This window comes from Roseofilum sp. Guam (genome assembly GCF_017746735.1).
In the GTDB taxonomy this organism is placed as follows: Bacteria; Cyanobacteriota; Cyanobacteriia; order Cyanobacteriales; family Desertifilaceae; genus Roseofilum; species Roseofilum reptotaenium.
The window spans coordinates 1-42,560 of sequence record NZ_JAGHZN010000045.1; the positions used below are offsets into that span (position 1 = coordinate 1).

Below are 42,560 nucleotides of genomic sequence, written 5' to 3' on the forward strand. Positions count from 1 at the left end.
CCATATGGCGTTGATGTTGAGCCGCAACTTGTAAGAGTGCCTGTGAGGTAATTCTCAAGCCTTCTACACTATCTTTGACTTCGCTAATTCCTTCGCGCATTTCGCTAACGCTCGAAGAGAGTTCGTCGAGCATTTCATCAGTCCATCGCACAACTGCCATTTTTTTGCTCCTTTTTGTTTTAGACTGGTTTCTATTCTATCGTTAATTATCATTGCGTCGAATCAAGTAACGGACTTCTTCAAGGAGAATATTAAAACGCTCGTCATTTTCCGCTTGACGTTGTCGCTGTTCCATTTTAGCTTGACGTTCTTCCCTTTCAGCTTGACGTTCTTCCATCTGTTCCATATGGCGTTGATGTTGAGCCGCAACTTGTAAGAGTGCCTGTGAGGTAATTCTCACTATCTTTGACCTCACTAATGCTTTCCCGTAGCTCACTGATACTTTCGCGCATTTCGCTCACGCTCGAAGAGAGTTCGTCGAGCATGTCATCAGTCCATCGCACAACTGCCATTTTTTTGCTCCTTTTTGTTTTAGGCTTGTTTCTATTCTAATACAGCACTTCGTGGAGTAATCGGTAATGGAAAACTATTTTTGATGCTATAGCGCCGATTTTTAAAGCATTTTATGGGAATTCCCTCAAAATAAAAATTTAGCTGTTCCAACCCAAATCTGATTCACTTATCCCCCGTTGCTAAAGACAGTTTTCAAAGGCACTCCTAGCCACCCTTCAAAGTTTTTCAGTTGCAGGGATAAAGGATTAGGTAAAGGAGTCAGATAATAAGACGTAGGCTTAGGTTCGGCTAAGGTGACGGTTACAGTTTTGAGTTCATCTCCATGGAAGAGAGTTAGGGTCATCGAATCTCCAGGATTATAATCTTTTAAGCGATCGCTCAAGTCATCTGCACTGACTCGCAACCCGTCTAAGGCTAATAGCTCATCTCCCGGATCAATGCCGATAGTATAGGCAGGAGAATGGCTCTCGACATATTTAACCCGATTCCGTCCCTGTTCTGCTCTAACGGTGATTCCGAGGTGGGGAATATCCGGTGATTTAATTTCAGCTTTGAGTTGTAAACCAAAGGGTTTCAGATAAGTGTTAAACGGCAGATCTTCGGTGGTATCGAGGGCTTTATAGAAGAAGTCTTCTAAGGACATATGGGCAACGGATTCAATGGTGGAGAGCAGTTGCTGCGGGGTATAACCGGTTTCCGTTTTGCCAAAATTGTCCCACATTTGTGCCATCACATCATCGAGCGATCGCCGGTTTTGATGATGAGCGCGAATCATTAAATCGAGAATCAAGGACACCAACTCGCCTTTGAGGTAATAGGACATTTGATTATTACGGCTATTGGCATCGGAGCGATAGAGCTTAATCCAAGCGTCAAAACTCGATTCATGTAGGGGTTGAATCCAACGACCGGGGGTATTTTGATAGCGGGTGATTTCCTTGCTCAATTCGTTCAAAAAATGTCGAGCGTCATAAATGCCTGCTCGCAAGGGAATTACCAGGTCATAATAGGAGGTTGCTCCTTCACAAAACCACAGAGATGAGGTATAATTTTCTTGGGTGTAGTCATAGGTTTCTAGTCCGCTGGGGCGCAACCGTTTGACATTCCAAAGGTGGAAAAACTCATGGGCAACCAGTTGCATGAATGAGGCGTATTTTTCCCGTTCGCGAAAACTAAAGCGGTCGAAAATCAAAGAGCAAGAATCTTTGTGTTCGAGTCCGCCTCGACTGCGAGCCAGGTGGAGGATAAAAAGATAGCGATCGTAGGGGAGTCCGCCAAAGAGTTCGGATTCAACTTCAATAATTTTTTCAATATCATTAATGGCACTTTCTGCGGGAAGATTTCCTTGGCCCCAAACGGCTAATTCATGGGTTTTGTTTAGGGTTTGGAAATAATAGATAGCATGGGTTCCAATTTCAAAGGGGCTATCGAGGAGGTGATCGAAGTTGTTGGCTTGAAAAATAGCACTCTCTCGCCCAACTTTCGGGAGGGCAGTACTAATCTTCCAAGTCGTATCCGGAACGAGGATTTTTACCTGAATGGGTTGTTGTTCCATGCCAAGTACCTGGAAAAACAGGCAAGTCCCATTAAAATAGGCATGGGAGCTATCTAAATGGCTGGTGCGAACGGTGAGTTCATTGGCATAGATGCGATAAAACACGAAAACATCTGAAGTATTTTCTGTCTTAATTTGCCAATGGTTTTTACTCTTTTTGTGATAAACCAAAGAACTTTGTTCTAAGTCATGAACTTGAAATTCTTGTAAATTCTTAGCATATTCTCGAACCAAGTATGAACCAGGACTCCAAACCGGAAATAGGAGGTCAAGGTGGTCAGCTTGCCAACCGGAAATACTGAGGGTAACGTCATAGAGGTGGTTGCTCGGCTGGGGCATAGCCACTTGATAGGCGATCGCCACTTGATGCTCATCAGAGCGCGTCGGTTGAGGGATAGAGGTTTGAGTCATAGTCGTTAAGAACAGATAAAAATAGACATCAGGAAATTGAATTAACCCATTCCGGCTAAATGGTTGAGTTGCTTTTTGTTAATTAAACACAATCGGTTTTCTTCAGTATGGATCGCAATCCATTTTTTTTCTTGCAACTTTTCCATAATTTTCTGAGTTTCTTGTAAGCCGATATCCGAGACATCCGCTAAATCTTGAAAGGCAACATTAAAAATGACTACTCCTCGTTGAGTGTCGAGTCCATACTCTTCGGCTAACCGAATCAGAGTATTGGCCAGTTTAACGGCAGGCGGTTGGTTTCGCAGTTGAAAGCGAACATTATTTTGCCGCAGACGGCGAACCATCAACTGCAACATGCGATGATGGAGCTGGGAATCATTAAACAGAGCTTGAATAAATCGCTGGGCTGATACGCTCATCAAGGTAACCGGACAAAGGGCAATAACATCAGTGGAGCGGGGAGATTCATCTAAAATCGCCATTTCTCCAAAAAAGTTACCCGGGCCGAGAACAGCGATCGTCATATCATTTTTATCGGACAGACGGCGGACTTTGACCCAACCCGATACAATAAAAAACACCGCATTTCCCCAAGCATCTTCCATTAACACCGCTCGTTGGGCAGGATATTCATGCTCTTGGGCAATAGACAATAGGCGATCGAGGGTCTCCGGGTTGGCGGTATTGAATAGGGGAAATCGTTCACTAAATTCTTCAGTAGTCAACATGAAAGGTGTTGGCGTTAAGCTTAACGGAAGGGGTTAGAGGTAGACCCAGGGGTGGGGAAGGACAGGATGGAGTTGACTGCTGATTGGCTAAATTGGGCTAGAGACAATCTGAGTAGCAGTCGTTCTATCCTAATTAATTCTATCGGTTGGTGGGCAGCACGAGGCGATGGAATCAAGTATGAGGGGTCGCCCAGATTATCTAAAAATGTGTAGGAATGTTGCAAAACTTCAAATTTGCGCTAGGATAATCCTTAAAGTCGCCGTCAAGGGCCGAGGACAACTCATTGAGTGGATCGAGCGGCACAAAAGCGGTGCATTTCCAACAGGTGAGAGACAACAGCAAAGCATTTTTGGCTTTACCAGCTTAGTCTCAACCGAAGCGATCCACTGAATGAAAAACTCCATGGGCAATAAGCCAACAATTGCGATCGCCCACTTGGGCTGTGAAAAAAACCGAATTGACACCGAACATATGCTCGGTTTGCTCGTTCAAGCAGGCTACGGCGTTGATTCAAACGAAGAGTTAGCCGATTATGTCATTGTTAACACCTGTAGTTTTATCCAAGAGTCTCGACAAGAATCGGTTCAAACCCTCGTCGAACTAGCAGAGGCTGATAAAAAAATTGTGATTACGGGCTGTATGGCCCAACACTATCAAGAAGATCTCCTCGATGCCCTACCGGAAGCGGTAGCAGTCGTCGGAACAGGGGACTATCATAAAATAGTGGAGGTGATGGAACAGGTGCAAGGCGGCGATCGCCCGATCGCAGTTTCCGCCAATCCAACCTACATCGCCGATGACCAAACCCCTCGCTATCGGACAACCACCGAAGGGGTTGCCTATCTGAGAATTGCCGAAGGATGTGATTATAAATGCGCGTTTTGCATCATTCCCCACTTGCGTGGAAAGCAGCGATCGCGCCCCATCGAATCCATCGTTGCTGAAGCCCAAAAATTAGCAGATGAAGGGGTTCAAGAACTCGTCTTGATTTCCCAAATTACCACCAACTATGGAGCCGACCTTTACGGGAAACCCCAACTGGCTCAACTGCTGAGGGCACTTGGACAGGTCGATGTTCCTTGGATTCGGATGCACTATACCTATCCGACTGGCTTTAGCCCAGAAGTAGTTGCCGCTATCCGAGAAACCCCCAATATTCTGCCTTATCTCGATTTACCTCTGCAACACTCCCATCCAGATATTCTTCGGGCTATGAATCGCCCTTGGCAAGGTCAGGTCAACGACCAAATTATCGAAAACCTGAAACAAGCGATCCCTAACGGAGTCTTCCGAACCACCTTTATTGTTGGTTTTCCGGGTGAAACCCAAACCCACTTCGATCACTTGTGTGACTTTGTAGATCGTCATCAATTCGATCATGTTGGCGTATTTGCCTTTTCTCCCGAAGAAGAAGCCCCCGCTTCTGGCTTTGACAACCCAGTTCCGGAACCGGTCAAAGAAGAGCGCCGCAATCACCTAATGGAGCGACAACAACCCATTTCCCTGAGCCGAAATCAGGCTGAAATCGGTAAAACCGTCGATGTGCTGGTTGAAGGAAGTTTCCCAGACACCCAAAATTTAATCGGTCGCTGTGCCCGATTTGCTCCAGAAGTCGATGGTGTTGTGTACGTCAGACCCCAAGGAAATTCGGAACCCCTAGGAAAACTGATTTCCGTCAAGATTACAGATGCGGATGCTTATGACCTCTATGGCGATCAAGTTTAGAGCCAGACCTCAACTGCGATCGATAACTGTCCCATGGCTGTGTAAATTACGCTGACATCGGACTTAAAATTTCCACTCATATTAAGGAGTATTAATGACTGTTTCATTTCAAGAACTCGGAATTTCTGACAATCGTGCCCAATACCTAGAAAGCATTGGGTTTGTTGAACCCACAGAAATTCAAACCAAAGCCATTCCCCATTTGCTTCAGAATCAAGATGTGGTTGGCCAAGCGCAAACGGGAACGGGTAAAACCGCGACCTTTGCTCTGCCGATTTTAGAGCGGCTCAATCTTGAACAGCGCAACCCCCAAGCTTTAATTCTGACCCCAACGCGGGAATTAGCTGAACAAGTCCGCAAAGCCATTCGCGATCTAACCGGAGATAAACGGATTCGGGTGACCGCTATTTATGGTGGGCAGTCCATTGAGCGCCAGATCCAACGGCTCAGAAGTGGAGTGCATATTGTAGTAGGAACCCCAGGACGGGTGATCGATCTGCTTGAGCGCAAGGAGTTAACCCTCCAAGACCTCTCTTGGGTGGTTTTGGATGAAGCCGATGAAATGTTGAATATGGGCTTTATTCAAGATGTGGAGAAAATCCTCTCCCAAGTGCCCACAGAGAGACAAACGGCCTGTTTCTCCGCTACCATGCCCCCCTCTATTCGTAGTTTAGTGCAACGGTTCCTGAAATCACCGATTACGGTAACCGTTGAACAACCCAAAGCTGCTCCGGTTCATATTGAACAAATTGCTTATATGATTCCGCGCGGATGGACAAAACAACGGGCACTGCAACCGATTCTGGAAATGGAAAGCCCGGATTCAGCGATTATTTTTGTGCGTACTCGTCGCCAAGCGGCTGAGTTGACCAGTCAACTGCAATCGGCTGGCTATAGTGTGGATGAGTATCATGGGGATTTGAGCCAATCCCAACGGGAGCGCTTAATGACTCGCTTCCGCCATCGCCAGGTGCGTTGGGTCGTGGCAACTGATATTGCAGCGCGAGGCTTGCATGTGGACGACCTGTCCCATGTGATTAACTACGATTTACCGGATAACCTGGAAAATTATGTCCACCGTATCGGGCGGACGGGACGTGCAGGTAAGGATGGTACGGCGATTTGCTTGGTACAATCCTTTGAGCGCCGTAAACTGACTCAGATTGAACGGTATATTCGTCAACGGTTAACCGTGAATCGGATTCCAACTCGCGCCCAGATCGAGGCTCGTCATATTGACCGTCTGCAAGATCAAGTCAGTGATGCCGTAACTGGGGAGAGAATGGCTTCATTCTTGCCTTTAGTTGCCAGGTTGAGTGAAGAGGGCTATGAACCCCATGCGATCGCCGCTGCTGCTCTGCAAATGGCTTATGATACCACTCGTCCCGCTTGGGCACAAACCGACTATGATGCCACGGAAGATGATGTTAAATACAGTACTCCTAAGCCGAAGCTGGCTAAACGGAATCGGAATGCATCTTCCATGCGTGATAAGCGCGAAGACCGGGTTGGAGCGAGTGAACAATCCTAAACCAGCAGTTCAGTAGTCACAGTACAATCAGGGAGGCTTAGGTTGAAAATAGTTCAGAAGCTACCCTGGCCCTCCCTGGCCATCTTATTAATTTCTTATACCAGTTTTGCGGCAGCCCTGCCCCCTCTGAATTGGTTAGATGAACCTCCGTCATTCTCGGCGGAGGTTCGTCTTTGGATTCTGGCAACCCTATTAGCGCTGAGTTTTACGGCTTTGCTCACGGCTCCTTTACGGCAACTCAAAGAGGGGATGGTGAAGGGATTTCAAAGTGATTTAGGGTTATTGTTAGGAGTGGTGACTCTGGGCTTTTTCTCTGTGTTAATTTTATCCCGAATTCATGTGTTTTATCGGGGCTTTGTTCTGCTGTGTTCGGGGGCATTGGCTCGCCTAGATTTACAAACGTTAGGGTTTACGGAGTGGCAAGCCTTTTTTATTTTAGCCATCACCTCTGTTTTAGGCTTAATCGTGGGTTGGATGATGGCCTATTTGAGTTAATTTAGAGCAGGCGAAAGATAAAGGGATAGCGATAGGATGTTTCGGGTTGGCTTAGGCAATGGGCGATCGCCAAAACGGGTAAGATCACACTCATAATTTGCAATAGTCCCAACAAAGGCCAACCAATTAACACAATGGTGAGTACGCCAAAAATGATTTCGTATAACCAGACATTAAAGTGGAAATTGAGGGACTCTTTGGCATTCTGCTTGACAACCGGATCGTCGGAGATCACAGAAATGGCGATCGGTACTCCCACCGAAACCCACAATAAACTAAAGAAAATAGAGCCTTGACACAGAGCAGAAAGTAACTTGCGCTTATCTGGATCGTACATTATTCTCTCCACTGACTTGAATTTCTACATTCATAGTAATCAATGCCCTCAATCAGCTTCCATACGGATTACCGTCTGCTCATGAAGAATGAGATGGTTGTATAGCAGAGAAGGTCTTGGCTAGGATGCAAGGAGCTTAGAGCAACGTGTTATAGCCCGTACAATTAGAATTTAAGGTTTTTGAAGATGCGGTGGTTGATGTAGTCAAAGCGGATCTAGTGGCGATCGCCAGATGATATCAAGTCCGATTAAACCGCTATAATTGCCAATCATCGTAGGGTGAGCAGGAGAAGTCCACTATTGATTCAACTGCGACAACTCTATGTCCTGCCCACCCTAAGCGCTACTTTATTTCAATGGATTACCCGGACCTGAGATGAGACTTTATCTTATTCCCTTTATCTATAGCAAACATTTAAGGATTTATAGCGCTTTGCCCTAGGGAATAAGAAATAGGGAATAGGCTTTTGGTACATAGCTTTGAGGGTTCAACACTGTCCCTCATAAGGCAAGCAAAGCGCTGTAATATTAGATAGAGTCCAAACAATTACCATCTTTTAAGATTCTTAGGAGTCGATCTTCGAGCTTCAAATTGTCTGTATAAATGCTCCCTGGTATTTTAATACCGTTTAAATTAATGTAAGAAAAATTAATGTCATTCATTTCCATTTTAGTAAAAGTAGATGCTGTAAAATCGACACCACTAAAATTGACCCGAGAAAAATAAACATCATGCATTTTCGCTTTAGTAAAATCAGCTCTGGTTAAATTGGCACCGTAAAAACCAATATCATACCAAAGAGCATTACTTAAATTAACTTCTCTCAAATCCGACTCTTTTATTGCTGATTCCCATAAAGTTGTTCTTTTGAGATTCGCTCCTCTCAAATTTACTCGATTAATTTCAACTCGTTCTAAATCCATAAAACTAAAATTAACTCCACTTAAGTTCATCCCTTCACCGAACTGGAATAAGGACTCTAAATCATCATTATTGACATACTTAAAATTGGAATCACTCAAATCAAAATCTTTAAAATCTACCTCTTTGTCATAAGAATCAAACCACAAATTAATTCCAGAAAACATTCTTTCTCCTCTCCCATGTCTAGCAATTAATTCTTCAATACTCATTATTCTTTTCTTCCAAACCGATTGTTCTATATTGGTGAGTTCCAAGTTTTTTGCCTTTCTCCAACTTGAGTCAACTAAAAACGTTTCTTCTAGATTAGATCCAGTTAGATCGGTCTTGATTAAATTAGCTTCGCTCAAATTAGCTCCCGTTAAATTGCAGTTAGTCAAGTTAGCATCATCGAGATCTGCTCTATACATTTGAGCGTCATTGAGATCTGAATTAGTTAGATTGGCATCACTTAAACGAACTTCCTCAGCGTTCGCCTCTTGTAAATTGACTTCCTTTAAACTAGCTCTGCTCAAGTTAGCACACGTTAAGTTAGATCCCTGAAGATTGCACCGATCTAAATTTGCATGTTCCAGATTTGCATGTTCCAGATTTGCTTCTTGGAATTGCGCTCCTCTTAAATCAAACCCTTGTAGATCAGCCTCAGTTAAGTCAACTCCGACAAAATCTCTTTCTCCATCTCCATAACGTTCTCTTAGTTCTTTGACATCCATAGTGTTATCCGCTAAAATATAAAAATATAGAGAATATAATTATACCATAAAAACGCCACTTCTATGAATTATGATAATTGTGTTTACCGCAAACCAGGGGTTATTATCAATTTGCGAAATGCTGAGGATATTGCTCTATGCCAAGGGACAAGGTTTCCTCTTTCGATGACATTCAGAGAATTATGCGATTTCCATAACGCTTTGGCTGGAACGACAAGCCATAACTCCTTCGCTGAAAGGGAAGATCTAATTGGTAAAATGTGTTTCGCAATTCGCGAAGAAGATCGGAAAGTGATGGATTACGATCTCACCTTGGGCGAAGCTAATATTGAACCCGGAACTGAGTTTATTTTGGCTTTTGAAGGGGAAGAAATTAAGGATAGCGATCCGCCCCAAGTTCAGCTAGAAATTAAAAATTTATTTTCTCCAGAAGTCGCCCTACTTTCTAGATGGAAACCAGCGCAAACAGATGAGGTTTACTTACCAATGCAGTTAACGGTTGGCGCTCAAAATAGAGAAGAAAAGGTCACTTTTTATTTTGTCGTAGCGACTCCGAAGGGCTTCCAAACACAGTTAAACGAGACTTGGAAAGATTATGTTGTTATCAAAGAAACAGCTTTCTTGATAATAGAGAACTATGAATGGAATCAATTCTACAAATTTGTTTCTGATATTGTTAAGTCTTGCCGAAGGAGAAGTTGGGATAATTGTGTCTCGCTTTTATCTGCTGTCTTTAGAGATAACTAGTATGATGATTACGATGACAATACTCTTTTTGATGATGACAATTTTATTGATGAAGATTGAATGGCTCGCGCTCTAGCCGAAACGAGCGGTAAAGAAGATAACGAACGAGGCTTAGTCCTGCGCTATCATACAGCGCTTTGCGCTGCTATGAGGGACAGTATTGAATCCTTAAAGCCATATACCACAACCCTATTCCCTATTCCCTATTCCCTAGCGCAAAGTGCTATAAAGCCAGTGGTTTCTGGGTTCCCATGACCGATGATGGCGGCTTTGTTACCATTGAGAAGAGAGGAGTGCCACAAGAACTGAATCCGGACAATGAGATTTACCAGCAAGAAGACGAGAGTTATTATCAGGATTACAGAAATATATTCAAGATAACTTTATGGGGCAAGATAAACCCTTAATCTTGCTTCCTGAATGGATAACGAATCTACCATTACCCATTACTGCGCGTAGCCCTATATCGCTATCCGAAAGCCAAACGTATTACCTCGATAGTTCGCCCACAACATATTACGATGAGCCGAACGGCAATTGAGCAACTGATTACTCCAAGAACCCCCACGTATGACTTTTAATTCCGGTTGATCGCCAGATAACCAAGATTCTCCGTTATTGGGTGCAAGATTGTAGGTGTTGTGCCAGTGGTCATTGCACCATTCCCAGACATTACCATGCATATCATACAACCCAAATCGATTAGGGTTAAAACTTCCGACTGCCCTAGTTTTAAGCTCTCGTTCTGAGGGATTAGGCAGTTTGTAATTGGCTAAGTCAATGGTTAGCGTTTCACCAACATGAAATGGAGTTGTACTTCCGGCGCGACAGGCATATTCCCACTGAGCTTCTGAGGGTAAGCGATAGTTTCGTCGAGTGTGGGAAGAGAGTCTCAAACAAAATTCCTGTACTTCATCCCAGGAAATTTGTTCAACGGGTAAATCATCTCCTTGGAAATGAGATGGCTTAGATTCTAAGCGAAGGTTGATTTGTGGAAAAGAGGCGACTCTATGCCATTGGGCCTGGGTAACCTGAAATTTCCCTAAATAAAAGGGAGCAACTGTGACTACATGTTGCGGACTTTCATCAGATTCTTGGTTGTCTTCATCCCCAGGAGAACCCATCAGAAAGGTGCCTCCGGGTATAGAGACCATTTCTAAACAAACTCCATCCCCTAAGTCTTCTTGAAAAGATTGGGCTTGGCAATTCTGGCGCTCAAGGACTTCTCCACGATGATTAACAGTAACGACTTCAAAGTTAAATGTTGAGCATTTTGGCAGTTCATGATTAGAGAATTTTTGTAAGTCCTCCTCGTGCTGAGAAATTTCTGTGGGATCATCAGGGTTAGTCTTGGCTGACGATAATTCAAACTCAGGTGCAGTTAAGTCAGAATTTTTAACGACTTCAACGTTAAATGTTGAGCGTTTTGGAATGTTAGAAATGGGAGCAGGAGATAAATCTAGTTCGGTAATAAGTGTGGGATTATCTGGGGCAATGGCAGCAGGAAAAATAGGATGGGTTTCTTCAGGTTGCAAGTTTCTGAGAGGATTCGGTTCAGCAATCGGAGGAGGTTTGGAAATTAAGGGAGATGAGAGGGCGTTTATGGCTTCTAGGGCTTCTGCTCCGTAGGAATAGCGATCGCCGAAATGATAGCAGACCATTTTCCCTAAAACTTCCTCAAACTCCTTCCTCACGGAGGCGAACTGTTTCCATAATATCTCTTCAGTCTCCGGGTCTTTCGGGAGTTCTGGCAAAGATTTTCCCGTTAAGGCTTGAATCGCCATGACTCCCACGGCATAAATATCACTACTGAACTTCGGACGACCGATCGCCTGTTCGCTAGGCATGTAATTGGGAGAACCGATAATCACCGATACGGGAGTCTGGGACGTTCTTCCAGTCGAAGGGTGAACCTGGGAAAGGGTTTGCTTAACTGCACCAAAATCAATCAGAACCAGTTGGTTATCGAGCGATCGCCGGATGATATTACTCGGTTTTAAGTCTCGGTGAATCACTCCCTGTTGATGAACAAAATCCAAAGGAGTCAAAATATCTCTTAACAAGGCGATCGCCCGATCTTCCTGCCAGGGTTGTCCCTCTCGGATCTCAGAGGCGAGTTCATGACCCTGAATATACTCTTGAACTAAGTAAAATTCCTCCTCTTGTTCAAAAAAGGCTAACAAACGGGGGATTTGGGGATGTTCTCCCAACCGTTGTAAGATTTGAGCTTCAGTGGTGAACAACCGCTTGGCGACTTTTAGAGCATCCGGGTCATCCAATTGGGGTTTGAGTTGCTTAACCACACACAGAGGATGACCCGGGAGGTGATGATCTCTGGCAAGAAATGTTTTGCCAAACCCCCCTTGACCGAGTTCTTGCTCAATTTGGTAGTGACCTGCTAACACTTGTCCCATAATCTGGGGTGTTGTTAATAAAATACCCCATCTAGAATAGCGCAGAACACTAAGGAGGCAATAGGCAGGAATCGCAATAGGCAATAGGGTATTGGTGTGTGCCGAAAAACAGTCCCTACTCATTATTCCCTATCTGTCATTTGACTCGAACCTTTCTAGAGAGAGCCGTAAGTCGCTCAGATGATACTGAACCATATTTTCTACAACGGTTTTAATTGCTTTCATCGGTGCAACTTTGTCATACATCGCAATCGTCACTTCATTAATACTATGGGGCCCCTCAGAGAACTGCTGAATAATTTGTGCCAAAATAATCTGTAGTTCTTCCATCGCAGGGAATCGCTCCACTCCAGTACCGAGTAGAGGAAATGCAATACTTTGAAAACCCTCTTGATTGGCCGTCTCTAAGCAAGTTTGCACTGCTTGTTGAATCGTTGATTTATAGATATTTTGGGAAAGAATGGACAAATCAGAAGCGAAATTCATCACTGCTGCATGATAAATCTTCTCTGCCCATAGGTAACCTGCGGTTGTCGCTGCGATCGCCCCTAATTTTAAAGGTTGTAATGTTTGGGCTTCTTTATACACTTCAATTCCACCAATGGAACGAATTTGTTTAGAAACGCCTACCCCCATAGTTAAGTAAGTATCGTCTGAGCTAACAATCACATCAGCCGTCAGATTAGTAATATCTCCTTGATAGAGTTTGATTGATTTGCCTTGTACGCCTAATTCACAAATCCATAATCCCCCCCATTGATCGCGTTGATTGATCGGTTGAAAGGTTACTGGTTGTGATGATTCTGGACGAATAGAAGCAGAAAAAGACACAACGGTGGGAGAGTCAGGGGAAACGGGTTCCGCTTTGGGAATCGGAGAAGGAGGGGAAGTTGGGGAAATAGAGAGGGAATTGACGGCTTCTAGAGCTTCTGCGGCGCAGGAGTAGCGATCGCCAAAATGATAGCGTACCATCTTCCCTAATACAGCCTCTAACCCTGAACTCACGGATGCCAATGGTTGCCAAAGAATCTCTTCAGTCTCCGGATCTTTCGGGAAGTCTCTAGGCAATACTCCCGTTAGGGCTTGAATCACAATAATCCCCACCGCATAAATATCACTGCTGAATTTCGGGCGACCGATTGCCTGTTCGCTGGGCATGTAATTGGGAGACCCGACAATGACCGATAAGGGAGTCTGGGCGCTTTTATCCATTGAAGGGGTTAATTCTGAGAGGGTTTGCTTGACTGCGCCAAAATCAATCAGAACCAATTGGTTATCGAGCGATCGCCGGATAATATTACTCGGTTTTAAGTCCCGGTGAATCACCCCCTGTTGATGGACAAAATCTAAAGACATCAAAATATCTCTTAACAGGGCGATCGCTTGACGTTCATCCCAGGGTCTACCCTCTTGAATCTCCTGCGTTAGCTCATGACCCTGGATATATTCTTGGACAAGATAAAACTCCTCCTCTTGTTCAAAAAATGCCAACAACCGGGGAATTTGGGGATGTTCTCCCAAGCTTTGTAAGGTTTGAGCTTCCGTTTTGAACAAGCGCTTGGCGACTTTCAGAGCATGGGAGCCGTGCAATTGGGCTTTAAGTTGCTTTACCACACACAGAGGATGACCCGGGAGGTGATGGTCTCTAGCCAGAAACGTCTTGCCAAACCCCCCTTGACCCAATTCTTGCTCAATTTCGTAGTGACCGCCTAACACTTGTCCTATAGCTTGGGGTGTTCTTGATGCAATACCCCATCTAGGATAGCTTAAAATGATTAACAGAATTAGAACAGTTCTACAGTGATTCTCCTAAACCCAAATCGTAAATTGACCAGGTACAGTGCGGAAATTAGCCGCACTCAACTGGGTCGAATTAACCCCTTCAACAATGACCAGAAAATCGAGCGATCGCCCAATACTCTTGACTAAACGATCATTCCTCATCAGGAGATAGGGGCTGTTGGGCGGAATGTCTCACATGCAGGATATACACGGTCTGTTCAGTTACGGTGAAAAGGATGCGGTAGATGTTTTTCCCTTTACCGTAGAGGAGTTGCCGGATTTCTAGTTCAAAAAAATTGTTTTCAAAAGCAAGAGAACAACGGAGGGGCATTTACTCTAGGGATAAAATTGCTTTGTAGAGGCCTTCTAACTAACTTCTGGCTTGGCTGGGGGAATAGTTACTCACCCAGTAATACGCATCTTTGATACCTTTCTAATTCTATGTTATCCCCGATCGCGCAAGTTGGGAACTGTGGCGATCGCCTGAGCTTGAGTTCAAGGATTACCCTCTTTGTCGCTTGGGAAATTTGCCGATTCACAACATATTGTGCTATCAAATCAGAAGATGTGCTGGATCTGTAAAATGCACATTTCTACAACCTCTCTAAACTCCTATGAGGTGTAGTGAGTCTAAGGTTTGACTGCGGCTGCTGAACCTCAGTCAAGATCCCTTCAAAACAAAACACCATTGAGTTTTTGACTGGTATCTTATGCAGCCAAAGAATATTTTGCGTCTTCTGCGAGCATTGGCTCGGCAGGGACTTGATGTGCAATACAATCATCAATCCTACTCTGTGCGTTGGAGTGACTCCTGCGATACCCCGATCGCTGAAGTTCTGTTACCCGAAGATTTTCCCGTTGAGGTAAAAGCACTTAAGCAACTGGCCAATTTAGCAACAGTCAAACATCCGGCTGGAGGATGGGTGAGTCGTATCTGTGCCACCCCTGATTTTCACCCAGGTGATGCTGGGGTAGCCATTGGTTCTGTGGTAGAAACATCAAGGCAAGTGATTCCTGCTGCTGTCGGATCGGATATCAACTGTGGAATGCGGCTTCATGTAGCCGATCTATCGGTTGAACAATTTTTAGCAAAGCGCGATCGCTTTGTTGAACTCGTTAAAGGAGATTTCTTTTTTGGTAAACGCGATGTTACCATGACTGCCCAAGCGATGCAGACTCTGTTTCAATATGGAACCATTGGCTGGTTAGATACCATGCTCGATCAACCAACAGGAACCATTGTCCAATCAGACCTCAATCAACTCGCGAGTGAGATCGATCGCATCTTTCTCCAAGGTTCGATGACTGGCCATCTTCGCTGGGCACCAGAGGAATTAGTTCCGGATACAGGACAAGTTCGAGATGGTGGACTGGCAACCATTGGCGGTGGCAATCACTTTGTCGAGGTGCAGTGGATCGATCGCATCGAAGATCGTCAACTTGCCTATCAGTGGGGAGTTCGCGAAGGACAACTTGCTTTTATGGTTCACTCAGGTTCTCGGAATGTGGGTAAATATATTGGTGGGATATGGCGCGATCGCGCCCAAGCATTATGGACACCAGGTCTAAAATATCCCCAATCCCGATTGTTTCCCCTCTCATCAACCGCTCATCCAGAAGTCGTTGCTGATTACCTACAAGCAGAAGCAACAGCCGCCAATTATGCGTTTGTCAATCGTCTACTGCTCGCAGAACTGCTACGATTACGGTTGCGCCAAGTGTATGGCGATCTCGAGATCCCCTTGGTATACGACTTGCCTCACAATATCACCCTTTCTGAAGGTCAAGGCTGGGTGACTCGCAAGGGGGCATGTCCCGCTCATGTCGGTCAGCCCGTCATCATCCCCGGTTCAATGGGTACGCCATCCTATCTACTCGTCGGTTTAGGAAATCATGATTGGTGTTGTTCGGCTTCCCATGGGGCTGGTAGAGCGCGTTCTCGCTTTGATTTAAACCGCAAGGGAAATCAGGAAAGCGAGGATGAGTTGGGGTTAACTGGGGTTGATTGCATTACCCTGCGAGAAGAACGACGGATTGAAGAAGCACCGGCTGCTTATAAACCGATCGCACCTGTCATTGATGCTCAGGTACAGGCTGGCCTAGTGCAAGTCGTGGCTCGTATGCATCCAATTCTGACATTTAAGGCTTGATTTCGGTTGAGAATTGAAGCTCAAGGGGTTTAGGGGCGATCGCTCTCCCTAAACCCAAATTGTAAATTGACCCGGTACTGTCCGGAAATTGGCCGCACTCAACTGGGTCGAATTAACCCCTTCAACAATGACCAGAAACTCCCCGGTTTGCATATCCTGAATAATCGTCTGATTGCCACTTCCCGGCGAGATATTCAAATCCTCAAAGCGCAAACCATTGGTTAAACCAATCAGATCTTCCCCCATACGGAAATCTGTAAATACATCCGCATCTTCCAAGCGACGGCCTCCTGTCGTGCGAGCATTCGGAGTCACAGAGGCACCAATAACAAAAATATCATTGCCTGCGCCTCCAGTTACCGTATCGCTGCCATTATCACCATAGAGAATATCATCCCCAAAATCCCCGAATAATTGGTCATTTCCTTGACCTCCTCGGAGGATATCATTTCCCTGTCCCCCATAAATCTGGTCTTCATCCCGGTTCCCATTAATCTGATCGTCTCCTCGGTTACCAAAAATGCGATCGTTATTTTGCCCTCCAAAGATCACATCATTCCCTTGGCCACCAAAAACCACATCATCGCCTCGATTTGCTGAAATCAGGTCTACGCCTTGGTTTCCATAGATTTGATCGTTATCATCAACACCATAGAGGCTATCATTACCCTCCAAACCTAAAATCAGATCGGAAAAGGGTGTTCCACCGAGAAGATCATTGAAAGGGGTTCCTGTAATGGTTGCCATAGATATACCTCCTCACTACCAACAGCGATCGCGGATCACCCTTGCATAATCGCAAGTCTAGGGGGAATTTGTCCAGAGAAACGAAGAAAGTCTAATCTTTCAGTCAATAGACTCGAAAGGAAAGAAGAAAACCCGGTTTCCTTACATTACCTATTGCCTGACACAGTGCAAGAACTCACTCAGGCTTTCATAGACTGATTCATGGGTATATTCATCATCCGGGTGAGCCGGTTGGCCGGGTTGTTGAAAATAGGGTTTTTCTTGATACAGTTGACCCCAACGAAAATCTACTTGCTTGACCAATTCATACAGTAACTGTTCATTCTCTAAAATAGAGATAATCATCTCCTCAAGAGCACGTAATGGATCGTCTAAATGTTGACTCACTTTTGCTTCATCCAGGGTGACCCAGGTTTGTAAAACCGATTGCAAACAGCCGGATGAATCAGATAAATGATTAACAATAAAGCGATTAATTTCAGTGGACGCTTGGACTAATTTAGGAATGGGAGATTCTCCTTTTAAAAAATCTCCCCCTTCTCGACCGATGAGTTCGGCTAAGGAAAACTCGTGTCCAGCACGAGCATCCTGTTCGATTTGACGGTCTTGTTCCGATTGATTGGGAGTAGTCATAATAACAATCTTCTACGATAGTTCATGAGGTTGAGTATTTAGCTAAAATCAATCCCTTGATCGAATAAACCCGTGAGGCGATCGACTTCACTTTGAGCGATATACATGGGATTTCCTGCTAAAATACCAGTTACATTGCGGAAGGGTCTACCAATATGCATTCCTTCCCCATCAATAGAAAATTCACGAATATCTTTATCATGCATCGACCCGCGCATTTTTAAGACGGTCAGTCCCCGTCGCATTTCTCCATACATTTCCACATATCTCAATAAAATAATGGAATCTGTAATCGTGGAAATATGCGCTTCCGTGATCGAAGTTCCTCCCACTAAAGTGGGGGTCGTTGAAGTAAATAATCCAGCGACCTCTTGTTTTTTAATAAAGGAGGTCAATCCAATAATAAATTCCCGAAATCCTTTCAAGCTAGAGACCCGCTCTAGAGCAGAAAGACTATCAACGGCGACTCGATTAGGCTGAAATTCTTCAATTGTTGCTTTCATCTGGATCAGATGATTATCTAAACCTGTAGTTTCTGGATAGCGACAGACCACTCGGAGGAGTCCTTCTTGCTCCATTTTCTGGAAGTCAACTCCCCATCCGATGGCATTGCGATACAGTTGTTCACGACTTTCTTCAAAAGCAAATAAGAGACAGCGCTCATTATTCTGAAAGCCACCAACCATAAATTCAGTGACCATTAAGGTCTTACCGGTTCCCGTTGCTCCAGAAACCAGGATAATTGAATCGCGGAAAAATCCACCTCCGCACATACGATCGAGTTCCGGACTACCGGAGGTAATACGAATATTAGAAGAGCGTTGTTCCAGTTCAATCGCTGATAGGGGAATAATCGTAATTCCTTGTCTGGGAATGATCGTAAATGGGAATTCCCCATTCTGGTGTTCTGTTCCTCGATACTTGAGGATTTCAATGGTACGGCGGCGTTTTTCCTCAGACAGAACATTGCGGAGAATGACCACATTATCAGCTACAAATTCTTCTACACCATAGCGACTAATTTCACCATATTCTGACGTGCGCTCGGCAGTCAGAATCGAAGTCACTTCTAACTCTCGCAACACAGAAGCAATCTTAAACAAGTCACTGCGAACTTGTGCATTATCACTTAAGTGGGAAAAGATCGCTCCCAAAGAGTCCATTGATACTCTTTTGGCTTTATATTTACGGATGGAAAACTCGATCCGGGCTAATAATGCACCGAGATCGTATTCCCCACTGACAATGGGTTTATCTCCGGGTTGGGGAGAGGCATCGACAAAGGCCCATTGACGGTTTTCTTCCCATTGCTGAATTTTCCAACCAAACCCGCGCATATTCTTACGGATTGCTTTTGGGGGTTCTTCAAAGGTAATAAATATACCGTTGTCTCCCCGTTTAATCCCTTCGGCGAGAAATTGGGTGGCAAATACGGTTTTTGCACTCCCTGCTGTTCCCACCACAAGGGTGGCCCGATTTTTTGGTAGCCCTCCTTGGGACAGAAAGTCAAATCCGGGAATACCGGTTTCAAGCTTCTCAATTGCATCTGAGTCTGGATAGTTGTCTACAGTCATTAACGGTAGTTTGATTAATTAAGGATGTAATAGAAAAGAATCTCAGGATTCTTTTCTATTATTGTCCCTCTTCTCTGGAATCAAATCTAGTCCTAAAAGAACTGTATCAGCATTGGACAGATCGCCAATAATCCTTTGAATGGGTTGGGGCAGTTGCTTAATCAGGGTAGGAGTAACTAATATTCGTTCCATTTCTGCCAATTCGGGTTCTTCTAAAACATCAATTATTTTCAGTTCATATTGATCTTCGAGTTGAGTATTACAAATCTCTATAAGATTGGCGATCGCTCGTTGAGATTTCGGCGTATTCCCAGTAATATAGAGTTTGAGTAAATAGTAGTGCATTACGGTTTCAAGTTTTGGTAATTTTTGGTGACGTTTAACTTACTTAAGCCAATAAAGTACTTCCGATAGTAAGAGGCTAAGTAACCCATTAATTCTAAAACCATTAATCGTCCTTCTGAAACATAGGCTTGCGCTTTGACGGGATTGGTTTGTTGGGTTTTCTCTTTCAAAACTTGAGTATGAATATCAACCACATCTCGAGGAGAGGCTTTTAAGAATCCTAGCTGTTCTCCCATATTTCGCAGTTTCTCAGAAATGTTATGTTCAACTCTATAAGCCCTTTGTTCCATAGACAAGTCCATTAACTCTCCATATTCTTGCACAATTTCTTGAAAAATTTCGGGTGACGATTCTCGTAACAGGTATAATCCAAAAAGTTTAGCAGTGATCTGGGTTTGGCCTGTATCAGCGATATGTCTGAGTCCCAATATTTCTTGTTCTTGAAGTCGTTTTAATTGATTTTGCTGTAAAACTTGGAGTTGGCGTTTTTGCTCGATCGCTAATCGTAGGGAATAGACTAAGAGCTTACTATCGATTTGATCTTTGATTAAATATCCCTGTGCCCCCAATTGTAAACATTGAACCCGCAGAGTTTCATCTCTGTTTTCCGTAAATACCACAGTGGCAAGGTAGGGAAATTCCTGTTGAGAGTCCTGTAGGGTTTCCATAGCTTGACTATCTGGGGAATTGAGAGAGATTAACAGAACATCAAAGTGTTGTTCTGAGAGCTGGGCGATCGCGTCTTCTAAGTTATGATAAAACTCTATTTGAAACTCAAGACCCCATATGGCCGAACTGGGAGCCTCATTCAACAACCGATCGACTTGAGTATAATCTTCTGTCTTATTGGTGACCAATAAAACTCGATAAAGTATCATAACTGAACCTTCTATACCCACAATTCAGAGATAGATAAGATTAAACCCATGAAGAAATGTATAGTTTGATTTGAGTTTTCCAAGAATTCCCCCCAGATTATGATGGCTTTCCTGTCAATGTAAATATTTTTTCGGATTTTATCAATGGATTTAGCTCGTACTATAATATAACACCTATACAATAGGATGAGCATAAGTATAGTCAATTCGTTGCCTCGATCGCCACTTAAATCCAAAACAGCCACTCCAGTGAACCCGAAGTCAAGTAATGCGCATCAATCTCCGTGTTTGCAGTGTCGATCCTCTATCGCAAACATCTAAGGATTTGATATAACGCTCCCCTTCTCTGATATACGATTAGGCAATCCGTGGTAATCGGTAGGTGTTAGACAGGTGTCTTAACATATATTCATGAAGCTTTGTTACGATTTACGGGGCTTTGCGGAACCTGGAACTCTCAGTCCGTAGGTTTTCAATACAATTACGTGTATTTATGTGAAGTGAATCCTCCAAAAATCTCAGAAAGTTTAGGGGAAACTAGCACATTTGGTGAATTTACGGTTATCATGATCAAATCTTAATAAAACCTAAAGCCAATACATTGATGGCAGGTTAGTTAAGGGAACACACAGCCATCAGGTCATCTACCATTAAAGGAGTCAAGCGTCTTATGTTAATTCGAGAGATTGTTAACCAAAGTCTAACTCTGGGCTATCTGAGCGTGGAAGCTGAAGAACAACTACGAACTAACCTCAGCCACAAGTACGATGTGGAAGACTTTCGAGCGTTCATGCAATTGCAATTCGCGATTATGAACGGACAAGTGAAGCAGGAAGCTCGCGAACGGTTTTTGGTTGGAGTCATTCACTAAATCATCTTAATGATCAATTGGGCTAACTGCTCGGCACTGTCGCGTACAGCAAGGGAACCCATCGCTTCTGCCATCTTCTCTAGGGTTTCTGGAGATTGGAGTAATTGAGAGACGGTTTGCTTTAAAGTTTCAGCCGTGAGTTGTGTTTGCTCAAAGACTTGAGCTGCTCCCGCTTGGACGAAAATCTGGGCGTTATAGGTTTGATGATCGTCGGCAGCGTAAGGATAGGGAATCAGTAGTGCCGGAGTTTTGGCGATCGCCAATTCCGTCAATGTCCCTGCTCCAGCGCGACTAATGACTAAGGTAGCTCGATGGAGCAAAGCGCCCATATTTTCGTAAAAAGGTAGGACTAAATAGTGCGGATGCTGAATATCCTGAGCTTGAGGATCGTTATTTCCAGTTAAATGTACCACCACTACCCCCCGATCTAACCAGTCTTGCACCGCTTCGCGCACCCGTTGATTCACTGAAACTGCCCCTTGAGATCCACCCATTACAACAATTACAGGCGAATCTTCAGGAATATCTAAAGTTAAGGGTTGGGGATTGAGAAAATCAGCACGAACGGGAGTCCCCATAGAGAGGACATTGGCTTTTTTAAGATATTTTTTAGCATCTTCAAATCCTACAGCGACGTTCGTACACCAGGGAGCTAGAAACCGCGTCACTTTACCCGGTAAGGCGTTAGACTCATGGAGGATAACGGGTAAACCGAGCGATCGCGCGGCAATAATCACAGGAGCAGCAATATAACCCCCTGTGGTAAAAACTCCTTGAAATTGCCCCGTTTTCAATAACCGACGACAGACTCCAATGGAACTTACCAACCCTTGTAACACTCTCAGACTCTTGAAACTCAAGCCTCCTTGAAAGCCTTCAACGGCGATTGTATGTAGGGGATATTGACTAGGGACTAACTGAGTTTCCAAACGGTTGGGAACGCCCAACCATTCAATATGGCAGTTCTGAAGTTGCCCAGCAACAGCCAGCGCGGGAAATAAATGCCCACCGGTTCCACTAGCGGCAATTAAGAGTCTTAAGGGTGAATCAGACATGAAAGGGCTATAGGATATGAATCAGGTACTCTAGAGTTATAGTAATGATTATTTTCCCATAGCGGGTTCAGTAAGTATTGAATTGGTAAATAAATGAGCGATAAGATGATAAATTCGGTTTCCAGTCACCAGAGACGAAGGGCGACATTACCCGGTAGTCGCCTTTGGGCTACCCTGCTGTTGAGTATATCGATCGCCAGTACTGGGGGCAACCTCGGAGTACGAGCTGCTGAAACGGTACCCAACGAGTTAAAACAGGTGATCGAGCAAATCGACAGTAATGCCAGTCAACAGAATCTGCAAGGGGTTTTATCCTTTTACGATCGCCAGTTCGAGAGTGAGGATGGCTTAACCCACTCTAGCCTGGCAGAAGTGTTATCAGGATTTTGGCAAGAGTATAGCCAGATTCGCTACAGCACCAACATCGAATCTTGGGAACAGGAAGGAAATGCTTGGATCGCCGAAACGGTAACCACCATACAAGGGAAGAAAATGATGATGGGGCGATCGATGGATATGCAATCTGAAATTCGATCGCGACAACGGTTAGAAAATCAAAAGCTAGTCTCCCAGGAAATCCTCTCAGAACGCACCATTTTAACGGCTGGAGAAAATCCACCTACCGTTGATTTTCAACTACCGGAACAGGTTTTAATTGGACAGCGCTTTACGTTAGATGCGATCGTTCAAGAACCGTTGGGAAATAATGTTCTCTTAGGAGCAGTCCTAGAAGAACCCGTCAGTGCAGATAATTATCTGGAATCAGAATCCATCGATTTGGAGTTACTCTCGGCTGGCGGTTTATTCAAATTAGGGACTGCCCCCGTTATTCCCGAACCCAGATGGATTTCAGCAGTCTTAGTTCGTGGGGATGGCATTACCATGATTACTCAACGTTTACGAGTCGTAAAGTCAATGCAAAATTAACAATTAATCCTTAATAATGGGTTGAAGGGTGGGAAAATGGGGGACTGGGGGAATGAGCCAATTGCCAATTACCAATTACCAATTACCAGCGTGAAACGCTTAATATCTATGTCTCAGTTCAAAGTTGATGTATGGGGGATAGTATTTGCTAGTTTAATTGGGGTTAATCCCACGTTAACAGACCAAGCATTACTTATACCTGTACTCGCTCAGGATATCCCCATTAATTCTAGTGAAGTTCAAACTGTTCCACAATTTTTAGTGGATGCCGTTCGTTGGGATCTTAGCATTGAATTAGGCATACATCCCGATCGCCTCTCCTTGGTTCAAGGGAGTCGCCAACAATGGCCGGATAGCTGTCTAGGATTAGCCCTTCCTGGGGAATTTTGCGCTCAACAAATCATTCCTGGATGGCGTATTGTGCTGTCTGATGGGTCTCGCAGTTGGGGGTATCGTAGTGATGTTCAAGGACAGATTCGGCGACTCGAAACCACGCCCCAAGAAATTGCTTTCCCCCTATTTTTACAGGATATGGTCTTAAAAACAGTTGCTGAAGAATCCCAACAGCCCATTGATTCTTTAGCCTTTCAACAAGCCATACCCCAAACTTGGCCGGATACTTGTTTAGGGTTAGGAGGCAATAATTGCACCGCGATCGCCATTCCGGGTTGGCAAATCACGGTCATTAGTGATACTCTAAATCAAACTTGGGACTATCGTACCAATCGAGATGGCTCGATTATCCGGCAAGCGATCGATCAATCCTCTGCTGGAACTCCTGAACTTGAAAGATTACCGGAATCTGTTAGACAAGCCGTTTTAAAAGATTTGGCTCGTCGCCGACGACTCCCCCTGCGTACAATAGAGATCGTAAACGCTACACCTGAGATTTGGTCAGATAACTGTTTAGGACTGCCCTTTTGGAATAGTGAGTGTGAAGAAGGAGAGCTAGACGGATGGCGTGTAGTCGTGAAAAATTCTCGTCGCAGTTGGGTGTATCGCACCGATAGTCAGGGCGAGATTGTTTATCCAGAAAATAATTAACAATTTAATCATTAACAATAGAGCAGAAAGCGCTGTAAGATAATCGAGGCAAGACTCTAGATTATGAGGAAGTTATCATGACCAGAAGTCAATCAGACATTGGCGTATCCGGAATTCTGTTTGGCATTATTGCAGCATTGATCATTTTAATTGGTGCAAACAGCTTTGTGATTATCAATCCCGGTCAGGCTGGGGTTTTAAGTATTTTAGGGAAAGCCAGAGATGGGGCACTTCTAGAAGGGATTCACTTCAAACCTCCTTTAATTTCCAACGTTGATGTTTATGATGTCACCGTACAAAAATTTGAAGTTCCGGCCCAAAGTTCCACCCGTGATTTACAAGAATTAAGCGCTAGTTTTGCCATTAACTTTCGCCTCGATCCTCTAAAAGTGGTGGACATTCGCCGCACCCAAGGAACCCTACAAAATTTGGTTTCTAAAGTGATTGCTCCCCAAACCCAGGAATCGTTTAAAATTGCGGCAGCAGTGCGAACCGTAGAAGAGTCGATTACCAAACGGACAGAATTAAAGCACGATTTTGATATCGCCTTGGATCAGAGACTAGAAAAATATGGCATTATTGTCCTCGATACCAGTGTCATTGACCTGGCCTTTTCTGCTGAATTTGCCCGTGCAGTAGAAGAAAAACAAATTGCCGAACAACGGGCGCAACGAGCGATTTATATTGCCCAAGAAGCTGAACAAGAAGCCCAAGCGGATGTTAACCGGGCGAAAGGGAAAGCCGAAGCTCAACGGTTATTAGCAGAGACATTAAGGGCCCAAGGAGGTACATTAGTACTGCAAAAAGAGGCGATCGAAGCTTGGAGAGAAGGAGGGGCACAAATGCCTAAAGTTTTAGTCACTGGAGGTGAATCGAATTCGGGTATCCCGTTTTTGTTTAATCTCGGTAATCTGGAACAAACGGCAGATGTTCAGTAAGCCTTCTAGAATTTTATAGTTAATTCAATTAACACTGAGACACTCTAAGAGAGTCTACAATGACGGTATATGTAGGGGCGAAAAATTTTTCGCCCCTACAAAAATGTCTCACTGTTATTTGAATTGACTATAATCCATTAAAACTCACCCTTGAAAAGTGTTACAGCGCTTTGCTTGCTTCATGAGGTACAGGCAGAAAAATCTCCCTCAATCCCCCGATCTTCGGGGGACTTTTACGGGGGGGGTTGGGGAGATAAAGACCGACCACACAACAGCAAAAACTGCTATAGCGTTTCTCTCTTCTATGAGGTACAGCTTGAAACTTTAGAACATAAGCCATACAAGCTATTGCCTATTGTCTAGCGTGAAGCGCTATATATGCGTTGCATTCTCTTTATATTGTTAGGTTTTTGTTTTCAATTGGGTTACGAACAACGAACATGAATATTTTTGCTAAACTCTTCTCTCAACCTGTAATGAAACCGCTTTTCGGTCAACGGAATCGAGGTATCGAAATCAAGTCAGAACCCGAAATCGAGATCATGCGAACCAGTGGAAAAATTGTGGCGACGGTTCTCAAAGAAATTGCTGAAATTGCTGAACCGGGGATGACCACTGCCGATCTCGATGCCTATGCAGAACAACGGATTCGCCAGATGGGTGCAACACCAAGTTTTAAGGGATATCATGGCTTTCCGGCTTCAATTTGTGCCTCGGTTAATCATCAAGTTGTTCATGGCATTCCCTCCCGTAAACAAGTCCTAAAATTGGGGGATTTGCTGAAAGTAGATACGGGCGCTTATTATCAGGGTTATCACGGTGATTCGTGTATTACGATTTTCATGGGTAAAATTCCAGACTCAACCCAAAAACTGATGGAAGTCGCAGAACAAGCTCTCTATGAAGGCATAAAACAAGTAAAACCGGGGAACTCGCTGCTAGATATTGCCGGTGGAATTGAAGATTATGTAAGACCTCATGGCTATAAAATAGTTGAAAATTATACGGGTCATGGGGTGGGGCGAAACTTGCATGAAGAACCCGCGGTATTTCACTTTCGCACCGATGCCCTACCCAATGTGAAACTGCGTCCAGGAATGACATTAGCGATCGAACCGATTATCAATGCCGGTTCAAAAGTGACTCGTGTTTTACCCGACCAATGGACTGTCGTGACTGTAGATAATACCCTGTCTGCCCAATTTGAGCATACAGTTTTGGTGACCCAGGACGGTTACGAAATTCTCACCGATCGCACCCTGTTGTAGGGTATGGAAGGATAACACAGAGAGTAAGTCACAAACATTTAAGGATTTGATATTAGACCTTAATGCAGTACCGGCTATTGCCTATTTCCCATAAAAAACCCCCAGTTGTTAAGAACTGGGGGCGAGATAGGAATCAGGGTGCATCTATTAACTTCTGTTCCCCTAGATAAAACCTCGCTCCGGATAAAATAAAAACTGGATGTCATCAAAGAAAGGGACAATTGGCAAACTGGCCAAGCGATCGCCGCAATAACCGAAACTCCTTTTCATAATAAAGAGTGTTCTCATCGAGATCTTAACCCTAATCATAATGAACTCAACCGACCTCGCCTTTACCCCAGCCACAGAACAAGCCCAACTGATCCGCAGCAAACAAATTTCTCCCCTAGAATTAGTCGAACTCTATCTAGACCGCATCGCCACTTATGACGGCCAACTGGGTAGCTACTTTACCATCATGGCAGAAGAGGCGATCGCCGATGCCAAAGCCAAAACCGAAAGCCTAGCCCAAAACTCCACCGATCTGCCCCCATTCTTCGGCGTTCCCATCTCCGTTAAAGACCTCAAACGAGTTAAAGACGTGCGCTGTTGCTTTGGAGTCGCTAGCTTAAAAAACGAAATGGCTACCGAAGATGATGGTGTTGTCACCAAACTACGGCAAGCTGGATTTATTCTCCTCGGTAAAACTGCCACCTCCCAACTCGGTTCCATGCCCTTTACCGAACCCCCTGGTTTTCTGCCTACCCGCAACCCCTGGAACTTAGACTATACCTCCGGAGGCTCCAGTGGGGGCGCTTCCTCTGCCCTAGCTGCTGGCCTATGTCCCATTGCCCATGGATCGGATGGTGGGGGTTCAGTACGGGGGCCAGCCGCCTGTTGTGGAGTGGTGGGTTTAAAACCCTCGCGAGGGAGGATTTCCTCCGCTCCTATAGGTGATAGTCTCCACGGTTTAGGAACCAATGGTGTTTTGGCCCGCAATATTGCCGATACGGCCGCCTTACTCGATGCCATGGCCGGTTATGTCACCGGAGACCCCTATTGGTTCCCCGAGCCTTCCATTCCCTTTGCCCAAAACTACCAAACCCCCTCCTCTTCCCTGCGGATCGCCTTTAGCCCGAACTTATCTGATTTTGGTCAAGCCAGTCCAGAATATCAACAAGCGGTCACCGATACCGCCAAGGTATTAGCCGATCTCGGTCATCATGTGGAAGAAGCATGTCCTCTAGTTGCCGATCTACCAGAATCCTTTACAACGATTTGGCAGTCTGGAGTAGCGGCTTCTGGTTTACCTCTGGAACTGTTAGAGCCGATCAATCAATGGTTAGCCTCTCGCACCGTTAACGCTGGGCAATATCTGCAAGCCGTGAGGGAAATGCAGAGAATTAGCCGCCGGATAGTAGGATTTTGGGATGACTATGATGTCTTATTGTTGCCCGTTTATCTTCATCAGCCCATTAAAGTTGGAGAATGGGCAGGTTTAGACCCCACTCAAATCTTTGAAAAGGTCAGCCATTGGGTCGCTCCCTGCCCCCCATTTAATGCGACGGGACAACCGGCGATCGCTCTTCCTGTTGGATTTGGCGATCGGGGTTTACCCTTGAGCGTGCAACTGGTGGGCAAACCAGGCGCAGAAGCGACACTCTTATCTTTAGCTGCTCAGTTAGAGGAGATCTACAACTGGGGTCAGTATCGCATACCCGATCTTAAAATGGATTCTTAGTCATTGATCGGCTGCTGGTCATAGGTCATCAGGAAGGGCAGAGTGTTAACGTTAACCCATCTATAAAATCGTTTTAGGAATTACGTTTCGGTTTCAGAAGAGGATAAAAGTGCAAATCCAATTGTAGACCTGGATACAGTTATGCCCTCTATTTCAAGTTAAGGTCTACAAAATATTGACAGAAAGTAGATCATTTTAATCTAAGTGTTATCGCATAGAATGCATCTTGGGGTTGAGTCAGTCACCTTACGGGCTATCACCCTAATTTTTTGTGCTTTCATGCTCTCAAAAGTTCTAGCACTGTTGGCTAAATCTGATCTCCTCAGTTCGTTTAATATGAGGCTATGAAACCGTGTTGAGCTTTTTAAATGATTTAATTTGGGGCAAAATTTTAGTTGTTGTTTTAGTCCCAATTGGTCTTTATTTTTCCATCCGATCGCGCTTTGTTCAGTTTCGCTATTTTGGACAGATGTTGGGCAATCTCCAAGATACCTTTACTAAAGAAGAAGGGCATCTGAGTTCCTTTCAAGCCCTTGCCCTGAGTGTAGCTGGACGGGTTGGAGGGGGCAATATTGCTGGGGTTGCTGTTGCCATTACCCTAGGCGGCCCGGGTGCAATTTTTTGGATGTGGGTTATTGGGATAGTGGGTATGGCCACTAGCTTTTTTGAATGTATGATTGCCCAAGTTTTCAAAACGGCTGAACCGGACGGTTCCTATCGCGGTGGCCCAGCATATTACATGGAACGGGGTTTGAAACAGCCTTGGATGGCGAGTATCTTTTCTATACTCTTACTGGTCACATTTGGCTTTGGGTTCAACGCAGTTCAGTCCTATACCGTAGCCACCTCTTTTCAAGAAACCTTTGGTTTAAATCCAAATATCACTGGTTTTGCTCTCATGGTAGTTCTAGGGATAATTATTTTTGGGGGTGTAAAGCGTATTGCTGAGGTTGCGGAGTACGTTGTTCCCTTTATGGCCATCGGATATTTCCTCCTCGCTCTCTTTGTAATTGTGACTAACTTGGGGCAAATTCCCGCCGTATTTACCACCATTGTGCAGAGTGCATTTGGCGTGAAAACAGCGATCGCTGGAGGGGTGGGAACCACCATCATGTACGGCATCAAGCGCGGCTTATTCTCCAATGAAGCTGGTTTAGGTAGCGCTCCTAACGTAGCGGCGATCGCCTATGTCAAACATCCCGTAGAACAGGGCATTGTCCAAGCTCTCAGCGTCTTCATCGACACTCTGATCCTCTGTTCCTGCACCGCATTCGTGATCTTGCTTTCTTCGGTCTATGAACCGGGTAACGATACATTAGGAGGGGTCACCCTCACTCAACAAGCTATGGCTGAACATATTGGTTGGTGGGGTCAGGCTTTTATCACCATTTCTCTATTCCTGTTTGCCTTTACCTCCATCATTTATAACTACTACTTGGGCGAGAATAGTCTCAACTTTTTCAGCAACGAAAATAAGACCCTATTCAATGTCTTTCGAGTTTTGACCTTGACCCTAGTGATCTGGGGGGCAGTGCAAGATTTGGGTACGGTCTTTGGCTTTGCAGATGTCACCATGGGACTCTTAGCCCTAGTTAATTTAGCGGCTCTATTGCTGCTCTCTAATGTTGGGTTTGCTGTCCTCGACGACTACGATCTGCAAATAAAAAATGGACAAACGCCTGTCTTTGTCGGCGATCGCTTTGCCAGTCTGGCTATTGACCCCCAAGCCTGGGTTTCTGAAGCCATAGCTTCGAGTGGTCTAGAAGCTGCCGATCCAGAGCTTTCATAGCCCAGTTTATATGGGCTATCCTGGATAAAATGTGTGGTGAAAGGTTAGTCTTCTCTAACCTCTCACGGCACGTTATAGCGCTTTCAGGAGTCAGCCCTTGGAGATTTCTAAAAAACATATCGGAATTTTTCTCATTACCACGGGGATTCTGGTTTTACTCATGCTTCTGTTTAAGCTTGAACCCTACGTTTTAGAGTTTGCCACTAACCCGATTTATCAATTCGTTGCTGGTCGTGAAGATGAAATAAGGAAAATCACCATCACGAAAAATGGAGATCAAGTACAAATTGGCATTCCTCTAGGTTTACTGAGAATTGTGGCTCTATTTTTTGGGTTTATGTTTCTGAGAATCTGGTTTGATATTGGCAGTAAATTAGTTTCTGTGGGGCGTGAGTTAATGACCGATGATGTGAAGAATTTAGAAAAGCTCCTTGATAAACTCCTCCAACTTAGAATAATGAGTAAGTAAGGAATAAAGAGTAAAAAGCATAAACCAGGTTTCCCCTATTGCCTACTGCCTCCCCATTCCCTATTGCCTATTGCCTATTGCCTGCTGCCTCCCCATTCCCTTACTTAGGTAGTGCCCCTTTAGGATAAGCAATGCGCTTATGATTAAACTGTTGCCAAACACGAACAAACGTATCCGCAATTATGGGCATTTCCTCACGCTTCAAACCAGAATCAACCAACTGATGATCTTGCCATCTCGCTCTGAGAATTTTATTCACCATCCCTAAAGCCTCTTCATAGGTTGCTTCTTTGAGCGATCGCAAGGCAGCTTCACAAGAATCGGCTAACATCACAATACCCGTTTCCCGTGATTGGGGAATCGGCCCTGGATAGCGAAAATCCTCTTCCTTCACAATTACACTCGGATCAGCCTCAGCCATTTGTTTGGCTTGATAATAGAAAAAGGCAATTAACATCGACCCTTGATGTTCGGGAATAAAGGCCTGTATCGCTTTCGGTAGGCGATACTGTTTCGCCAATACCAAACCTTCACTCACATGCTTCTTAATAATTTCTGCACTTTTCCAGGGGTCTTGAATCTCATCGTGTTTATTCGGCCCACCCATTTGATTTTCAATAAATCCGAGGGGATCGTGCATCTTACCAATATCATGGTACAGGGTTCCAGCACGGACTAGCTCACAATTGCCCCCCAGGTTACGAGTGGCCGCTTCTGCGAGGGTGGCAACAAATAAAGTATGTTGAAACGTTCCAGGAGCTTCAGCCGCTAACCGTTGTAGCAGGGGACGATTAGGGTTAGAAATTTCTGCCAAGCGCACCGGAGTGACCAAATCAAACAAATGTTCCAGATAGGGACTCAATCCTAAAGCAGCAATACTCGAAGCTAATCCTCCCAACCCTTGCAGAGCAGCACGAGTTAACAGAGGTTGCCAAGTAATTCCCGGAATAGCAGTTTGAATTAGAGTGACCACCAAATAGGCAAACCCTTGGGTTAAACCGACTCCTATCCCCAAAACAGAAGCTTCTTCACGCGATCGCATCCGGCCCGCCATCATTCCAGCTAAGATCCCTCCAGCAGCACTGGCTAACCACTGATTCCAAATCACATCCATGCCAATTGGCAATACAGCAGCCGTCAAACCGACTACAGTCGTGGCGATACTAGAGCCATAAAAGCCTCCCAACAATAAGCCAATTCCCGATAGGGCGATCGACGGTAACTTAAGGCTAACCAACAAGGGAGACGTTAAGGTCAGCAAAAGGATCAGAATTCGGTCTCGTTGACGCATTCCCGGATGAAACCGCCTTGCCACGAGCCAAAAAACGGTCACTGAGCCACCGATCAGCAAAGCATAAGCACTTAATCCTTCCCAATTAATTTGACGCTGGCTTAATTCAAAATGGTCAATGAGGACAAACTGTTTGTCAGAAATCTTATCCCCTTTACTGACAATTATTTCCCCCTCATGCACCTGATACTCAATCGGGGGGAAAGCCTCAGCCGCTTTTTCCGCCAAGCGGTTGGCTTCTTCTTTATCATGAATGAGATTATGTTGTCCCTTCAGAACGGTATGGAGCGTATCCGAGGCAAACTTCTGTGTTTCTGGGGGCACTAAATCTTGCACTTGCAGGGCGATCGCCTGTTGCAATTGTCGCTCTGGCAGACCTTCAGCCAGACCTTGGGTCAAAATCCGCTCCAGACTTCGCTTGACACCGGTTTGGGTCTCTTCCCAAGTGGCAGCACTCCAATCAAATAAAGCAGGAGGATACAAGTTGATACGATTGTCGCTCTGTTGTATCTTCAGTTGATCTACAGCCAATTCATAGTTATTCCGGGACTCAGAAATCTTAAATACAAGATTTGCCCAGTCACTGGCTGAACTCTGTTGTTTCACACTTTGCAATTGGGAGATCGCCCCCTGAAGTTGGGGATTCAGCACCAGTGGATATTGAAGGTCACCTGGAGAATTATTAGTGCTAGACGGTTGTTCCGCTTCCTGTTCTGCCGTTTCTTCTACAGGAAACATTTGGAGGATTTCTAGAATTTGTTGCCATTGGCTATTCGAGAGTTGGCGTAAATAGCGCTGCGTTTCGACAGGCAACAGGAATTCGTCCACATAAGGAAATTCACCGGTTTGCCGCCGCCAATAATCCCCTGGAGCCAATAAACTCGTTAGAGTGTTCTGAAGTTCTTGGTTTAACTCCAAATTAATTTTCAGTACCGTATAGGAACCGCTACGGATTAATTTTCGCCGATTTTCCGTTTCCTTTTCATCAATCACCTTTTCTGTGCGCGGAGTAATGATGGTTTCTGGAGCTAAAGTGCCCGGTCGCAGTTGGGGCGCGCTGTAGAAGCGATAACCGAAAGAACTGGTCACTGAAGCAACGGCAACCACGAAAAAAGCCGTAGGGGGAATTCTTTTGACTGATGTTTGGCGAGCAACATTCTGGGGTGGATAAGCAACATCAGTCCCTGGTGTTTTCTCAGAAAGGGAAGAGGCTTTGTATCCAGGTTGGCATTGTTTGGGAGCATTGGTGATGTACATTCGCCACCATTGGTCTACCCGTTTACTCAGTGCTTGCAAAGATTTCATTGTGGCACCCAACTCAAATTGGCTACAGGGTTTTTGATCTGGCCCCATTTAACTGTGGCCAAGACAATACTCCAGTGGGTTTGGTTTAAGCTCGTTTTGCTTACTCCTTCCTAGTTATTAGGAGAATTTAGCACATCTTTAGTGTCTTTCAATCTAGACTATCTTAGCGTGACCCGATCTTTTCTGGATCGCTCCTGGATCGGGAGTCGGGGGTGGAGAGATCCTCCAGACACTCTAAAGATGGGGATACGGGGATCGGGAAAATCCCCAACTATCGATTACCAAAATTTTTAATTTTTAATGGAGACTAGATCGGCTCCTGACCAACTGGCGAGCAGATGGGCGCTGAGGGTATTTAAGGCTTTGATCCCATGGGGCCAAGGTGTTTTGGAATTTTGAATTTTCTCTGCTAAGAAAATTTGCCAGGGTAGGGGAATGCCGAGACGAGTTTGGTAAGTTCCGCAGAGGGTTGCAGCAATACGACTGCTCAGGAAGGATTGTTGGGGATTTTGCTGGGCTAGGGCGATCGCCCCTGGAAAAGATTCAGAACTCTGTACAAAGATCTCTAAACCGTGAAGCAGGGCAGAGTGAGCGGGCAAGTTACTTAAAGCATTGGGGTTAACCTGGGCTAAGTGCGATCGCCCATCAGCGATTAATTGATGCGGAGTGACAGAGCCTTCAACCAAGGCGCTGAGGCTGATCGCGATCTGTAAGCCCAGGATTTGGCAATCTGAAGATAACTGATAATGGTCGGCGATCGCTTGCCAATTTTCCACCAAGGACTCTCGGTTTTCATGGAAATACAGGGATATCGGTATAATCAAGCCAGTTACTTCCCAAGGCTGGGCAACGGGCAGCGCCTGGAACCTTAACATGCCCTGTTGATTAAACTGTTGACATCCTTGAACCACCAAAGTTCCCCAAACAGAATCCGAAATCGGGGAATGAGAATCAGCGATCGCTGCGCCCCAGAGTGCACCCTGAAAGCGGCTAGATAATGGAGTGGTGATGTGCATCAAAAATCAACCCTTTCAACGAAAAGGCTGAGTGAAAGGGGTCACTCAGCCTCATAATAATGATTTACCCAAGACTCAGATCTAAGGGTTTAGTCCTCATAAATCCGACATTCAGCCGCATCGGGATTATTATCACAATATTGTTCAAACCCAGTTTTGGGCTTGACTTGCTTTTGGTGAGAAGCTTCTGCTTGCAGTTCTTCAACCGCATCCCAAGCCGCAGCACATTCAGGTGAGTTAGCCCCTTGTGCATCACAAACGGCACGAGCTTCAGTTAACTCTTGGTCAATTTTCTCTTCCATCTTCGATTGGGTGTTGTTCGTCATAAGATAGGGTTCTAGATTTTCAGTAAGTGTTCTTCAAGGATACGTTAAACCACTCGGCCCGTTTCTGCACTATCCTAACAATTCACAATCGAATCTGAACGAAGAGCACATATTAATTTAATATTAAAACAGGTTTACACAACAGGGGAGTCGAAGATTGGAGCAGATGCAATGGGCAAATGCCTTATCTACCCGTCCATCTCTGGAGGCTGCGATCTCTGAAGTTGTCGAAACAGTCCATCGACAAATGCCCGAACCTGCCTCTATTGCGCTAGTCTTTATCTCGTCTGCCTTTACCAGCGAATTTTCCCGCTTAATGCCCTTGCTGCAAGAAAAGCTCAACACCAGAGTGTTGATCGGCTGTGGAGGTGGAGGGATCATTGGGATGGTCTCTGGCGAGACTCCTGAAGAATTTGAAGATCAAGCGGCCTTAAGTTTGACTTTAGCCCGATTGCCGGGTATTCAGGTCAATGCCTTTTACATTGATACCGAAGAATTACCCGATCTCGATGGCCCTCCCGATCCATGGGTGGAGTTAGTGGGGGTATCTCCCGAACGCCATCCCCATTTGATTCTCTTGGGCGATCCGATGTCCCCTGGTTTGAATGATTTGCTTCAAGGTTTAGATTTTGCCTATCCCCATAGTCTGAAAGTGGGGGGGTTGGCTAGTTCAAGTCCGGTCAATCAAGGCAGTAGTTTATTTTATAACTACGAACTCTATAGCGAGGGAATCGTGGGTTTAGCCCTGAGTGGCAACATTGCCGTAGAGACGATTGTAGCTCAAGGTTGCCGTCCCATTGGTTCGATTTATCAAATTACCAAGGCTGAACGTAATATTGTTTTAGAATTGCAAGAAGAAGAAGCTAGTGGATTTCAGGGCGGTAAAACTGGGGTTCCCTTGGAAATTTTACGCGAAACTGTGGCTAACTTAAGTGAAGAAGACCGGGAGTTGGCCCAAGATTCCCTGTTTGTAGGCGTGGCAACGGATAGTTTTAAGACTGAGCTGGAACCGGAGGATTTTTTAATTCGCAATTTGTTGGGGATTGATCCCAGGATAGGTGCTTTGGCGATCGCCGAACGGGTGCGAATTGCTCAACGGATTCAATTTCATCTGCGGGATGCTTTAGCCTCCCAAGAAGAGTTACGAACTCTATTGGAGCGATACCAGCAGCAATTAGATCAGCACACTGGGGGCAAGCTGTTCTTGTCATCAAGTTGTCCTTCCAAAGTGGGTGCTTTAATGTTTACCTGTTTGGGGCGAGGAGAACAACTGTATGACGAGCCGAATGTTGATTCAGGATTATTTCAGAGATACTTTCCATCGATTCCCCTGAGTGGTTTTTTCTGTCAAGGTGAGATTGGCCCAGTGGGTGGTAATACGTTTTTACATGGATATACATCTGTGTTTGCCATTTTCTATCAACCCTAGAGAGGAGCCAGACAGCACAGTTACAAGGAGTACTCACTGGGTTCATCGGATTCTTCCAGGCGATCGCGACCTTGTTCTTTAGCTCGGTATAATCCTCGGTCAGCCGCTTGAATCAGTTGTATTGCTGAACAGTTGTCTTCTGGAAAGGCACAGGCAATGCCTAAGCTGAGGGTAATATAGTCGCTGACCTCAGATTGAGCATGGGGAATGTGTAGTTGCCTGATTTCGTGGCGAATATTTCGGGCTACAGCGATCGCTCCAATTGCATCGGTTTGAGGTAGAATCACTGCAAATTCTTCTCCACCGTAGCGAGCGACTAAATCTTGGGGACGACGGACGGCTCTCTGAATACCCTGGGCAATCTCTTGTAAGCAGCGATCGCCCTGAAGATGGCCGTAGCAATCGTTATAGAGCTTAAAATAATCCACATCTGCCAGAATCAAGGATAATGGAGTTTGGGCCCGTTTCATTTGTCGGACTTCCCTCTCCAAAGTTTCATCAAAGTAATGACGGTTTGCTAGCTGGGTGAGGCGATCGATACCTGCTAACCGTTGCAATTCTTGATTGGCATCGGTGAGTTCCTGAAACTTTTGAGTTTGTTCCCACCAGCGTTTCACCCGTTGTACTAGGAGCGTGCCATGAATGGGTTTAGCAATCATATCGACAATGCCCAAATTCAAGGCTTGAGTGACCCAATCTGGATCATCTAGGGAATGGAGCATAAAAATCCCTGGAGTCTCGGAGGTCGTTTTGGCATACCACAAGGTTTGCAACTGTTGACAACAGGTGAGGCTATCGCCATCGGAGAGTGAACCATCTAATAAAATAATATCTGGCTCCGTTTTTTGAGCTAGGCGTAACCCAGCTATTGCTCCATCCACTTCAGTGACGGCGTAGCCTTGATTGCTCATCAGGGTACGGATCTCAGAGCGTAGTTGAGGATCTGCGGCGATCGCCAATACCCTGGGAGGATTAGCGGCATAGGGATTGCCCCGTCCTCCAGAAATTAATTCAAAGGGGCTGCCAGGTACAGGAAATTTGATTGGGGATGAATGATGGGAATCGATAGAAAATAGCATTTGCGAATCACTTGAACTCTACTATTCTACTATCGAACATCCCTTGAAGTTTCTCAGTGATAGAACTATGGAAAGAGGGTGATAGTACCTAAGTTCTGTGAGTGACTGAGCTAAAGCCTCGTAAGTGAGCGCGATCACGCCCTGAAAATGCCAATATAGAAGGAGTGAGAGTTCATGCTAGGGAGTGATTGCCCGTGGATGAGTTGCGAGTTGAGGAGCTTGAGCGCTTAAAGCATCGGGTTCGAGAATTAGAGGCAGAAAATAAAGTTCTACGAAGAAGGTGTAGGGATCTTTATTGGGGTGAGGGGAGAGCTGCAAGATCCGTAAGCAAGAACTTTGAGTCAGAGCAAGACGTGGAGTCTGGGGTTCGAGAATCCAGGGTTGTGTTAGATAAAGAAATGCAGATACGCTCTATTTTTCAGGCGATGCAGGATGTAGTTTTGGTTTTGGATGCCGATCTTCAGGAAATTGAGGTCATTCCGACCCATCCGATGATTTTCGCCCATCCTCAGTGGGATATTGTCAATCAGACTTTGGAGTTGTTTTGGGATGGAGACCAAACTGAGATTTTTCGCAGTCAAATTGAGCGATCGCTTGCCCGTCAGTATCCCGTAACGTTTGAGTATAGTGTGCGCCAAGGCAATCGAGATTTATGGTTTACGAGTCATATTTCACCGATTTCTAAGACTTCGGTCGTTTGGGTAGCACGGGAAATTACAGATCGAAAGAAGGCAGAGCTGCGACTTCAGAATATTCGGGAACAGCTCGAGATGATTGTGGAGCAGAGAACAGGAGCACTGCAACGGTTGAATGCTGAGTTAGAGCAGCGAGTACAGGAGCGCACAGCCCAGTTACAGGAAGTCAATGAGCAGTTGCGTCAGGAAATTGGCGATCGCCACCACGCTCAGGAGGAATTGAGGCGCTCTAAGCAGTTGTTGCAATTGGTGATGGATAACATTCCTCAATTTATTGTTTGGAAAGATTTACATTCGATGTATTTGGGCTGTAATCGGAATTTTGCCCAGTTAGCTGGGTTATCTACCCCAGAAGAGATTGTGGGGAAAACGGATTATGATTTGTTTTGGACTCGCGACGAGGCCGATTGGTATCGACAGGGCGATCGTCGAGTCATGAATCGCAATCACCCAGAATACCATCGAATAGAAAGCAAGCTGAAAGAAGATGGCACTCGTTTATGGATTGATACCAATACGATTCCTCTCCATGATGCTAAAGATCAAGTAGTAGGAATTTTGAGAACCTATGAAAATGTTACCGAACGTAAGCAAATTGAAGAACAATTACGATTAACTCAATTTACTCTCAATCGCCTAGGCGATATCGTAGTCCTGATGTCTACTGAGGCACAGTTGTTTTATGTGAATGATTCAGCTTGTCGAACATTGGGATATGAGCAATCGGAGTTATTAAATCTGAAGTTTTATCAAATTGATACCTTCTATTCTGCTGAAAGTTGGCAAGATCGTTGGCATGAATTACGTCAGTTAAAATCTCTAACCTGTGAATCGATTCTTTGGACAAGCAGTGGTGTGCCGATTCCCGTAGAAGTGCGGATGAATTATTTAAAGTTTAATGGTAAAGAATATAATTGTGGGATTTTTCGAGATATTTCTGAACGCAAAAAAGCAGAGGAAGCGCTGCGGGAAAGTGAGGAGCGATTTAGAGCAATTTTTGAGCAGGTCGCTGTGGGCATGGCAATTGTGACTTTAAATGGGCATTTTTTCCGAGTCAATCAGAAATTTTGTGATATTCTTGGATATAATCGCCCCGAAATGCTATCAAGAACGTTTGAAGATATTACTGCTCCAGAAGATTTAGGGAAATTGATGGGCACTATCGACCGTATATTGACTGAAGATAATCCCAGTGAAACCCTAGAGAGTCAATATATTTGTAAGGATAACAAAATAGTTTGGGGTCATGTCACGATCTCCTTAGTCCGCAAGACTTCTGGGGAGAATCATTATTATATTTGGGTATTTGAAGAAATTAGCGATCGCAAACAAGCCGAAGAAAAACTTAAAGCTTCTCTGAGAGAAAAAGAGGTTTTACTCAAGGAGATTCATCATCGGGTTAAAAACAATTTAATGGTCGTGTCTAACCTCTTAGAATTGCAGTCTGAATATCTAGAAAATTCTAGTCTAATAAAAATATTGTCAGACAGCCAGAATCGAATTTATTCGATGTTATTAATTCATGAGAAATTGTACAGAACCACAAATCTAGATCGGGTCCAATTGGATGATTACTTAGAGTCTTTAGTCGCAGGATTGTTGGATTCCTATCAAGGTCGAGAACAAAAGGTTGAGTTGATCTTAAATTTAAATCCCATTCACCTGAATGTTGAAACAGCTAATCCTTGTGGATTAATTGTTAATGAATTAGTCTCTAACGCCCTAAAACATGCCTTTCCTAACAAGCCGCAAAACTATCAAGGGATCATTTGGGTAGGACTAGAAAAAAATGAGGATCGGGTCATCACTATAGAGGTAAAAGATAATGGGATTGGATTGCCCGCTAATTTTGATATTCGCCAAGTGGATACCATGGGATTAGAATTGGTCTGCACTTTGGCCGATCAACTAAAAACTAAGCCAGAAATAATTCCCGGTATAGGAACTCATATTCGGTTGAAATTCTGGGAACTCAAATATCCTCGGAGGTGGTAATTATGGGAAACCTTAAAATCTTAATTGTAGAAGATGAATTGTTAATTGCTAAAGGACTGGCTAGAAAATTAAAAAAACTGGGCTATCCGGTCATAGAGATTGTCGCTTCTGGAGAAGAAGCTATCCAGTATAGCAAAATTAATCAGCCAGATTTGATCTTAATGGATATTGTTCTAGAGGGAGATATGGATGGCATTGAAGCCGCTCAAAAAATCAATGAGTTTCAGTCTATTCCGATTATCTATTTAACGGCTTATGCTGATGATGACACCCTGGCGAGAGCAGAAGAGACCAATTATTATGGTTATTTACTCAAACCCTATAAAGAGAGAGAATTGTATGCCACCATGAAAATGGCATTGAAACAATGGGAAGAAAATCAAATTCTCCGTAAATCTTTAGCCCTTGCCCATGCCAAAAGTGAAGAACAATCACGCTACTTATCGATTACATCCCATGATTTGAGAAATCCCTTAACAACGATTCAAGTATCAGCAGAGATGCTCAAAGACTATGGCGATAAATTATCGGAAGAAAAAAAACAGAAGCATTTAGACTGGATTAAGTCTTCAGTAAAAAACATGAATAGCTTGCTCGAAGATATTCTCACCCTGCATCAAGCGGATGCGGGAAAAATAACTTTTGAACCCCAACTGATCAATGTCGTGGAATTGACTGAATCCATTGTCCAGAATTTTGAGGCGATCGCCACTGAGAAGCATCAAATCATCGTGCAAGCGTCACCACCGGAAATTATTGCCTCCTGCGATATTAAATTGCTCTACCATATTTTAGGGAACTTACTCTCCAACGCCATTAAATACTCACCAGATGGGGGACGCATTATCCTGGACATCTCCCTGACAGCCACGGATGTTATCTTTGTTATTGAAGATCAAGGGATTGGATTTCCACCAGACTATCAACCCAAACTCTTTACCCAATTTGAACGAGCTTCTAATGTTGGCTCGATTAAAGGAACCGGTTTAGGACTCTCCATTGTTAAATATGCTGTAGAGTGCCATGGGGGAAGTATTAGTCTCACCTCTCAAGAAGGAATAGGGACAAAGGCAATCATTTCTCTCCCCTGTCTTCCCCCAGTCCCTGTAAACTAGATCGAGCTATCTGATATTGATCTGCATCCATGAAACTGGTCTGTACCCAAAGTGACCTTAGCACTAACCTCTCCCTCGTGAGTCGAGCTATTCCGTCGCGTCCCTCTCAACCCATTCTCAGTAACGTTCGGTTTATTGCCGATCTCCAAAATCAAGAAGTGAGTCTCACGGCTTTCGACCTCAGTCTGGGTATTCAAGCTCGTTTTCCCGCCACGGTAGAAGAAGATGGAGATCTGGCCCTTCCTGCTAAACTCCTCAATGACATGATCTCTCGACTCCCTTCAGGCGATCTCACCCTAGAGACTGACTCTGATGATGGCGAAACCCTTGACCCAAATGTAACCATTACCTGCTCCTGCGGACGCTATCAACTCCGAGGACTTGACCCTGAAGACTATCCAGCCTTACCCATCATTGACACTGGCGAAATCCTTACCCTTCCCTCAGCAGCTATTCTCGAAGGGTTGCGTGGCTGTTTGTTTGCAACCAGCTTAGACGAAACCAAACAAGTCTTAACCGGAGTTCATTTAACCGTTAAAGAAGATAGCGTAGAATTTGCCGCTACAGATGGTCATCGTCTAGCCGTTGTCACCACCAGTACAGAAAAAGATGAAGAAGAAAATGTGACTCCCATTCAGTCCAATATTCCCTTTGAAGTCACCGTTCCCGGTCGCGCTCTGCGGGAAATTGAACGCATGATTGGTTCACACAAAGAAGACATCAGCGTAGATTTGACTGTAGACGAGGGTCAAGTCGTATTTCAACTTCCCTCTTGTCGCCTTAATTGTCGCACCCTAGACGGCCAATATCCGGCTTATGAACAACTCATTCCCCAAGTCTTTGAACGGCAAATTGATCTCGATCGCCGCCAACTGTTAAGCTCAGTCGAACGGATCGCCATTCTCGCTGATCAGAAAAATAATGTGATCATGTTTAGCCTCCAAGGTGACACTCAAGAAGTCATTCTGTCTGTCGAAGCAACGGATGTAGGTTCAGCAACGGAGTCTATTTCCGCAACCATTTCCGGAGAAGATTTGCAAATTGCCTTTAATGTGAAATATTTGGTCGATGCACTCAAGGCTATTCCTTCCCAAGAGTTAAAAATTCAGGTCAATACAGCCGATAAACCGGTGATTTTGTCTCCCCTTGGTGCGATCCAAATGACTTGTTTATTAATGCCAGTTCAAATTCGTAGTTAAAAGGGGATGCCTGGCAACGTTTCTTATGGCTCCCTACCCTAGGAGTATGGTGGATTACAGCATTTTCTGCTCTGCTCTCTCTACCCTTAAGCCTCCTTGTCACCTCTTGAGGTCCGCGACAGCAGAAATCGCTGTATGGTTTTGGATGATTGGCAGAAGAAAACCCGGTTTAAAAGCTAAATCGGGTATCACTAAAAACGGAAATTAATTTTTTGACTCACCAGAGCAAGAATCTTTACGATTCAACCCATTCTAAAACTGCCTCTTCTTTTGTATTCGTATCACGAGAAGGGGTTTTGCGGGTAAATTGCATATGAACAGAACGGTTTTGTACTCCATCAGCCGCAACTGCCATAATCGGATAATCAATTAAACCATCTTGGAAAGACATCTGGAATCGGAATGTTCCATCTGGATTGAGTTTAATCGGTTTACCACCAATGGTCACTGTAGCATCAGGTTCCGTTGCACCATATACAATGAGTTCTGCATCAGCTACCAACCAGAACTTGCGCGGTTGAATAGGAGGGGCAGAGAAGCCTACTCCAGACATATGTACACCAGACATAGTCGGCATTTCCATACCAGCTCCGGACAGGGTTTGTCCCACACCAGACATAGTTAAACCGGCTCCAGACAGGGTTTGTCCCACACCAGACATAGTTAAACCGGCTCCAGACAGGGTTTGACCTACACCGGACAGGGTTTGACCCACACCGGACATAGTTAAGCCAACCCCAGAGGTAGTTAGTCCTACACCCGAGGTAGTCAGTCCCACGCCCGAAGTGGTCAGTCCTACACCAGACATGGTTTGACCTACACCAGACA

The 42,560-nt window shown here is 44.8% G+C and carries 36 protein-coding genes and 3 pseudogenes; 19 read left to right on the forward strand and 20 right to left on the reverse strand.

The genetic code is table 11. The features are described 5' to 3' along the window. Window positions 1-202: 202 nt before the first annotated feature. From J7529_RS24795 to J7529_RS17460, 3 genes and pseudogenes are all read right to left on the reverse strand, one after another. A pseudogene (locus J7529_RS24795) lies at window positions 203-512 on the reverse strand (hypothetical protein). A 167-nt stretch (window positions 513-679) separates the two neighbouring features. Further along, entirely contained in the window at window positions 680-2,479 is a 1,800-nt protein-coding gene (locus tag J7529_RS17455; RefSeq protein WP_318730030.1) for a M61 family metallopeptidase, read from the reverse strand. A gap of 41 nt (window positions 2,480-2,520) precedes the next feature. Further along, window positions 2,521-3,204 carry a Crp/Fnr family transcriptional regulator gene (locus J7529_RS17460; RefSeq protein ID WP_413038914.1) on the reverse strand — a complete coding sequence of 228 codons (684 nt, stop codon included), beginning with the start codon at window positions 3,202-3,204 and terminating at the stop codon, window positions 2,521-2,523. Window positions 3,205-3,610: 406 nt separating this feature from the next. On the opposite strand from J7529_RS17460, the gene rimO reads away from it, so the two are divergent. The 3 genes from rimO to J7529_RS17475 all read left to right on the forward strand — a co-directional run bounded on the left by rimO (window position 3,611) and on the right by J7529_RS17475 (window position 6,959). Next, window positions 3,611-4,933, forward strand: a complete 1,323-nt coding sequence (gene rimO, locus J7529_RS17465) for a 30S ribosomal protein S12 methylthiotransferase RimO (RefSeq protein WP_413038915.1) — start codon at window positions 3,611-3,613, stop codon at window positions 4,931-4,933. 94 nt (window positions 4,934-5,027) lie between these two features. Next, window positions 5,028-6,464, forward strand: coding sequence for a DEAD/DEAH box helicase (locus J7529_RS17470; RefSeq protein ID WP_318730033.1), 1,437 nt, complete (start codon window positions 5,028-5,030; stop codon window positions 6,462-6,464). A gap of 42 nt (window positions 6,465-6,506) precedes the next feature. Beyond that, on the forward strand, window positions 6,507-6,959 hold the full coding sequence (locus J7529_RS17475; RefSeq protein WP_271939816.1) for a hypothetical protein: 453 nt from the start codon (window positions 6,507-6,509) through the stop codon (window positions 6,957-6,959). Between the two features lies 1 nt (window position 6,960). Here J7529_RS17475 and J7529_RS17480 read toward each other — a convergent pair whose 3' ends face one another. Further along, window positions 6,961-7,296: a DUF4870 domain-containing protein gene (locus J7529_RS17480; protein ID WP_318730034.1), complete on the reverse strand. Its 336-nt coding sequence runs from the start codon at window positions 7,294-7,296 to the stop codon at window positions 6,961-6,963. Window positions 7,297-7,824: 528 nt separating this feature from the next. Then, on the reverse strand, window positions 7,825-8,931 hold the full coding sequence (locus J7529_RS17485) for a pentapeptide repeat-containing protein (RefSeq protein ID WP_318730035.1): 1,107 nt from the start codon (window positions 8,929-8,931) through the stop codon (window positions 7,825-7,827). A gap of 63 nt (window positions 8,932-8,994) precedes the next feature. On the opposite strand from J7529_RS17485, the gene J7529_RS17490 reads away from it, so the two are divergent. Continuing rightward, window positions 8,995-9,678: an Imm8 family immunity protein gene (locus tag J7529_RS17490; protein ID WP_318730036.1), complete on the forward strand. Its 684-nt coding sequence runs from the start codon at window positions 8,995-8,997 to the stop codon at window positions 9,676-9,678. A 60-nt stretch (window positions 9,679-9,738) separates the two neighbouring features. Then, window positions 9,739-9,933 (forward strand): hypothetical protein, encoded by a 195-nt coding sequence (locus J7529_RS17495; RefSeq protein WP_318730037.1) that lies wholly within the window; start codon window positions 9,739-9,741, stop codon window positions 9,931-9,933. A gap of 206 nt (window positions 9,934-10,139) precedes the next feature. Here the strand turns inward: J7529_RS17495 and J7529_RS17500 are convergent, their stop codons facing one another. From J7529_RS17500 to J7529_RS24800, 4 genes and pseudogenes are all read right to left on the reverse strand, one after another. Further along, on the reverse strand, window positions 10,140-12,215 hold the full coding sequence (locus tag J7529_RS17500) for a bifunctional serine/threonine-protein kinase/formylglycine-generating enzyme family protein (RefSeq protein ID WP_318730038.1): 2,076 nt from the start codon (window positions 12,213-12,215) through the stop codon (window positions 10,140-10,142). Between the two features lie 6 nt (window positions 12,216-12,221). Further along, window positions 12,222-13,808, reverse strand: a complete 1,587-nt coding sequence (locus J7529_RS17505) for a serine/threonine-protein kinase (RefSeq protein ID WP_318730039.1) — start codon at window positions 13,806-13,808, stop codon at window positions 12,222-12,224. Between the two features lie 93 nt (window positions 13,809-13,901). Next, on the reverse strand, window positions 13,902-14,036 hold the full coding sequence (locus J7529_RS17510; protein ID WP_318730040.1) for a hypothetical protein: 135 nt from the start codon (window positions 14,034-14,036) through the stop codon (window positions 13,902-13,904). Next, window positions 14,026-14,301: pseudogene (locus J7529_RS24800) on the reverse strand (type II toxin-antitoxin system RelE/ParE family toxin). The gene J7529_RS17510 and the pseudogene J7529_RS24800 overlap by 11 nt, the downstream one beginning before the upstream one ends. A gap of 14 nt (window positions 14,302-14,315) precedes the next feature. On the opposite strand from J7529_RS24800, the gene J7529_RS17515 reads away from it, so the two are divergent. Together J7529_RS17515 and J7529_RS17520 are read left to right on the forward strand one after the other, a co-directional pair. Then, window positions 14,316-14,456: a hypothetical protein gene (locus tag J7529_RS17515; protein ID WP_318730041.1), complete on the forward strand. Its 141-nt coding sequence runs from the start codon at window positions 14,316-14,318 to the stop codon at window positions 14,454-14,456. 128 nt (window positions 14,457-14,584) lie between these two features. After that, window positions 14,585-16,024, forward strand: coding sequence for an RtcB family protein (locus J7529_RS17520; protein ID WP_318730042.1), 1,440 nt, complete (start codon window positions 14,585-14,587; stop codon window positions 16,022-16,024). A gap of 48 nt (window positions 16,025-16,072) precedes the next feature. Here the strand turns inward: J7529_RS17520 and J7529_RS17525 are convergent, their stop codons facing one another. From J7529_RS17525 to J7529_RS17545, 5 genes are all read right to left on the reverse strand, one after another. Further along, window positions 16,073-16,771 (reverse strand): calcium-binding protein, encoded by a 699-nt coding sequence (locus J7529_RS17525; protein ID WP_318730043.1) that lies wholly within the window; start codon window positions 16,769-16,771, stop codon window positions 16,073-16,075. 150 nt (window positions 16,772-16,921) lie between these two features. Next, window positions 16,922-17,404 carry a hypothetical protein gene (locus J7529_RS17530; protein ID WP_271939822.1) on the reverse strand — a complete coding sequence of 161 codons (483 nt, stop codon included), beginning with the start codon at window positions 17,402-17,404 and terminating at the stop codon, window positions 16,922-16,924. A gap of 38 nt (window positions 17,405-17,442) precedes the next feature. Beyond that, complete coding sequence (kaiC, locus tag J7529_RS17535) at window positions 17,443-18,978, reverse strand: circadian clock protein KaiC (RefSeq protein WP_318730044.1); 1,536 nt, start codon at window positions 18,976-18,978, stop codon at window positions 17,443-17,445. A gap of 42 nt (window positions 18,979-19,020) precedes the next feature. After that, window positions 19,021-19,323: a circadian clock KaiB family protein gene (locus J7529_RS17540; protein ID WP_271939824.1), complete on the reverse strand. Its 303-nt coding sequence runs from the start codon at window positions 19,321-19,323 to the stop codon at window positions 19,021-19,023. Then, on the reverse strand, window positions 19,323-20,201 hold the full coding sequence (locus J7529_RS17545; protein ID WP_271939825.1) for a response regulator: 879 nt from the start codon (window positions 20,199-20,201) through the stop codon (window positions 19,323-19,325). Before J7529_RS17545 ends, J7529_RS17540 begins: the two co-directional genes overlap by 1 nt. 670 nt (window positions 20,202-20,871) lie before the next feature. Between J7529_RS17545 and J7529_RS17550 the strand changes: the two genes are divergently transcribed. Further along, window positions 20,872-21,072, forward strand: coding sequence for a hypothetical protein (locus tag J7529_RS17550; RefSeq protein WP_271939826.1), 201 nt, complete (start codon window positions 20,872-20,874; stop codon window positions 21,070-21,072). On the opposite strand, the gene murG is transcribed toward J7529_RS17550, so the two are convergent. After that, window positions 21,069-22,127 carry an undecaprenyldiphospho-muramoylpentapeptide beta-N-acetylglucosaminyltransferase gene (murG, locus tag J7529_RS17555; RefSeq protein WP_318730045.1) on the reverse strand — a complete coding sequence of 353 codons (1,059 nt, stop codon included), beginning with the start codon at window positions 22,125-22,127 and terminating at the stop codon, window positions 21,069-21,071. The genes J7529_RS17550 and murG overlap by 4 nt on opposite strands. Before the next feature lie 93 nt (window positions 22,128-22,220). Between murG and J7529_RS17560 the strand changes: the two genes are divergently transcribed. The 7 genes from J7529_RS17560 (at window position 22,221) to J7529_RS17590 (ending at window position 30,282) form a co-directional block, all read left to right on the forward strand. After that, window positions 22,221-23,054, forward strand: a complete 834-nt coding sequence (locus J7529_RS17560; protein WP_318730046.1) for a hypothetical protein — start codon at window positions 22,221-22,223, stop codon at window positions 23,052-23,054. A 108-nt stretch (window positions 23,055-23,162) separates the two neighbouring features. Beyond that, entirely contained in the window at window positions 23,163-24,098 is a 936-nt protein-coding gene (locus J7529_RS17565) for a hypothetical protein (protein WP_318730047.1), read from the forward strand. A 77-nt stretch (window positions 24,099-24,175) separates the two neighbouring features. Next, the gene (locus J7529_RS17570; RefSeq protein ID WP_318730048.1) at window positions 24,176-25,036 is read left to right on the forward strand and encodes a prohibitin family protein; all 861 of its coding nucleotides are present in this window, start codon (window positions 24,176-24,178) and stop codon (window positions 25,034-25,036) included. A 440-nt stretch (window positions 25,037-25,476) separates the two neighbouring features. After that, window positions 25,477-26,304 (forward strand): type I methionyl aminopeptidase, encoded by an 828-nt coding sequence (gene map / locus J7529_RS17575; protein WP_318730049.1) that lies wholly within the window; start codon window positions 25,477-25,479, stop codon window positions 26,302-26,304. A 310-nt stretch (window positions 26,305-26,614) separates the two neighbouring features. Continuing rightward, window positions 26,615-28,024, forward strand: a complete 1,410-nt coding sequence (locus J7529_RS17580; RefSeq protein WP_318730050.1) for an amidase — start codon at window positions 26,615-26,617, stop codon at window positions 28,022-28,024. Between the two features lie 352 nt (window positions 28,025-28,376). Next, on the forward strand, window positions 28,377-29,813 hold the full coding sequence (locus tag J7529_RS17585; RefSeq protein ID WP_318730051.1) for an alanine/glycine:cation symporter family protein: 1,437 nt from the start codon (window positions 28,377-28,379) through the stop codon (window positions 29,811-29,813). Window positions 29,814-29,910: 97 nt separating this feature from the next. Next, window positions 29,911-30,282: a hypothetical protein gene (locus tag J7529_RS17590; protein ID WP_318730052.1), complete on the forward strand. Its 372-nt coding sequence runs from the start codon at window positions 29,911-29,913 to the stop codon at window positions 30,280-30,282. Between the two features lie 100 nt (window positions 30,283-30,382). Here the strand turns inward: J7529_RS17590 and J7529_RS17595 are convergent, their stop codons facing one another. The 3 genes from J7529_RS17595 to J7529_RS17605 all read right to left on the reverse strand — a co-directional run bounded on the left by J7529_RS17595 (window position 30,383) and on the right by J7529_RS17605 (window position 34,220). Further along, on the reverse strand, window positions 30,383-32,878 hold the full coding sequence (locus J7529_RS17595; protein ID WP_318730053.1) for an HDIG domain-containing metalloprotein: 2,496 nt from the start codon (window positions 32,876-32,878) through the stop codon (window positions 30,383-30,385). Between the two features lie 290 nt (window positions 32,879-33,168). Beyond that, complete coding sequence (locus tag J7529_RS17600; RefSeq protein ID WP_318730054.1) at window positions 33,169-33,894, reverse strand: hypothetical protein; 726 nt, start codon at window positions 33,892-33,894, stop codon at window positions 33,169-33,171. Window positions 33,895-33,983: 89 nt separating this feature from the next. Further along, the gene (locus J7529_RS17605; protein WP_271939836.1) at window positions 33,984-34,220 is read right to left on the reverse strand and encodes a Calvin cycle protein CP12; all 237 of its coding nucleotides are present in this window, start codon (window positions 34,218-34,220) and stop codon (window positions 33,984-33,986) included. 166 nt (window positions 34,221-34,386) lie between these two features. Between J7529_RS17605 and J7529_RS17610 the strand changes: the two genes are divergently transcribed. Continuing rightward, on the forward strand, window positions 34,387-35,649 hold the full coding sequence (locus J7529_RS17610; protein WP_271939837.1) for an FIST N-terminal domain-containing protein: 1,263 nt from the start codon (window positions 34,387-34,389) through the stop codon (window positions 35,647-35,649). A gap of 20 nt (window positions 35,650-35,669) precedes the next feature. On the opposite strand, the gene J7529_RS17615 is transcribed toward J7529_RS17610, so the two are convergent. Further along, complete coding sequence (locus tag J7529_RS17615; protein WP_318730055.1) at window positions 35,670-36,728, reverse strand: diguanylate cyclase domain-containing protein; 1,059 nt, start codon at window positions 36,726-36,728, stop codon at window positions 35,670-35,672. Between the two features lie 383 nt (window positions 36,729-37,111). Between J7529_RS17615 and J7529_RS17620 the strand changes: the two genes are divergently transcribed. From J7529_RS17620 to dnaN, 3 genes are read left to right on the forward strand one after another with little or no spacing between them, the layout of a single operon-like run. Further along, window positions 37,112-39,418: a PAS domain S-box protein gene (locus tag J7529_RS17620; RefSeq protein ID WP_318730056.1), complete on the forward strand. Its 2,307-nt coding sequence runs from the start codon at window positions 37,112-37,114 to the stop codon at window positions 39,416-39,418. A 2-nt stretch (window positions 39,419-39,420) separates the two neighbouring features. Next, the gene (locus tag J7529_RS17625) at window positions 39,421-40,533 is read left to right on the forward strand and encodes an ATP-binding protein (protein WP_318730057.1); all 1,113 of its coding nucleotides are present in this window, start codon (window positions 39,421-39,423) and stop codon (window positions 40,531-40,533) included. A gap of 29 nt (window positions 40,534-40,562) precedes the next feature. Next, a complete protein-coding gene (dnaN, locus tag J7529_RS17630) occupies window positions 40,563-41,732 on the forward strand; it encodes a DNA polymerase III subunit beta (RefSeq protein ID WP_318730058.1) in 1,170 nt (389 codons plus the stop codon). Between the two features lie 235 nt (window positions 41,733-41,967). Here the strand turns inward: dnaN and J7529_RS17635 are convergent. Further along, window positions 41,968-42,560, reverse strand: a pseudogene (locus J7529_RS17635) (hypothetical protein); the annotation flags it as partial.

Bases quoted from the DNA above. Each gene is read 5' to 3' on its own strand.
- J7529_RS17515 (WP_318730041.1), top strand. From the start codon at position 14,316: ATGTTATCCCCGATCGCGCAAGTTGGGAACTGTGGCGATCGCCTGAGC.
- J7529_RS17495 (WP_318730037.1), top strand. From the start codon at position 9,739: ATGGCTCGCGCTCTAGCCGAAACGAGCGGTAAAGAAGATAACGAACGA.
- map (WP_318730049.1), top strand. From the start codon at position 25,477: ATGAATATTTTTGCTAAACTCTTCTCTCAACCTGTAATGAAACCGCTT.
- J7529_RS17625 (WP_318730057.1), top strand. From the start codon at position 39,421: ATGGGAAACCTTAAAATCTTAATTGTAGAAGATGAATTGTTAATTGCT.
- J7529_RS17500 (WP_318730038.1), bottom strand. From the start codon at position 12,215: ATGAGTAGGGACTGTTTTTCGGCACACACCAATACCCTATTGCCTATT.
- J7529_RS17530 (WP_271939822.1), bottom strand. From the start codon at position 17,404: ATGACTACTCCCAATCAATCGGAACAAGACCGTCAAATCGAACAGGAT.
- kaiC (WP_318730044.1), bottom strand. From the start codon at position 18,978: ATGACTGTAGACAACTATCCAGACTCAGATGCAATTGAGAAGCTTGAA.
- J7529_RS17540 (WP_271939824.1), bottom strand. From the start codon at position 19,323: ATGCACTACTATTTACTCAAACTCTATATTACTGGGAATACGCCGAAA.
- J7529_RS17470 (WP_318730033.1), top strand. From the start codon at position 5,028: ATGACTGTTTCATTTCAAGAACTCGGAATTTCTGACAATCGTGCCCAA.
- J7529_RS17580 (WP_318730050.1), top strand. From the start codon at position 26,615: ATGAACTCAACCGACCTCGCCTTTACCCCAGCCACAGAACAAGCCCAA.
- J7529_RS17525 (WP_318730043.1), bottom strand. From the start codon at position 16,771: ATGGCAACCATTACAGGAACCCCTTTCAATGATCTTCTCGGTGGAACA.
- J7529_RS17605 (WP_271939836.1), bottom strand. From the start codon at position 34,220: ATGACGAACAACACCCAATCGAAGATGGAAGAGAAAATTGACCAAGAG.
- J7529_RS17520 (WP_318730042.1), top strand. From the start codon at position 14,585: ATGCAGCCAAAGAATATTTTGCGTCTTCTGCGAGCATTGGCTCGGCAG.
- dnaN (WP_318730058.1), top strand. From the start codon at position 40,563: ATGAAACTGGTCTGTACCCAAAGTGACCTTAGCACTAACCTCTCCCTC.
- J7529_RS17545 (WP_271939825.1), bottom strand. From the start codon at position 20,201: ATGATACTTTATCGAGTTTTATTGGTCACCAATAAGACAGAAGATTAT.
- J7529_RS17595 (WP_318730053.1), bottom strand. From the start codon at position 32,878: ATGAAATCTTTGCAAGCACTGAGTAAACGGGTAGACCAATGGTGGCGA.
- J7529_RS17510 (WP_318730040.1), bottom strand. From the start codon at position 14,036: ATGAGGAATGATCGTTTAGTCAAGAGTATTGGGCGATCGCTCGATTTT.
- J7529_RS17480 (WP_318730034.1), bottom strand. From the start codon at position 7,296: ATGTACGATCCAGATAAGCGCAAGTTACTTTCTGCTCTGTGTCAAGGC.
- J7529_RS17615 (WP_318730055.1), bottom strand. From the start codon at position 36,728: ATGCTATTTTCTATCGATTCCCATCATTCATCCCCAATCAAATTTCCT.
- rimO (WP_413038915.1), top strand. From the start codon at position 3,611: ATGGGCAATAAGCCAACAATTGCGATCGCCCACTTGGGCTGTGAAAAA.
- J7529_RS17610 (WP_271939837.1), top strand. From the start codon at position 34,387: ATGCAATGGGCAAATGCCTTATCTACCCGTCCATCTCTGGAGGCTGCG.
- J7529_RS17455 (WP_318730030.1), bottom strand. From the start codon at position 2,479: ATGACTCAAACCTCTATCCCTCAACCGACGCGCTCTGATGAGCATCAA.
- J7529_RS17560 (WP_318730046.1), top strand. From the start codon at position 22,221: ATGAGCGATAAGATGATAAATTCGGTTTCCAGTCACCAGAGACGAAGG.
- murG (WP_318730045.1), bottom strand. From the start codon at position 22,127: ATGTCTGATTCACCCTTAAGACTCTTAATTGCCGCTAGTGGAACCGGT.
- J7529_RS17570 (WP_318730048.1), top strand. From the start codon at position 24,176: ATGACCAGAAGTCAATCAGACATTGGCGTATCCGGAATTCTGTTTGGC.
- J7529_RS17565 (WP_318730047.1), top strand. From the start codon at position 23,163: ATGTCTCAGTTCAAAGTTGATGTATGGGGGATAGTATTTGCTAGTTTA.
- J7529_RS17600 (WP_318730054.1), bottom strand. From the start codon at position 33,894: ATGCACATCACCACTCCATTATCTAGCCGCTTTCAGGGTGCACTCTGG.
- J7529_RS17490 (WP_318730036.1), top strand. From the start codon at position 8,995: ATGAATTATGATAATTGTGTTTACCGCAAACCAGGGGTTATTATCAAT.
- J7529_RS17550 (WP_271939826.1), top strand. From the start codon at position 20,872: ATGTTAATTCGAGAGATTGTTAACCAAAGTCTAACTCTGGGCTATCTG.
- J7529_RS17485 (WP_318730035.1), bottom strand. From the start codon at position 8,931: ATGGATGTCAAAGAACTAAGAGAACGTTATGGAGATGGAGAAAGAGAT.